Genomic DNA, 55,843 nt, shown 5'->3' with positions numbered 1-55,843 from the left:
CCTACCCGCTCTTCCCTTATCCCGTATGAACGGGCGTCCCCACGCCCTGCCCATGGCGTCCCCACGCCGAAAACGCGTCTCGCGCCCCGTAAGGGCGAGCGCAAAGACGCTCCCCGCCCTGCAAGCGGTTGCAAGGCGGGGAGAAAAATCTTCTGCTGCCACCGAGGTCCGGATCAAGTGGTGCGGACCATCGTTCGGCTCACATTCCTCACACAGATCCTACAAACGTTTCAGTCGGGACCCAGGAGTTTTCCGGCACCACGGGCGATCTCACGAAAACTCCGCCGCCACGAGCTCGGCGATCTGCGCGGTGTTGAGCGCGGCGCCCTTGCGCAAGTTGTCTCCGCAGACGAAGAGTTCGAGCGCCGTCGGGTCGTCGAGCGCGCGCCGCACCCGCCCGACCCAGGTGGGGTCCGTACCCACCACGTCGGCGGGTGTCGGGAACTCCCCGGCCGCCGGGTCGTCGCACAGCACGACCCCGGGTGTCGTGGCGAGGATCTCGCGCGCCTTGGCGACCGTGACCTCGCCCTCGAAGCGGGCGTGCACGGTCAGCGAGTGCCCGGTCAGCACCGGCACCCGCACACAGGTCACGGCGACCGGCAGCTTCGGCAGCCCGAGGATCTTGCGGGACTCGTCCCGCACCTTCATCTCCTCCGACGACCAGCCGTCCTCGCGCAGCGACCCGGCCCACGGCACGACGTTCAGCGCGACCGGCTCCGGGAACGGCCCGGTGTTGTCGCCGACGGCCCGCCGTACGTCACCGGGGCTGGTGCCCAGGTCCGTGCCGGCGACCAGGGACAACTGCTGCCGGAGCGTCTCCACGCCGGCGCGCCCGGCCCCGCTGACCGCCTGGTACGAGGACACCACCAGGGAGCGCAGCCCGAACTCGGCGTGCAGCGCGCCCAGCGCCACGATCATGGAGAGGGTGGTGCAGTTGGGGTTGGCGACGATCCCGCGCGGCCGCATCCGCACCGTGTGCGGGTTGACCTCGGGGACGACGAGGGGCACCTCCGGGTCCATCCGGAAGGCGCCCGAGTTGTCCACCACCACCGCGCCCTTGGCGGCGGCGACCGGCGCCCACCGGGCGGCCACCTCGTCCGGTACGTCGAACATCGCGACGTCGATCCCGGCGAAGGCCTCCTCGGTGAGCGCGACCACCTCGACCTCCTCGCCGCGCACGGCCAGCTTGCGGCCGGCCGAGCGCGGCGAGGCGATCAGGCGGATCTCACCCCAGATGTCCGCGCGTTGGGACAGGATCTGGAGCATGACCGTGCCGACGGCTCCGGTCGCTCCCACGACCGCGAGCGTCGGTCGACGGCATCCCGGACCGCCCATCAGCGGCCGGTGCCTCCGTACACGACAGCCTCGTCGCTGTCGGAGTCGAGCCCGAAGGCGGTGTGCACGGCGCGCACGGCCTCGTTGACGTCGTCGGCGCGGGTGACGACCGAGATACGGATCTCGGAGGTCGAGATCAGCTCGATGTTCACGCCGGCGTCGGACAGGGCCGTGAAGAAGTCGGCCGTGACGCCCGGGTTGGTCTTCATGCCGGCGCCGACGAGGGAGATCTTGCCGATCTGGTCGTCGTAGCGCAGCGAGTCGAAGCCGATGCCGTGCTTGTTCTTCTCCAGGGCGTCGATGGCCTTGCGGCCCTCGGCCTTGGGCAGCGTGAAGGAGATGTCCGTGAGTCCCGTGGACGCCGCGGACACGTTCTGCACGATCATGTCGATGTTGATCTCGGCGTCGGAGATCGTGCGGAAGATCGCGGCGGCCTCGCCCGGCTTGTCCGGCACGCCGACGACCGTGACCTTGGCCTCGGAGGTGTCGTGCGCGACACCGGAGATGATGGCCTGCTCCACCTGCTTGTCCCCTTGATCGATCGGCTCGCTGCTGACCCACGTGCCCTGGAGTCCGCTGAAGGACGACCGGACGTGGATCGGGATGTTGTAGCGGCGGGCGTACTCCACACACCGGTGGAGCAGCACCTTCGAGCCGGACGCAGCCAGCTCCAGCATGTCCTCGAAGGAGATCCAGTCGATCTTCTTCGCCTTCTTCACCACACGCGGGTCGGCGGTGAACACACCGTCGACGTCGGTGTAGATCTCGCACACCTCGGCGTCCAGCGCCGCCGCGAGCGCCACCGCGGTCGTGTCGGAACCGCCGCGCCCGAGCGTGGTGATGTCCTTCTTGTCCTGGCTGACGCCCTGGAACCCGGCGACGATGGCGATGTTGCCCTGGTCGATGGACTCCCGGATCCGGCCCGGCGTCACATCGATGATCCGGGCTTTGTTGTGGACCGAGTCGGTGATGACGCCTGCCTGGCTGCCGGTGAAGGACTGGGCCTCGTGGCCCAGGTTCTTGATCGCCATGGCCAGCAGTGCCATGGAGATACGCTCCCCGGCGGTCAGCAGCATGTCGAACTCACGCCCCGCAGGCATCGGCGATACCTGCTCGGCGAGATCGATCAGCTCGTCCGTCGTGTCGCCCATCGCGGAAACGACGACGACCACCTGGTGGCCGTTCTTCTTCGCTTCCACGATCCGCTTGGCGACGCGCTTGATGCCCTCGGCATCGGCTACGGAGGAGCCTCCGTACTTCTGCACGACAAGGCCCACGTGCGCTCCTCGCTCAGTCCGTGTGTGTCGGCTCAGTCTATCGAGCGTCCGAAAACGACCTTGGGGTTCCCAGATGGTGAGATTCCGACGCTCCGGGATGGTGTCTGCCCGGTGGGGAGCGGAGCACTCCGGAAAGTGGGACAGGTCACTAGCGGACGTGCGGCAGCGGCCACGGGCGACCCATGAGGCCATTGACGCTCTCCGTAGTCGACCGCTAACTTCGCGTCGTCGTCGCCACACCAGGAGCACACGGCTCCATCGGGACTTGCGACGCGAAGGACTCTCCTCCTTTGACGACTGCGACCGCTTCAGAGATCCAGCACGTCACTCGGGCCGATACGACGGACGATTCCCCGCCCGACCTTTTCAAGATCCAGCCCTTCACACCCCACTGCGAAGTCATCCGCCTCGCCGGCGACCACGCCGTCATCGGCGTCTCCCCCGGCAACAGCTACTTCTCCGCCCGCCGGGTCCACGACCTCGCCCGCTGGGGCCTCGCCCACTTCGAGCGGGTGGACTTCGTCCACACCGACCTGTACGTGGCCGAGATGTACGCGGCGTCCGGCTATCCGCCCGAGGACGCGCGCCGCAAGGCGGTGAAGAACCTGCGCGGCGTGCGGGCCAAGGTCCTGGGCGCCGTCCGGGCCGTCGACCCCGGCGGCACCCGCCTGCGCGCCCACGCCATGTCCGACTTCCGCGGCAACCCGGCGTACCGCGAGATCCACGACCACCTCCAGGTCCGGCTCGCCACCGACGACGAGTTCCGCACGACCTGCGAGAAGCTCGTCGACTCCTTCCTCGCCGGTAAGACGACCGGGAGGACGACCGGGGAGTCGGGGCGCGCGAGCGACGCCCAGCGCGAGGTCTGCCTGGCCTACGTCTGCGCCGAGGCCCCCCTCTTCCTGGACACCCCCGCCATCCTCGGTGTCCCCTCCTCCCTCAACTGCTACCACCAGCTGCTGCCGATGGCCGAGCTGCTCTACTCCCGGGGCGCCGGACTGCGCGCCTCCCGCAACCAGGGTCACGCCATCGTGACGCCGGCCGAGGGGGCCACCGATGCCGACTGAAGCCCTCATCGACTTCCCGTTCTCCTGGCGCGGCGATCAACTCCCGGTCGAGGTCGAGGAGTTGCGCACCATCTCTCCCGTACGCCGCGTCCGCACCATCGCCGGTGACGAGGCCTGGCTGGTGTCGTCGTACGCGCTGTGCAAGCAGGTCCTCGAAGACCCGCGCTTCAGCCTGAAGGACACCTCCGCCCCGGGCGTGCCCCGCCAGTACGCGCTGACGATCCCGCCGGAGGTCGTCAACAACATGGGGAACATCACCGGCGCCGGGCTGCGCAAAGCCGTACTGAAGGCGCTGAACCCGAAGAGTCCCGGCCTCGCGGAGTGGATGCGGGCGTACGCCGCCGAGCTCGTCGACGGGCTGATCCGCGAGGGCGCCCCGGCGGACCTGCGCGGCGGCTTCGCCGACCCGTACTCGGCGGGCATGCACTGCCGCATCCTCGGCATCCCGCCGGCGGACGCGCCCCGGCTGATGCGGAGCCTGGACATCGCGTTCATGAACTCGGCCTGCCCGGTCGCCGGCGCCCGGCTGAACTGGGACCGCGACATCTCCTACATGACCAAGCGGCTCGACGACCCGGCGACGACGGGTCTGATGGCCGAGCTGGCGGCCCTGCGCGAGGACCCGGACTACGGCCACCTCACCGACGAAATGCTCGCGACGGTCGGGGTGACGATGTTCGGCGCGGGGGTCATCTCCACCTCGGGCTTCCTGACCATGGCGCTGGTGTCGCTGATCCAGCACCCCGAGCTGCACGCCCGCCTCCTCGCCGACCGCGGTCTGGTCCCCGCCGCCGTGGACGAGTTGCTGCGCATCAACCTGTCCATCGGCGACGGTCTGCCGCGGCTGGCGACCGAGGACGTGACGCTGGGAGAGGTGGAGGTGAGGGCGGGCGAGCTCGTCCTGGTCCTGGTCGAGGGCGCGAACTTCGACCCGGCCGCCTTCCCCGACCCGCACACGGTGGACCTCGGCCGCGAGAACGCCACGGCCCACCTGTCCTTCGGCGGCGGCCGCCACTACTGCCCCGCCACCGCCCTCGGCCGCAAGCATGCGGAAGTCGCCCTGGAGGCGCTGCTGGAGCGGATGCCGGGGCTGCGCCTGGCGGTGCCGATCGAACAGTTGGTGTGGCGGACCGGGTTCATGAAACGGATCCCGGAGCGGCTGCCGGTGATGTGGTAGCCGACCCTTTGTCCGACATGTCTACCATGTCTGTCATGTCCACCTATTCCTAGCTATCAGGCTCGGCGACCGACCATCTTTAACTTCAACCACTATGGTTCGCCCTGTGCGCGTACTGCTGGTGGAAGACGACGAACCGGTCGCCGAGTCGCTCCGGCGAGGACTGCTGCGTTACGGCTTCGAGGTGGCCTGGGTCACCACGGGGGCCGCGGCCCTGAGCCACGACGATCCCTACGACGTCGTACTCCTCGATCTCGGCCTGCCCGACACCGACGGTCTCGACGTCTGCAAGACGCTGCGCGAGCGCGGCGACACGCCGATCATCGTGATCAGCGCCCGCAGCGACGAGACGGACCGGGTGGTCGGGCTGGAACTCGGCGCGGACGACTACGTCTCCAAGCCGTTCGGCGTCCGTGAGGTCATCGCGCGGATTCGGGCGGTGATGCGCCGGATGCAGCCCCGTACGCCCGCTGCCGCCGCCGAAGCCGGTCCGGACCGCCTCGGCCCGCGCCTGACCATCGACCGCAAGGCCGCCCGCGTCCGCCTGGACGGCGAGGAGGTGGCCCTCGCGCCCAAGGAGTACGACCTGCTGGCCTTCCTCACCGAGGAGCCCGGGGCGCTGATGTCCCGCGAGCAGATCATGGAAGCGGTCTGGGACGCGAACTGGTTCGGGCCGACGAAGACCCTGGACGTGCATGTGGCGGCGCTGCGGCGCAAGCTGGCCGGCGCGATCACGATCGAGGCGGTGCGCGGGGTCGGCTTCCGGCTGGAGATCGTCAAGGGCGCCGAGAACGGCAGCGCCGCGTCATGATCCGTCAGCTCGTCCGCAGTTACATCCTGCTCGTGGCGATCGCCATCGCCCTGTTCACGGTGCCGGTGGCGTTCTCGCTCACCGCCCAGTTGCGGGCCGACACCAAGGCGTCCGTGCTGCGCGAGGCCAACACCATGTCCCTGCTGCTGGCCAACGGCGACACCACCTCGTGTCAGGCCCTGCAGCAGATGGCCGATGCCTACGCCCAGGAGACACCCGGCGACGTCCAGGTGTCCGGCCCCGCGCACTGCGCGCCGACTCTGGAGCGCCCACGGCGGGACTCGGCCCTGGCCAAGGCCCTCGACGAGGGCTATCGCACGACCGACTGGGGCTCCTCCTTCATCTGGGGTCCCGATCTGGTGATCACCGACCCCGCCCGCGTCGGCGGCAAGGGCCCGGTCGTCGGCGCCGTACGCATCGTGTACTCCACCCACGAGATGACCAACCGCCTGTGGACGATCTGGGGCTTCCGGGCGATCCTCGCGCTGCTCGTCCTCGGCGTGGCCGCCGTCATCGGTGCCGTGGCCGCCCGCCGCCTCACCCGGCCGCTGCGTCAGCTCAACGACATGGCGAGCAAGTTCAGCGACGGCGATCTGACGGCCCGTTCCCCGGTGACGGGCCCCCCGGAGACGCAGACGCTGGCGCGCACCCTCAACCAGGGTGCGGAACGCCTGGACACGCTGATCGCGGCCCAGCGCATCTTCGTGGCGGACGCCTCGCACCAACTGCGGACTCCTTTGACGGCGTTGCGGCTGTCCCTGGACAACATCGCGGACGGGGTCGAGGACGAGTTCGTCCGCGAGGACGTGGAACAGGCGACGGCGGAGGTCGTCCGGATGAGCCGCCTGGTCAACGGCCTTCTGGTGCTGGCCCGGGCCGAGGCCAAGGTGGCCGCGGCCGAGCCGCTCACGCTGATGGACATCGTGCGGGAACGGCTCGCGGTGTGGAGGCCGGCCGCCGACGAGCGCGGAGTCACCATCGCGCTCAGGGGGAGTGCCGACGGCCGGCTGTCTGTGCTGGCCAGCCCCGGTGCTCTGGACCAGGTGCTGGACAACGTGCTCTCCAACGCCCTGGAGGTCTCACCGGACGGCGGGACGATCACCGTTCGTGTGGAGCCCCAGGGCGACGTGGTGGGGCTGTCGATCCTGGACGAGGGACCCGGCATGTCGGACGCCGAGAAGTCCCGCGCCTTCGACCGCTTCTGGCGCGGTCAGGGCCTGACCGGGAAGTCCGGTTCCGGCCTCGGCCTCGCCGTCGTCAAGCAGTTGGTGACGGACGACGGCGGGACCGTGACCCTCGGGGACGCGCCCGGGGGCGGGCTGTCGGTGACGATCAGCCTTCGGGCATCTTCGAGGAGTGGTGGTTGACGATGAGCCACTTGCCGTCCGACTGCTTCTCGTACGCGTACGTGTAGCGGGCCTTGACGGTGCTCCTCTGGCCGGTCTTCGGGTCGGTGAGCGCGAACTCGTAGACGCCGGCGTCGATCGCGGTGTTCCTGTCGAGGATGTTGACGTGCGACTCGATCTTCGTGCCGACCGGCTTGTTCTGCAGGAAGTGCTCGAAGTAGTCGACGATCTCGGCACCGTCCGAGCGGACGTTGTTGGAGACGGTCGGCAGCAGGACCGCGTCCTTCGCGTACAGGCCGGCCACGGTCTTGGGGTCGCCGGTCTGCAGAGCGGCGTTCCACTGGTCGAACAGGCCGAGCACCTGCGCCTTGGTGACCGCCTTGCTGTGCTTCTTCTCCGGCTTCGCGGCGGGCGCGGCCCCGGCGACGCCGACACCGGCGGCGAGGGTACCGGCCGCGGCGACGGTCGCGACGGTGATGAAGGCGGCACGCTTGCCTATGGAACGACGGGTCATCGCATCTCCAAGCGAGTCGAGGTGGTCTGACTCCCTCCGCTGTGTCTGCGGTGTTCTCTGCGGGAGTGACTCCAGACTCGCTTTCCGCTGGTTAGCGCCCGTGCAGTGGACGTACAGGCCCGGGACAAGGCGCGACCAATTCACGCGGGGTGCCCGCCCGTTCACCCAGCGGCACGGTTCCGCCCGGAGCCCGGTCGCCGGAACGCGTCCGCACCGCTCACCCGTCCCCTGTCGACACGCTCCCGATGTCGCCCCCCGCCGCGACGGAACGCTCCCCGGAAGCGGTCACGGGCCCGTTCGCGGGCCTCGGCGCCGAGGTGGGCATCGAGGGCGGTGTCGCGGCGGACATCCCGTCCCCGGTGGCGACGGACCCGATGCTCCCGCCCGCGGCGACCGAACGGTCACCGCCGGCGGTGACGCCCGTGGCAGCGCCCGTCGACCGCTGCCCGAGCAGGCCGTGGATCACCAGCGCGAGACCGACCAGCCCCGCCACGCCCCCGGCCACGCTCGCCCACGGATCGGCGGCCTCGACATCGACCACCGCTCCTCCGACGTGCGCCACGGCCCCCGCGCCGCACAGCCCGATCCCTGTCCTCAGCAGCACCTTCGCCCCTGTCCTACGGCGGTCCTCCGGCTGGAGAGCGCCCGCGAGGGCGGGCTGCATGGCGTCACTGCGCCGGACGCAGCCCCAACTGCTCCCCGATCTCCTGCTCCATCACCCTGCCGGCCTCGAACTCAAGGGTCTCGTCGCCCATCGCCTGGTCGGTGTCGAGGCCGTCCAGCTCCTCCAGCGGCTGGTTCAGGCGGACGTGGGCCAGGACCGAGTGCAGGGCGCGCAGGGTCGCCGACGCCGTCGTGCCCCAGTTGGAGAAGTACGAGAACTGCCACCACCACAGGGCCTCCGTGGTGCGTCCGGCGCGGTAGTGGGCCATGCCGTGGCGGAGGTCGGTGATGACGTCGGCCAGATCGTCGGAGATACGGGCCGGGACCGGGGCCTTGCGGGGCTCGTAGGGGTCGAAGACCTCCGAGTAGACGTCCACCGGGTCCAGCAGGCGGGCGAGGTTCTCGCGGAGTTCGTCGACGTCCGGCTCCGGGCCCAGGTCGGGCTCGTAGCGTTCCTCGGGGACGATGTCCTCGTGTGCGCCCAAGCGGCCGCCGGCCAGGAGGAGTTGGGAGACCTCCAGGAGGAGGAAGGGCACGGTCGAACCCGGCTCGTCACCCTTGGCGACCTCCGTGACGGCGACCAGGAAGCTCTCGATCTGGTCCGCGATCTGGACCGCGAAGTCGTCCGGGTTCTGCTCGGTCGCGTGCAGCGTGGCGTCAGACATCTAGGAGTCGTCTCCCCTCGAAGGCGCGGCCGAGGGTGACCTCGTCCGCGTATTCCAGGTCGCCACCCACCGGGAGGCCGCTGGCCAGGCGGGTGACCTTCAGGCCCATGGGCTTGATCATGCGTGCGAGGTACGTGGCCGTGGCCTCGCCCTCGAGATTGGGGTCCGTGGCCAGGATCAGCTCCGTGACCGTCCCGTCGGCCAACCTCGCGAGAAGTTCTCGTATCCGCAGGTCGTCCGGCCCGACACCTTCGATCGGGCTGATCGCGCCGCCGAGGACGTGGTAACGGCCGCGGAACTCCCGGGTCCGCTCGATCGCGACGACGTCCTTCGGCTCCTCGACCACGCAGATGACCGCCGGATCGCGACGCGTGTCCCGGCAGATGTTGCACAGTTCCTCCTGCGCGACGTTCCCGCACGTCGCGCAGAAGCGGACCTTCGCCTTGACCTCCATCAGGGCCTGGGCGAGGCGCCGTACGTCCGTCGGTTCCGCCTGGAGGATGTGGAAGGCGATCCGCTGCGCGCTCTTGGGACCGACGCCGGGCAGCCGCCCCAGCTCGTCGATGAGGTCCTGGACCACGCCTTCGTACAACGGACTGCCGTCCTTCCTGGGGTTCCTTACGGTACGTACGGTAGTTGGCCGCGGCCCGTCTTAGAAAGACAGACCGGGGAACGCCCGTGACGTCAGAACGGCAGACCGGGGATGCCGCTGCCGCCGCCCAGGCCCTGGGCCAGCGGGCCCAGCTTCTGCTGCTGGAGATTCTGCGCGTTGTCGTTGGCCGCCTGTACGGCCGCGACCACCAGGTCGGCGAGGGTCTCGGTGTCCTCCGGGTCCACCGCCTTCGGGTCGATCCGCAGCGCCCTGAGCTCGCCGGCGCCCGTCACCGTCGCCTTCACCAGGCCGCCGCCCGCCTGGCCCTCGACCTCCGTCTGCGCCAGTTCCTCCTGCGCCCGCGCCAGATCCTGCTGCATCTTCTGGGCCTGCTGGAGCAACTGCTGCATGTTGGGCTGGCCACCACCGGGGATCACGATCAGCTCCTTGTGTCTGTTTCCCGTTCAGCACGAGCCTACGTGTTCCGGGCAGCCGTCGCCCCAGCACTCTTTCGAGTGAGAGGAACTGGAGTCCTATACCTGATCAAGACCCACTTCCGGGCGGAAAAGTGGCGAAAGGCATCTCTTCGCCACCCATTGGGCGGTAGGAAGGGTCCGGCGCGTCAGCCTCAGGTGTTGCGTGACGTCGCGTGCGCGGTGGGGGTCCTACCCGGCTCGTACGTGGGGTCACGCACCGTGATCAGTAGGGAGTGCCGGGTGGGTCAGCCGGAGATGCAGCCCGACAGGTCGCCGAAGGACGGGCGGGGCGGCGAAGGGGCGGCCGGACTGCGGCCGGGCGATCTGACGGGGCGGGCGTTTCCGCTCGGCGACTGGGGAGAGCCGGCGGCGCGGTTGCACGAGCTGTACCGGTGGGTGGAGCGGGGGGCGCTGGACACGGCCACGTGGTATCTCGCGGACCGGGTGTGGAAGCGGCGGGGGGCGCGGGCGTTGCGGTGCGGGGCGGCGGCCGGGGCGGTCGTGGGGGCGGCGCTGCCACTGCTGGACGGGACGGGGGTGGTGAGCGGGGCGGCGCCGTGGGGGTTTCTGGCGTTGCTGCTGGCGGTGGCGTGTGTGGCGATCGACCGGTTCTTCGGGGTGACGTCCGGGTGGATAAGGGACGTGGCCACGGCTCAGGCGGTGCAGCGGCGGCTTCAGGTGCTGCAGTTCGACTGGGCGACGGAGAGTGTGCGGGAGGTGCTGGGGCCGGCCGAGGGGACGGCGAGTGAGGCGGCGGAGCGGTGCCTGGGGGTGTTGCGGCGGTTCTCGGAGGACGTGACGGAGCTGGTGCGGGCGGAGACGGCGGACTGGATGGTGGAGTTCCGGACGGGGTCCGCGCCCATGGGGATCCAGTCGGCGATGGCCGCCGGGGCCCGCCAGGACGCGGGGGTGGGGACGGGGCGGCTTTCGGTGCCGCCGGCGAACGGGACGAGGCCGAACATGCCTCGGCAGCGGCCGCCGGAGCCACGGTGACCTGGGGGCTTTTCTCGCCCCCGCCGCCCCTGCCCGCCCCTGCCCGCCCCATCCTGAAGGGGCGCTGCCCCTTCGACCCCGCCGCTCCCTGGGGGCCTGCGGCCCTCAGACCCCCCGCTTTCGGCCCTGAACGGGCCTCGCCCTCAAACGCCGGACGGGCTGGGATCACTGGCGGGTGTACGTGAGCTTCTCCCCGCTGCTCGGGTTCACGCGTTCCAGGCGGCCGTCCGGCAGCAGCGTGATCTCGGTGGCGGCCCCCGGCGAGCAGGCCGTCGCCGGCTCGCCGGACGTCACGATGGACGGGCCGACCTCCAACGGGCCCTCCGCGCCCGGTTCTTCGGCCAGTCGCGCCTCGACCACGCAGTGATAGGTGCCGGCGCCGGCAGGGCCGTCGGCGACGAGGGAGAGGACCGTGTCGCCCATCTCGCCCTGCCGGATGGTCAGTCGGCGGGTGTTCTCGCCGGAGGCGTTGTCGATCGAGGCCGTCCAGGTGCCCAGGTACTCCGCCGGGATCACACCGTTCGTCGGTGCCGACGTGGTCGGGGACGGCGTCGGCTGGGACGGCGAGGGGCCGGTGGTGCTCGTGACGGTCGGGGAGGTGGTCGGGTCGCCGCCGGGCCGGTCGTCACCGCCGCCGTTCATGAGGGCGTACACCGAGCCACCGGCCGCGAGCGCGACGACCAGCGCGACGAGGACGAGGGCCGCGGTGGAACGGCCGCTCCGGGCAGGCGGTTCGGGTGGGGCGGTGGGGAGGAGGTAGTGCAGGGGCGGGTCGTGGGGTGGGGTGGGGCCGTACGAGGGGCCCGGGCCGTATGACGGACCTGGGCCGTACGACGGAGCTGGACCGTAGGAAGCCCCTTGCCCATAACGGGAGTTCGGGTCCCCGGGCGGGTAGCCGTACGCCGGCTGTTGCGGGTGCTGCTGCGGGGAGCCGTACGCCGGGTGGGGCGAGGGGCCTGACGGCGGGGGTGCGGGCGGGCCGCTCTGCGTGGCGGACACCGTGGGGAGTTGGTCCGGCGGTGTCGCGGCGGCGGCCGGCGCGTGCTCGGGTGAGGCCGCCGGAGTCGGCTCCGCGGAGCCCGTCTCCGCCGCGCCGGCCTCCTCCGGGCCCACCGGATCCTCCGTGTCCAGCAACCGCACCGCGTGCCGCCCCAGTTGGGCCACCAACGCGCTCGGCAGCCACGGATCCCGGGACCGCCCGTCGCAGACGGTGTCCTCGGCGCCCGTACGCTCCAGGACCCGGTCCAGGGTCGGCCTGGCCCTCGGGTCCTTGCGCAGGCAGTCGTGGACCAGCTCGGCGATCCCCTCGGGCACCCCCTCCAGATCGGGTTCCTCCTGGGCGATGCGGAACATCACGGCGTGCGCGCCGCTGTCGACGGAGCCGAAGGGCAGCTTGCCGGTCGCGGCGTACGCGAGCACCGAGCCCAGGCAGAACACGTCGCAGGCAGGGGTGATCCGGTCGCCGCGGACCTGCTCGGGCGCCATGAACCCCGGCGACCCGACGAGCGCGCCCGTGCGGGTGAGCCCGCTCTCGCCGACCGTTTCCAGCGCGCGGGCGATACCGAAGTCGATGACACGGGGTCCGTCGATGGTGACCAGGACGTTCGACGGTTTCAGGTCCCGGTGCACCATGCCCGCGGCATGGATGTCCTTGAGCGCATGCGCCAGCCCGGCCGCCAGGATCCGCACCGACCGCTCGGGCAGCGCCCCGTGGTCGTGCCCGACGACCTGCTGGAGGCTGGGCCCGGCGACGTAGCCGGTGGCGACCCAGGGCACCGCGGCCTCGGTGTCCGCGTCGAGCACCGGCGCGGTCCAGTACCCGCCGACCTGCCGCGCGGCCTGCACCTCCTGCCGGAACCGGGCCCGGAACTCCTCCTGCGCGGCCAGCTCCCGCCGTACGAGCTTGACGGCGACGGTGCGGCCGCGGTCGGACCGGGCGAGATACACGTTCCCCATGCCGCCCGCGCCCAGCCGCGCCAGCAGCCGATAGACCCCGATCTGCTGTGGATCCCCCGGCCCGAGCTTCTCCATCGCGCGCCCCCCAACCCCGCCTACGCAAACCCCCGCCTACGCAACGGCCCCACGATAGTGCGGCGAAATGGGGAGGTGAGCGGGGCGGTGTCTACGGTTCCGTAACAGGAACGGCGATCTGGTCGAGCACCTTCGACAACCGTTCCAGAACCCGTACGGCGTCGGCGAGTTCCGCCTCCCCGAACGCTTCCGCCAGCCGGTCCGCGAAGGCCGCGTGTCCGGGGTCGATCCTGGAGACCGCCGCCCGTCCCTCCTCCGTCGGCGCGAGGAGCTTGGCGCGGCGGTGGGCCGGATTGGGCCGGTACTCGGCGAGGCCCTTCGTCACCAGCAGGTCGGCGATGCGCTGCACGCTCTGCCGGGTGATGCCCATGGCGCGGGCGATGCCGGAGACGGGGAGGGGTTCGCCGAGCACCGCGCCCAGGACCTGCCACCACGCCGCCGTCAGCCCGGACGGCCGGGCCAGTTCCTCGGCGACCCCGAGAAACTGGCCGTTGAGCCGGAAGACACCGAGCGCGCTGCGGCTGAGCAGGTCCTGACGCTCCCGGCTCACAGGACACCGGCCTTCTCCAGCACGGCGTACGCCTCCGCGTCGGAGTGGTGGAACAGGCGGTACCAGGCGTCCACGGCCTCGTCGTCGTACACCTTCAGAAGCCGCAGGATCTCCCGGGCGAAGGCGACGGGTTCGGTGGGGCCGGCGGTGACGAGGCCCCTGTCGGTGACGGCGTCGGCCTCGACGTACCGTTCGCCGCCGCCGTACCCGGTCGCGGCCAGATAGAAGGAGACCGCGCTGGTGTGGTCCCGGTCGTCGAGCAGGCCCTCGCGGGCCAGCCCGGCCGTCGCTCCGCAGATCGCGGCGACCGGAACTCCCGCGTCCAGGAAGGCGCGGGCCGTGCGGGCGAAGGGGGCGAGGTCGTCGCCGCCCGCCGCGGTAGCGGCCGATGTCTCGGTCCAGAGGTCGGCGCCCGGGAGGATCAGCAGGGACGCGTCGGGCGGCCGTACGTCCGCCAGGGCCAGGTCGGGCTGGATACGCAGGCCGCCGACGGTGCGGACGGGCTCGCGGGTCGGGCCGACGGTGCGGACCTCGTACCCGGCGCGGGCGAGCTGGGCGGTGGCGTGGCCCGGCTCCCAGTCGGCCAGAGTGTCGTAGACGGCGAGGTACACGGGCTTGCGGTTGGTGCCGGTGCTGCTGCTCATGGCTCCTCCTGGGACCTGCGATACGACAGTATCCTGTCATGACGACAGCTAGCTGTCAATCGTCCTCGTCGACAACCTGTCGCGGAAACCCCCGGACCGCAGACAGGACGCCGATAGCAGCTCCGTACCGCCGCTGCTTACGCTCGGTCGCATGACCCCTCATCCGAATCCCGAGGCCGGCGCCGCCGTGAAGGCCGCGGACCGCGCGCATGTGTTCCACTCCTGGTCCGCGCAGGAGCTCATCGATCCGCTCGCCGTCGCCGGCGCCGAGGGGTCGTACTTCTGGGACTACGACGGCAGGCGCTACCTGGACTTCACCAGCGGGCTCGTCTACACGAACGTCGGCTACCAGCACCCGAAGGTCGTCGCCGCGATACAGGAGCAGGCCGCACACCTGACCACCTTCGCGCCCGCCTTCGCCGTCGAGGCCCGGTCCGAGGCGGCCCGGCTGATCGCCGAGCGGACGCCGGGCGACCTGGACAAGATCTTCTTCACCAACGGCGGCGCGGACGCCGTGGAGCACGCCGTACGGATGGCGCGGCTGCACACCGGGCGGCCGAAGGTGCTGGCGGCGTACCGCTCGTACCACGGCGGTACCCAGCAGGCCGTGAACATCACGGGCGACCCGCGCCGCTGGGCCTCCGACAGCGCCACGGCCGGGGTCGTGCACTTCTGGGCGCCCTTCCGCTACCGGTCCCGTTTCTACGCCGAGACCGACGAGCAGGAGTGCGCGCGGGCGCTGGAGCACCTGGAGACGACGATCGCCTTCGAGGGTCCGTCGACCGTCGCCGCGATCATCCTGGAGACGATTCCGGGGACGGCGGGCATCATGCTGCCGCCGACCGGCTATCTGGCGGGCGTGCGCGAGATCTGCGACAAGTACGGGATCGTCTTCGTCCTGGACGAGGTGATGGCGGGGTTCGGACGGACCGGTGAGTGGTTCGCGGCGGATCTGTACGACGTGACGCCGGACCTGATGACCTTCGCCAAGGGCGTGAACTCCGGGTATGTGCCGCTGGGCGGGGTGGCCATCTCCGGGGCGGTCGCCGAGACGTTCGGCAAGCGGCCGTACCCGGGCGGTCTGACGTACTCGGGGCATCCGCTGGCCTGTGCGGCCGCCGTCGCGACGATCAACGTCATGGCCGAGGAGGGCATCGTCGAGAACGCCGCCCGGCTGGGCGCCGACGTGGTCGGGCCGGCGCTGCGCGAACTGGCCGAGCGGCACCCGAGCGTCGGTGAGGTGCGCGGTGTCGGCATGTTCTGGGCCGTCGAGCTGGTGAAGAACCGGGAGACCCGCGAGCCGCTGGTGCCGTACAACGCGGCCGGCGAGGCGAACGCCCCCATGGCCGCGTTCGGCTCCGCCATGAAGGCGGGGGGTGTGTGGCCGTTCGTGAACATGAACCGCACGCATGTCGTCCCGCCGTGCAACGTGAGCGAGGCCGAGCTGAAGGAGGGCCTGGCCGTGCTCGACGCCGCGCTCTCCGTGGCCGACGAGTACACCGAGTAGGCGCCCGGGCGGCGAAAGTCCCCGTTCGCCGTGGGAATCTCCCGCGGAGGGCGAACGCGTAAGGTGGCGTGCCCGTAGACATATACGCGCACGCCACCTCATCGCCCTCATCGCCACGACGGGAGACGCCCTGACCATGCCCGGCACCGGCAGCAACGGCTCCGTGACGCGGAGCACCCTGCGGCAACAGCTCGCGGACGCGCTGCGGGACGAGGTGCTGGCCGGGAGACTGCAGGCGGGTCGGGAGTTCACCGTCAAGGAGATCGCCGAGCAGTACGGCGTCTCCGCGACGCCCGTGCGCGAGGCGCTCGTCGATCTCTCCGCGCAGGGGCTGCTGGAGGCCGACCAGCATCGCGGGTTCCGGGTGCACGAGTACTCCGTCGAGGACTTCCGCGGCATCGTCGAGGCACGCGGCCTGGTCACCGACGGCATGTTCCAGGTCCTCGCGACCGACCCCGCGGGCAAACGGGACCCCGACGACCCGCGCGTCCTCGCCGCCGTCGTCGGCGTACGCCGCCGCGCCGAGGAGGCGCAGCGCGCCGCCACCGCCGGTGACCTCACCGTGCTCATCGGCTACGACCTGCGCTTCTGGCGCGAGCTCGGCACCCTCTTCGGCAATCCCTACCTCGCCGACTTCCTGCACCGGCTGCGCGTGCAGTCCTGGGTCTGCGCGGTCCAGCACCTGCGCCGCCTCGACGACCTGCGCGGCCACCTGTGGTCCCGGCACACCGAGCTGGTCGACGCCCTGATGCGCCGCGACCTGGCCACCGCCCGCTCGATCATCGCCGCCTACGACGCCGACTCCCTCGCCCTGATCGAGCGGCTGGCGTCCGGATGAGCCACGAACGCCGGCCGGCCCACGCCGCGTAGAAGCCGTGCGTCCGCGCGGGCGAGAAGCCGGTGGGCGGTCCGGGGAGGTCGGTGGACCGCGTGGGGTGGACCGCGTGGGGTGGACCGCGTGGGTGGACCGCGTGTGGGTATGGGACCTGCACGAGCGGGGACTCGCAGGAGAGCCCGCGTGAGGAACCTGCGCCAGGGGCCCGCACGAGGGCTCCGCACGAGGATCCCGCACGAGGGGTCCGCCCCCGAGCCGCACCGATTACCCTTCCCTGACCACTGTGCTACGCCTTAGCCACGCCGTGCGACCGCTGTGTGAGGAGCCCTCTTTTGGCCTGTGACCTGTGGCTGGTACCGCTCGTCGACGTGTTGTGCCACACGCCTGACAACCCGTTCGCCGAGGAACTCGCGCAATACAACAAGGTGCTCGCCGAGGCCGGGCTGCCGCCGGTGCCGGTGTACCAGTACATGCCGGGCCTGTCCGGTGACGTCGCCCCGGTCGCCGGCTTCGACTACGACGCGCTGCACTTCCTGCGCCGCTCCTACCTGCTCCAGGTCTGCGGGCTCCCGGTCACCCCGGTCGACGAACTGGGCGGCGACTACGAACAGCTCCTGGAGATGTTCGAGACGACAGCCCAGCAGTCGCACCTGGTCTGGCACTACGACCACGCGGGCGCCTATGTCCCCGTCGACTTCCCGAACCCGCTTTCGAGCGACGAGCTCCTGGCGGGCGGCGGCCCGCTCGGCTCCTCCCAGTCACTCCTGCGGGAGCTGGAGTTCGTGGCCCCGGTGATCGGCATCGACCCGGCCAACCCCCCGGCGGCCCCCCAGCCCCCGCAGGGCCCCACGGCCCTGGAGGAACCGGCCGTCGCCGCCCCGTACGACCCGAGCCCCTTCGCCCGTGAACGGCACGTGTGGCTGGGCCTGCACGCGGCGGCGACGCGGAGTCTGGCGCAGGGGTCGATGATCGTCTTCAGCTGACCTGCGGCGCCCAGCTCGAAGAAAAGGGCACTCACCTGCTTCGGGGTTCCGCTCCGATAGAGCGCGCACCGCACGATCTCGAATGGCGTAAGGGCTCTGATAAGATCAGCTGCTGTCTATCTTTTTCGTGATCGAAATTCTCGACTTTTTGGGCGCCCGGCTGGAGGCAGGGAAAGTGGAAGAGGATCGCCTCGACAAGGTGCTGACGATCCCGAATGCTTTGAGCGCCCTGCGTGTCGCCGGAGTTCCGGTGTTTTTGTGGCTCGTTCTGCAGCCCTACTTCGGCAACCCGAGTCTCGACGGATGGGCGATCGCTCTGCTGGTGGTCAGCGGCGTCACCGATTATCTCGACGGAAAACTGGCTCGCCGCTGGAACCAGATAACCCGCCTCGGTCAGATCCTGGATCCCGCGGCCGACCGGCTGTACACGATTGCCACGCTGCTGGCACTGGTCTTGCGGGATATCGTCCCCGGGTGGTTCCTGGCCCTGCTTCTCGCCCGTGACGTATTCATGACCCTCAACATCGCCACCCTGCGGAGGATCGGATACGGCCCCCTCAAGGTGAATTTCATCGGGAAAGCGGCCACCTTCAATCTCATGTACGCATTCCCCCTGCTCCTCCTGGCCGACGGGGGAGATGCGGCGGCTCACTTCGCGAGCATATTCGGATGGGCGCTGGCGATCTGGGGGGCCGGCTTGTACTGGTGGTCCGCGGCGCTTTACACGACCCAGGTGCGCATGCTGAGCTGCGCCGCGCCCAGGAGTCGGGCACGGCGCAGCTTTTCGAACTGACCAGAGTCAAGGACTGAAAGTCCCAAGGACTACAGGTCTCAAGGACACAGGACTACAGGACTACAGGACTACAGGACTACAGGACTACAGGAACGAGTTGATCTCGATCGTCTCGTCCCGGCCCGGGCCCACGCCGATCGCGGAGATCGGCGCGCCGGACATCTCCTCCAGCGCCTTGACGTAGGCCTGGGCGTTCTTCGGGAGGTCGGAGAACGACTTGGCCTTCGAGATGTCCTCGGACCAGCCGGGCAGCATCTCGTAGACCGGCTTCGCGTGGTGGAAGTCGGTCTGGGAGTACGGGAGTTCCTCGACGCGCTTGCCGTCGATCTCGTACGCCACACAGACCGGGATCTGCTCCCAGCCGGTCAGGACGTCCAGCTTGGTGAGGAAGAAGTCGGTCAGGCCGTTCACACGGGTCGCGTAGCGGGCGATCACGGCGTCGAACCAGCCGCAGCGGCGGTCACGGCCGGTCGTCACGCCCCGCTCGCCGCCGATGCGGCGCAGCGCCTCGCCGTCCTCGTCGAACAGCTCCGTCGGGAACGGGCCGGCGCCGACGCGGGTCGTGTACGCCTTGAGGATGCCGATCACACGGCTGATCTTCGTCGGGCCCACGCCCGCGCCCGTGCAGGCACCGCCCGCCGTCGGGTTGGACGACGTGACGAAGGGGTACGTGCCGTGGTCGATGTCCAGGAGGGTGCCCTGGCCGCCCTCGAAGAGGACCACCTTGTCGTCCTCCAGCGCCTGGTTGAGGACCAGGACGGTGTCGGCGACGTACGGCTCGATCTTCGCGGCGTAGCCCAGCAGCTCCTCGACGACCTGCTCGACGGCGATCGCGCGGCGGTTGTAGAGCTTGGTGAGGATCTGGTTCTTGACGTCGAGGGCCGCCTCGACCTTCTGGGTCAGGATCGACTCGTCGTAGAGGTCCTGCACGCGGATGCCGACGCGGTTGATCTTGTCGGCGTAGGTCGGGCCGATCCCGCGACCGGTGGTGCCGATCTTCCGCTTGCCGAGGAAGCGCTCCGTCACCTTGTCGACCGTCACGTTGTACGGCGTGATGATGTGAGCGTTTCCGCTGATGAGGAGCTTGGACGTGTCGACGCCGCGCTCGTTCAGACCGCTCAGCTCGGAGAGCAGGACCGACGGGTCGACGACGACGCCGTTGCCGATGACCGGGGTGCACCCCGGCGAGAGGATTCCGGAAGGGAGCAGGTGCAGGGCGTACTTCTGATCACCCACGACGACCGTGTGGCCGGCGTTGTTACCACCTTGGTAACGCACCACGTAGTCGACGGAGCCGCCTAGCAGGTCCGTCGCCTTTCCCTTGCCTTCGTCACCCCACTGAGCACCGAGCAGCACAAGTGCGGGCACGCGCGTACACCCCTTCCGGGCGGGGCATGTCCAAGGTCAGGGGTGTACACGGAGGGTCTCCACCGTGTACACCACGATCGGCCGCGACCGTCGTTGGCCGCGCACCGTCGGACCGGATGGCCCCGGAATAGACGAAGCCCCTGGCGCAATAGCGCAAGGGGCTCTTGCACAAAGATGCTACCCGAGGAAGCGAGGCATGGCCGAGGTGGCGACTTTCGCGACGTCCGATCAGCTGCTCGTGGTGATCGATCCGATCGCTCGCAGGACGGACGGGGAGTCCGTCAGGATCGCGAAAGACGTGCTCAGCGCGGGTGCGGCGACGAAGGTGTGTCTGCCGGACGATCCGGACGAGTTCGCCCGCGCGCTGACCCGCAGGGGCTCGCGGCGGCCCGTGGTCGTGGGCGACGACCGGGCGCTGACCCGTGCGGTGACCCTGCTGCACCGGCAGCGGGAGCTGGCCGAATGCGTGCTGTCAGTGGTGCCGGTCGGCGCCGCGCTGTCGCTGGCCGAATCCCTCGGGGTGCCGACGGGGGCGGTGGCGGCGGCCCGGGCGGTGCTGGAGGGGGCGGAGCGGCGGCTGGATCTGCTCGTGGACGACAGCGACGGGGTCGTGCTGGGCGCGCTGCGGATCCCGCCGATACCCGACTTCGACGCCGAGCCGGCCGGGGCGACCGCGATGGGCGCGGCTGCCGGGCGGCCGTGGCTGCGGACGTGCCAGTCGCTCGTGCGGACCCTGGTGCCGGCGCGGGGCGTGTCCCCCGCTGGTTCCGGGCCGGCGCGGCTGCGGATCGAGGTCGACGGGGCGACGCTGGTGGACCTCGACCAGCCGGTGGAGGCGGTGTCGGTGACGCCGGGGATCGCCGGTGTGGCCGAGGTGGAGGTACGGCCGGCCTCGGTGGGGGCGGAGGCCGCACCGCTGCGGGCCGAGGGGCGAACGGTGACCGTGTCGGGGGCGCACTTCCGGTACCGGGCGGATGGCGAGGTGTCGGGGCCGGTGAGGACGCGGACGTGGGTGGTTCGGGAGGGGGCTTGGGGGCTTGTGGTGCCGGGGTCCTGAGTCAGGCATCGTCCTTCTTCTTGGGCCGATGGAACTCGGACGTGTCCAGGGGGCAGCCGAAGGGGTCCGGGATGGGGAGCTTCTCGCCGAACGGCTTGCTGATGTGGACCTTGTATCCCGTTGGTGTCGGGGACCCGTAGACGGTGGCCTGTTCCTCCTGCATGTCGAGAAGCAGGTAAACGGGAACGCCGGCTTTGGCGTAGACCTCGACCTTGCCGGTCAGGTCGTCTTTCCGAGTGGAGGGAGAAGTCAGCTCCGCGACGAAGCACAGGGCCTCACCGTCCAAGCGGTTGCTCTCCGTTTCGAAGGCCCGCTCATGCACAGCATGAATGTCCGGCCCGTACGCGCACGCGTCCCCCGGGAAGACATACAGCGTCGGCGTCCGGTCGAGCACGTACCCTTCGGGAAGGTACGGCTCCAACTGTTTGCACACCAGAAGCATCACGCGGTGGTAGTAGCCCTTCGACCACGGCGACACGACGATGTTTCCCGTGATGATCTCGGCCTTGAAGCCGTCCCGCAGGTTCAGCTCATCGAGGACGTCCAGCAGTTCCTCGTAGCCGTTGGGCTCGGTGCCGCTTATCGTCGGTCGCTCAGTCATCAACGTCATGATGCGCCCTCCCCTTGATGCAGACCAGCCACAACTCAGCGTAGCGACTCCGCTACGCCCGCGCGGTCGATCTCCCAAGTCGGAGATCAGCCCTGCCCGAAGGTCTTCTCGCGGTGCTCCCGCCAGCGCTCCATCATGGCCGCGACCTCAGTCTCGATGAACTCGAAGAAGGCGAGCGTCTCGGCCAGGCGGCGGCCCGCCGGGGTGTCGGGGCCCAGGCTGTGGACGCCCTCGCGCAGGGCGGTCTCCCACCGCTTGAGGACGGCTTCGCGGTTGGTCAGGGCCTCGTACCACTGGTCGCCGTGCACCCGGTAGCGCTCGCGGCGCGAGCCGGGCTCGCGCTCGCGCGACACCATGTGCGTCTGGGCCAGGTAGCGCACCGCGCCGGAGACCGCCGCGGGGCTGATCCGCAGCTGTTCGCTCAGTTCGGCGGAGGTCAGCACACCCTTGTCGGAGGCGAGCAGCGCGGCGAAGACCCGGGCGGCCATGCGCTGCATCCCGGCCTCGACGAGCTGCGCCGCGAAGGACTCCACGAACGCGGACACGGCCTCCGTGTCCCGGTCGGCCCCGGCTGATTCCGTCATGCCGCCATCCTATCGGGACTTTATACGCTTCCTTAACTTCACAAATTTCTGAAAGAAGCGTACGTTCTGAAGCATGACGAAGGCAAACACCGCCATCGAGGTGTCCGCACTCCACAAGTCGTTCGGCGGGACGCACGCGCTCGACGGTCTCGACCTGCACGTCGAGACCGGTGAGGTCCACGGCTTCCTCGGTCCCAACGGCGCCGGCAAGTCCACCACCATCCGGGTCCTGCTCGGCCTGCTGCGCGCCGACTCCGGCGGCGCGCGGGTGCTCGGCCGCGACCCCTGGGCCGACGCGGTGGAGGTGCACCGCCGGATCGCCTACGTCCCCGGCGACGTCACCCTGTGGCGCAACCTCTCCGGCGGCGAGGTCATCGACCTGTACGGCAGGCTGCGCGGCGGCCTGGACAAAAAACGCCGCGCCGAGCTGATCGAGCGGTTCGAGCTGGACCCGACGAAGAAGGGCCGCACGTACTCCAAGGGCAACCGGCAGAAGGTCGCCCTGGTCGCCGCGTTCGCCTCGGACGTGGACCTGCTCATCCTGGACGAGCCGACCTCGGGCCTGGACCCGCTGATGGAGGAGGTCTTCCAGCGCTGTGTGGCGGAGGAGCGGGAGCGGGGCCGGACGGTCCTGTTGTCCTCGCACATCCTCAGCGAGGTCGAGGAGCTCTGCGACCGGGTCAGCATCATCCGCAAGGGCCGTACGGTCGAGAGCGGTTCGCTCGCCGACCTGCGCCATCTGACGCGGACCAGCGTCACGGCCGAACTGGCGGGCCCGCCCAACGGGTTGTCGCAGCTGCCCGGCGTCCACGACCTCGACGTGCGGGGCCGTCGGGTCCGGCTCCAGGTCGACACCGACCGACTCGACGCCGTCCTGCGCTCGCTCAGCGACTCCGGGGTGCGGTCGCTGACGTCGACGCCGCCGACCCTGGAGGAGCTGTTCCTGCGGCACTACCAGGCGGACCTGAACGAGGTGGCCCGATGACCGCCACGGCTCTCGCGGTACGGCCGACGGGCTCGCGCCGACTGGCGGGCACCGGAACGCTGTTGCGCTTCGCGCTGCGCCGCGACCGGGTGATGATCCCGGTCTGGGTGGCGGTGAACGCGCTCATGATCCTCTCCATGCCGAACACGCTGGAGAACCTGTACGCCACCCCGGCCGAACGCGCCGACCTGGTGCGGGACACCGCGACCAACGCCTCCTTCCGCGCGCTGATCGGCCCGGTCTTCGACGACTCGATCGGCGCCCTGACGGCCTGGCGCGTCGGCGTGTACGCGGGCGCGCTCGCGGCCGTGGTCAGCCTCCTCCTCGTCGTACGGCACACCCGGGAAGAGGAGGAGAGCGGCCGCCAGGAACTGGTGGCATCCGGGGTGGTGGGGCGCAGGGCCTCCCTGACGGCGGCGCTGCTGACGGCGGCGGTCACGAACGCCGTACTGGCCCTGCTGGTGGCGGCCGGACTCGCCGGTCAGGGCGCCGCCGGGGCGCTGGCCCTCGGGCTCGGGCTCGCCGGAGTCGGCATGGTCTTCGCCACGCTGGCGGCGATCGTCGCCCAGTTCACTCAGAGCGCGCGGCTGGCGCGAGGGCTGACGGCGGGGCTGCTGGGCGCCGCGTTCGTGCTGCGCGCGGCGGGCGACTCGGCGTCGGACGACGGTTCCTCGGTGCTGACGTGGGTGTCGCCGCTGGGCTGGCTGGAGAACCTGCGTGCCTTCGCGGACGAGCGGTGGTGGGTGCTGCTGCTGTTCGCGGCGGCGGCTGGGGTCCAGGGCGTGGTGGCGTACGCACTCGCCGGGCGCCGGGACGTCGGCATGAGCTTCCTGCCCGCCCGGCCGGGCCCCGCCGAGGGCCGCCTCGGTACGGCGGGCGCGCTGGCCTGGCGGCTGCAGCGCGGCGGCTTGCTCGGCTGGAGCATCGGTTTCTTCCTCGCCGGGGTCGTCTACGGCGGGCTGACCGACGGGGTGGCCGACCTGGTCGGCGACAACGACAACGCGCGGGAGGTCTTCCAGCGGATGGGCGGGCAGTCGGGTCTGACGGACGCGTTCCTGGCGTCGATGGTCGGGATGCTGGGCCTGATCGCCGCGCTGTACGTCGTGGCGTCGGTGCTGCGGCTGCACGGCGAGGAGACCTCGATGCGGGCCGAACCGGTCCTGGCCAACGCGGTCGGCCGACTGCGCTGGGCCGCGGGCCATCTGGTGATCGCCTTCGCCGGGTCAGCCCTGATCATGCTGCTCGCGGGGCTGGGTTTCGCGGCCGGTTACGGCAAGCAGGTGGGTCCGATCCTGGGTGCCTGCCTGGTGCAGCTGCCGGCGGTGTGGGTCGTCGGCGGGTTGGCGGTACTGCTGTACGGGGTGCTGCCGCGGGCGGCTCTTGCCGCGTGGGGTGTCGCCGGGGCGGTGCTGCTGATCGGGTGGGTGGGGCCCGCCCTCGATGTTCCACAGGCGGTGCTGGATCTGTCGCCGTTCGGGCATCTGCCGAAGCTGCCGGGCGGAGGGATGGAGTGGGGGGCGGTGCTGGTCCTGTTGGGGCTGGCGGCGGCACTGGTCGCGGTGGGGCTGACCGGCCTGCGCCGCCGGGACATGACGACCTGACGGGTTCAGTCGACGTACTGCTTCAATTCCTCGGTGTCGAGTTCGATGCCGACCGGATCAGGGAGAGCAAACTTGTCGCCGAGCCTGGCCACGTGGATGTCCTGGTAGCCGAACTCCGGGTTCGGGTTGCTGTGCACAAGGACCGAGAGGTTCTCCCGGTCGATCAGCAGATAGACCGGGATGCCCGCCTCAGCGTACGCCCGGGGCTTGTCCACGCGGTCGCGTTTGTGGGTGTCCGAGTCGTACGACGTGATCTCTACGGCCATCAGCACGCCGTCGGGGTCGGTCCAGTCGCCTTCGCGGTTGAAGTAGCCCACAGGTGCAAGCACGGCGTCAGGCAGCGCGCGACCCTTCCGGTATGCCTCCACCTTCAGCCCTTGGTTCGCTACGTAGAGCGTGAGTTCGGGCCGGGCCCGCTTGCACTCGAAGACCAGCCACATCGCGATCTCGCCATGCCTGGCGTCCGCCACTTTCTTGACCTCGATCCGTCCGCCGATGAACTCGAAGCTGACGGTCTCGTCCTCACGGGCAGCGAATTCGGCGATCCGCTCGAACACGTCCACCGACATCTGATCTGACGCACGCTCTGCCATAACCGTCATGGTGCCTCCCTTCGCAGGCAGGCACCAGCTTGACGAGCCGCCGACGACCATCGATCGGGATTCGCTCAGCGATCATTCGAACGAGTGATCACCCCACCTCGACGCGCAACCCCTCCAACCCCCGGATCACAAAGTTCGGCTTCCGCTCCGGCTCCGCCGCCAACCGCAGCGTCGGCGCCTTCTCCAGCAGCGCCGCCATCGACGCCGCGAGCTCGATCCGGGCCAGCGGAGCCCCGATGCAGTAGTGGATGCCGGCGCTGAAGGAGATGTGCGGGTTCTCCTTGCGGGTGAGGTCCAGGCGGTCGGGGGTGTCGAAGACCTCCGGGTCATGGTTGGCGGAGCCGAACAGCATGGCGATCTCCGCGCCGCGCGGGATCGTCGTGCCGGCGATCTCGATCTCGTCCAGGACCCAGCGTTCGAACAGCTGGAGCGGGGTGTCGTAGCGCATCAGCTCCTCGATCGCCGAGGGGATCAGGGAGTGGTCGGCGCGCAGGGCCGCCAGCTGGTCCGGGTTGCGGAACAGCGCCCACCAGCCGTTGACCGTGGCGTTCACGGTGGCCTCGTGGCCGGCGTTGAGGAGCAGGACGGCCGTGGAGATCATCTCCTGCTCGGTGAGCCGGTCGCCCTCGTCGTACGCCGCGATCAGGCCCGAGATCAGGTCCTCGCCCGGTTCCGCGCGGCGGGCCGCGATCAGCTCCCGCAGGTAGTCCGAGAACTCGACCGACGCGCGCACCGCCTTCGTCGCCGTCTCCTGCGACGGGTTCAGCTCGTACATCCCGCAGATGTCCGCCGACCAGGGCCGCAGCTGGGCCCGGTCCGACTCCGGGATGCCCAGCATCTCGGCGATCACCGCGACGGGCAACGGCTCCGCCACGTCCGTCAGCAGGTCGCCGCCGCCCTTCCCGACCAGCGCCGACACCAGGTCCCCGGCCAGCCCCCGCACATACGGCTTCAGCCGCTCCACGGTGCGCGGCGTGAACGCCTTCGACACCAGCCGCCGGATCCGCGTGTGGTCCGGCGGCTCCAGGTCGAGCATCCCGTGATCGTTGAGGACGTGGAACGGCTCGTGCTCCGGCGGCGGCGCCGTCCGCCCGAACTCCTCATGCGTGAAACGGTGCTGGTACGTCCGCCCCAGCCTCCGGTCCCGCAGCAGCACCGAGACGTCCGCGTGGTGCGGCACCAGCCACTGGTTCGTGGGCTCGAAGAAGTGCGCCCGGCCCCGGGCACGCAGTTCGGCGTAGGCGGGGTACGGGTCGGCGAGGAACGCCGGGTCCCAGGGGTCGAAAGCGAGGTCGCAACGAGCTGCCATGCACGGACGTTAGACCGCCGTCCCCCTCCCTGACCAGGGGCCTAGGCCGCGCCGAAGTCGGGAAGGGTGACCGAGCCGTCCTCGGCGAGCGGGAACCCGGGGTTGTGGGCGACCTCCCAGGCGTGCCCGTCGGGGTCGACGAAGGCGCTGGAGTAGAACCCGACGGCGTTGACCGCAGCGGGCTTGGTCACGGTGCCACCGGCCCCTTCCACCGCCGCGAGCAGCGCGTCGACCTCCGCCTCCGACCGGACGTTGTGCGCGAGGACGATCCCCCCGAAACCGCCCCCCGCCCCGAGCTCCAGACCGCAGTCCCGCGCCAGCTTCTCCCGGCCCCACAGGACCAGTCCCAGGCCGCCCGCCTGGAAGAAGACGGTCTCCTCGACCTCCTGCCCCCGCCAGCCCAGGGCCTCGTAGAAGGCCTTGGCCCGGGCGAGATCGGAGACTCCCAGCGTGATCAGGGTGATGCGCTGTTCCATCCCCTCACGGTAGCCCCGGCGCCTCAGCCCGGCGTGACCAACCGCGCCTCGTAGGCGAACACCGCCGCCTGCGTACGGTCCCGCAGGCCCAGCTTCACCAGGATCCGGCTGACGTGGGTCTTGATCGTCGACTCGGCCACCACCAGCCGCTCGGCGATCTCCGCGTTCGACAGGCCCTGCGCGATCAGCACCAGCACCTCCGTCTCCCGCTCGGTCAGCTCCCCGTACGCCGCGTGCGCGGAGGACATCAGGCGCGGGCCGTCGGACAGCTTCGAGAACTCCGTGATCAGCCGCTTCGTGACCGAGGGGGCGAGCAGCGCCTCGCCGGCCGCGACCACCCGTACGCCGTCGGCGAGCTGGCGTGCCGAGGCGTCCTTCAGCAGGAAGCCGGAGGCTCCCGCGCGCAGCGCCTGGTACACGTACTCGTCGAGGTCGAAGGTGGTGAGCACCAGCACCTTCGCCGCGCCGTCGGCCGCGACGATCTCCCGGGTCGCCTCGATGCCGTTCAGCTCCGGCATGCGGATGTCCATCAGCACCACGTCGGGGCCGAGTTCCCGCACCCGTTCCACCGCCTCGCGGCCGTTGACGGCCTCACCCACGACCTCGATGTCCGGCATCGCGTTCAGCAGGACCGAGAAGCCCTCGCGCACCATCATCTGGTCGTCCGCGACGAGCACACGGATCGTCATGAGCCGTCCTCTGCCGTCGTGGTGACCGGCAGGAACACCGTCACCTCATAGCCGCCGTCATCCGTCCGGCCCGCCGTCATCTCGCCGTTCAGCATGGAGACGCGCTCCCGCATGCCCGTGATGCCGTGCCCCGCACCGGGCGAGGGCTTGATCAGGGCCGGGGCGGGCGGCGGGCCGTTGACTATGCGCAGGCCCAGGCCGCCGAGGACGTACCCGATCTCGACGCGGGCGCTCGCGCCGGGCGCGTGGCGCAGGCTGTTGCTCAGTGCCTCCTGCACGATCCGGTACGCCGACAGCTCCACCCCGGGCGGCAGCTCGCGCGCCGCGCCGGTCACCGCCTTCTCGACGGTCAGCCCGGCGTCCCGCACATTCGCCAGCAGGGCGTCCAGGTCGCCCAGGGTGGGCTGCGGGGCGTCCGGGGCCTCGTAGTCCTCGGCGCGGACGACGCCCAGGACGCGGCGCAGTTCGGTGAGGGCCGCCACCGCGTTCTCCCGGATGGTGGCGAAGGCCCGCTCCAGCTCCGGCGGCGGGTTCTCCACCCGGTAGGGGGCGGCCTCCGCCTGGATGGCGACGACCGACATGTGGTGGGCCACCACGTCGTGCAGCTCGCGGGCGATCGTGGTGCGCTCCTCCAGCAGCGTGCGCCGGGAGCGCTCCTGCGCGGTCTCGGTCCGCTGGGCGGTGACCTCCTGCTTCGCCTCGCGGCGTATGTGCCAGACGGCGACGCAGAGCAGGATCATCGCGGAGAAGACCAGCATGGGAGCGGTGTTCGTGCCGTAGTAGTAGTCGGCGCCGAATCCGGCCTCCAGCACGAGGCCGTACACCGCCGTCAGTGCCCACATCCACGCCGCCGTACGCGGCCTGGTGCGCACGGCCACGACCGTCAGCACCGTCAGATGGCAGGCGAACGCGCCGGGCATCCACGGCCAGTCGCCCCAGCTTCCGCCGAGCAAGGAGACGACGGGGGTGGCGGCCATGGACAGCCAGAACGCCCCGACGGGCCGCATCATCGTCAGCAGGACGGGGATCACGCAGAGCGGAACGAGCAGCAGGGCCGGGCCGTTGTTGTCGACGCCGGCGATGGCCATGGTGAGCAGCGCCGCCGCGGCGATCACGGCGTGCGGTGTCCAGGCCGCGTACTCCCGCATGCGGTCGGGCAGGCGCCGGGTCAGTGGGCCGTCCACGCGCATGCGGTGCAGCGGACGGTAGGCGAAGGCGTTGTGGAAGAGGTCCTGTCGCAGCCCGTGCAGGGCGTCCGCGGCCAGCCGGAACTCCGGGCTGCGCGGCTTGGCCTCGTCCTCCGGCTGCGGAGTCGGCATCTGGGTCGTCTCGGTCACGTACAGAACCGTAGGCGCAGGACGCTGTCGCGGTCGTCCCCAGTGAGAAGGGTTCCCGCAGGTCCGTCTCAGGTACTACGGGTATCACCGCAGGTCGTGCCAGGCGAGGCGGTCCCTCCCCGCCGGGCAGGGCGCGCGGGCGTGCGTCCAGTCCCCGCGGGCACTGGACGCACGGTCCCTGGGGGCCGCGGCCATCCCTGCGGGCAGGCGCCCGGAACTCTGGGGGCTGCGACCGTCCCCGCAGGCACGCACCCGGACCCAGCAAGCGGCGACCGCCCCCGCGGGCACGCGCCCGGCAGCGCTCGGTCCGCTCAGTACCCGGCGGGCCGTACCAGCCCCGACTCGTACGCGAACACCGCGGCCTGCGTCCGGTCCCTGAGCCCGAGCTTCACCAGGATGCGGCCCACGTGGGTCTTCACGGTCTGCTCGGCCACGACGAGACGCTCGGCGATCTCCGCGTTCGACAGGCCCTGGGCGATCAGGGCGAGGACCTCGGTCTCCCGTTCGGTCAGATCGCCGACGCGCTCCTTGAGCGGGGCGCGGGGCCGGTCGTCCAGGCGGGAGAACTCGGCGATCAGGCGCCGGGTGATGCCGGGCGCGAGCAGTGCGTCGCCGGCCGCCACGACCCGGACCGCCTCGGCCAGTTGGTCGGCGGAGGCGTCCTTCAGCAGAAAGCCCGAGGCGCCCGCGCGCAGCGCCTCGTACACGTACTCGTCGAGGTCGAACGTCGTCAGCACCAGCACCTTGATGTGCGGTGTCTCGGCGGTGATGCGGCGGGTGGCCTCGATGCCGCCGAGTTCCGGCATGCGGATGTCCATCAGGACGACGTCGGGGGTGAGTTCGGCGACCTTCGCGACCGCGTCCAGGCCGTCGACCGCCTGGCCGATCACGTCGATGTCGGGCTTGGTGTTGAGCAGCACGGTGAATCCCTGCCGGACCATCTGCTGGTCGTCGGCGATGAGTACGCGGATGGGGCTGCTCGTCATGCGGTGCCGTCCTCGGTCGGGTCGTTGGCGTGCCTGGAATGGTCGGGAACGTAGCCGAGACCCTCGGCGCGCTGGTGCGCGGGAAGGTACGCGCTCACCACATAGCCGCCGTCCTTCGAGGGGTACGCCGACAGGGCGCCGCCGAGCATCGCGGCCCGCTCCCGCATGCCGAGCAGTCCGTGCCCCGTGCCCTGCGAGGGCGGCGCGGGCCGCTCGGGCCGTGAGTTGGTGATGCGCAGGGTCAACCCGTCGTAGTCGTACGCGACGGCGACGCGGGCGACGGCGCCGGGAGCGTGGCGCAGGATGTTGCTCAGCGCCTCCTGCACGATCCGGTACGCAGACAGCTCCACGCCGGGCTGGAGCGGGCGGCGCCGGCCGGTGATCTCGACGGTCACGGTGAGTCCGGCGGCACGGGTGTTCTCCACGAGCGCCTCCAGCCGGTCGAGGGTGGGTTGCGGGGCGTGGGGGGCGGAGGCGGTGCCGGTGCCGGTCATGTCGTGGGTGTCCGGGGCGTCGGGGTGTTCCGAGCGCAGGACTCCGAGGACGCGGCGCAGTTCGGTCAGGGCTTCCAGGGCGTTCTGGCGGATGCCCTCGAGGTTCTCCTTCAGCTCGTGGGAGGGGTGCTCGACGAGGTGGGGCGCCACCTGGGCCTGGATGGAGATGACCGACATGTGGTGGGCGACCACGTCGTGCAGTTCGCGGGCGATACGGCTGCGTTCCTCAAGGAGGGTGCGGTGGGCTCGTTCCGCCGCGGTGAGGGTCTCCTGTGCGACGAGTTGGGTGCGGGCTTCCTTGCGGCCGCGCAGGGCTGTGCCGACCAGGACGGCCACGGCGAAGACGCCGACCGCCACGGTGCCGGTACTGGAGTGGTTCTGGGCGCGGATGACGGCCTGGAGGACGAAGGTCGCCAGTCCCGTCGTGGCGAGGGCGGCGACGGCGTTGCGGGTGGGGACGCGGAGGGCGAGGAGCAGGAAGACGGCGGCGTGGGCGATGACCGCGGGGGTGCTCCAGGGCCAGTTGGGGCCGGGAAACGGGATCTCCGCCAGGTGGGGGCGGACGGCCAGGGCGGTGACGATCGTCGCCGCGAGGCTCAGGGCCCAGGCCAGACCGGGTCGCCACAGGGCCAGGACCAGGGTGAGGCCTTGGGCGAAGCCGGCGAGCAGGCCATGGGTGGTGGCCAGTTCGTAGCTGGTGCTCAGGTCGTTGCCGCCGGCCAGGGAGACGCCCAGGGCGATCCAGGTGGTGAGGAAGATGGTCAGCCAGCGCACCCAGGATGTGCCGAAGGGTTTGCGGAGGTGGTGGGTGAGGGAGCGTTCGGTGGGGGCGGGTGGGGTGGGGGCAGGCGGGGCGGGGGCGGGTGGGGTGGGGTGCTCCTCCTCTTCGTTCACGTCGCCAACCCTAGGCACGGTGCTGTGCCTTCCTGTCCCCGCTTTGCGGTGTGGCATGGGAGAGGATCACTCGCGAGCTGCGGTTTCTCGGGCGGCGCGGGCCTTGCTCGTAGGGGCGGAACGCCGTCCAGCACAGGGCCAACGCGCCGGTGAACAGGGGGAGCCAGGCCAGACGGGCCGCCACCCAGCCGAGATGGTCGGGGACGGTGTGCAGGCCGGGGAGGTGACCTGCCGTCAGGGCCGTTGCGGTGGTGGCCATCAGGGCCGTCTGGTGCCAGAGGAAGACCGTCATCGCGGAGAGGTTGAGCAGGGCCACCGCCGCCCAGGCCAGGGGCCGGCGCATCGCCCGGCGCAGGGGCTCACGCAGGAGCAGCGCCAACCCGCACTGGGCCAGGCCGAAGGTGACGGCGGCCAGCGTCGGCGGGTCGAGGTTGGAGACGCCGGCGCCGGGGACGCCGACCATGGACGCCGGGTAGCCCGCCCCGGCGACCAGCGCCGCCGTCACCGTCGCGCCGCCCGTCAAGAGGATCCAGCCCGCGCGGCGGCGCTCCAGCTCGCCCCGGGTCCAGGCCGCGCCCAGGGTGTACGGCACCAGCCAGCCCGCCGCCACGTTCACCCAGCCGAGCCAGGCGGGGGCGCCCAGGCCGAAGCGGAGGAGGTCCACATGGAGGACGACGGCCAGGGGCCAAAGGGGGTTGAGACGCAGGAGAAGGGGCGTCGCCGCCGTCAGCGCCGCGAAGACCAGGAGGAACCACAAGGGGGACAGGGCCAGTTTGACCAGCGTGCGGATCGTGTCGGGGTCCGTGCCCGAGAGGAGCAGGAGAACCGACGTCACCGTCCACAGGGTGAGGACGACCGCCACCGGCTTGAACAGGCGGGACAGCCGGGACGTCAGCCACTGTCCGTACGTCGTCCCGCGGGCTCGGGCCGAGGCGTGGCCACGGGTCGCCACATGGCCGCCCACCAGGAAGAACACCGCGAGGGTCTGGAAGACCCAGGAGACCGGGGCCAGCCAGGGCATGTGGTGGAGCGGGCTCGCGGTGCGCAGACCGGTTCCTCCGTCCGCCACCAGGGCCGTGACCAGCCAGTGGCCCAGGACGACGCCGAGGATGGCGAAGGCCCGCAGGGCGTCGACCGCCCGGTCGCGTCCGGCGGGGGTGGCGGCGTCCACGCGGGCGGCGCCCCGGCGTAGTCCCTTCCACGCGCCGCGCAGACGGCCTTCGGCGGCCGAAGAAGAGGAAGAGGAAGAGGACGAAGACGATGACGAAGACGAAGACGAAGACGAAGACGAAGACGACGAAGGATGGGACAAGGGCTCAGCCACGGGTCACCTCCGAGGTCTCGCCCAGGACGATGCGGGTCAGGTTCGCCAGGGACGTCGAGCCCGGCCTGAAGTAGTCGCTGTGGCCGCCGTCGCCCGCCGCGAAGACCCGGGCGCCGAAGGACGGGGACAGCGGGTCGGTACCGAAGCCGACCGTCGTGCCGGGCAGGTCCAGCCGGACGTGCGGGACCCCCGCCACCCAGTCGGCACTGCCGCGGGCCGCCCAGACGCGGGCCGGGGTGTGCAGTTCCGCGGTGGTGTCCGCGCCCGTGCCGGGGCTGCCGATCAGCGCGATGTCGTCCACGTCCAGGTGGGAGGCCGCGCGGCCGCAGACCACCGAACCGTAGGAGTGGCAGAGCAGGGATATGCGCGGCCTTCCGTCGGCCCGCCCGTCCGGTCCGTCGTCCGGGAGGGCACGCAACTGCCTTATGAACTCCCGCAGCTTCGGAGCCGCCTGCTCGGCTCGGCCTGTCGTCGTGACCGTGGTGCTGACCGTGGCCGGGGTCTCGTAGCCGAGCCAGGCGGCCACGGCGATGCGGGTGCCCCGCGGGGCCTCCCGGGTCAGCCGTTCGTAGAGGGCCTGGGCGGCGGCGCGGAAACGGTCGTACGTGTCGACGGACGTGTCGGAACCCGGGACCAGCACCGCGATGCGGTCCGCGGCGGCCAGGTCGCCGAAGACCTCCGTCGCGAGGCCGGAGCCGCGGCCGTCGAAGGAGAGGAAGTGGCGGGACGGGTCGGCCATCGCTCGGTCGGCGGCGGCCCGTTCACGGTCGCCGTGCGCCGCGGCCATGCGGGACGCCTCGGCGGCGTTGGCGCGGTTGGCGGCGTACGTCTCGTCCAGCGTCGCCGCCGTCACCGGTGCGAGGGCGGCCGGGGCCGGGGCGGGGATCTCGGGGCGCGCGGCACCGGACAGCGGAACGACCACGGCACCCGTGATCAGGGCGGCGAGGAGAGCACGGCGCCATCTGCCGGTGCGGTGCGTCCTGTTCGGCTCACCGGGCTCGCCCGGCTCATCTGGCCTACCCGGCTCACCCGACCTGCCGGGCTCACCCGGCCTACCCGGCTCACCTGGCCTACCCGGCTCACCCGGCTCACCCGGCTCACCCGGCTCATGCGCCCTGCCCCCCGACGCGCCTGCCTCGCCGACCCCCGTCGTGCGCCCCATGGTCGTCATCCCTCCCAGCCCGCCCGGCCATCGGGCTTGCCTGCAGGGGAAGTTACGGACCCGGACTCGTCATCCGCGTCCCGCCAGGGAGCTCACCTGCGCCGTAGCTCTGAAGTACTACGGGTATGAAAGGGGCGACCAGGGGCGACCAGGGGCGAGAGGCAGGAGGCAGCTCACTCCCCGCACACGAGCCCCCTCACCACGCCAACTGCCCCAGCTCCTCCGCCACCACCGCACACGCGTCCGCCGCCGGATCGATCAGCGCGAAGTGCCCGACGTCCTCCAGCAACGTCAGCCCGACGACCTCCCCCGCCTTCGCCGCCGCGTCCGCGTACGACTCGGCGACCGCCTGCGGGACGACGGTGTCCGTGCGGCCCTGGACGAGCGTCGTCGCGATGCCGGTCGGGAGCAGGAGCGCGGGGTCGGCGTACGGCTGACGCTCGACGAACTTGTCGGCCCCTCCGAGGAGTTGGCGTGCGGCGCCCTGGCAGACCTCCAGCTTGTCGGCGACCGAGAAGTCGGCGATCGGGGCGAGGGCGACCACACCGCGCAGGGGCGCGGGGCGGGCGGTACGCCAGGGGGCGTCGGCGGGCAGGACATGGCGGGCCGCCGCCCACAGGGCCAGGTGGCCGCCGGCCGAATGACCGGCGAGCACGATCCGGCGCGGATCGGCCTGCGGCAGCGTCTCCCGTACGAGCGCGGGCAACGCGTCCAGCGCGGCGGCGACATCGTCGAAGGTCTCCGGCCAGCGCCCGGCGACCGGCCCCGCGCCCCCACCCGAACCCGAGACGCCCTCACCCGCCCCCCGCCGATACTCCACGTTGGCCACGGCGAACCCCCGTCGCGCCAGGAAGTCCGCGAACGGCGTGACATGCCGACGGTCGTACGTGGCACGCCACGCCCCGCCGTGCAGCAGGACGACCAGGGGGGCCGGGCCGCCCGGGCCGGACTCGCCGCGCGGCGCGTAGAAGTCGATCACCTGATCGGGGTGGTCACCGTACGAGGCGATGGCATCGGGGTCGACGGGCGGGTGCGAGAAGGCCGACTTCTCCTCGGCGGCGGTCCGGGCTGCTGCGACGTCGTCCGGCATGCTCCAACCTCTCAGTGACGAAACGTAATTGGACGGAAACGGTGGGGCGGACCAGGTGGGAGTTCGGCCGTTGGCGGGGACGGTACCAGGCCGGTGACGTGGGCGGACACGGGGATGTCACGCTCGGTGAGGGTTAAACGGTTCTGCTGTTCCGTTATGCTGGCAGCGCGTACGCGCGTGCACCAAGGAGGCCGATATGTCCGCCGAACCCGGCACCGTACGTCCCGGAGGGCGTACCGCGCGTGTCCGTGCGGCCGTGCTGCGGGCGGCCGGGGACGTGCTCGCGGAGCGGGGGCTCGACAGCCTCGACCTCGCGGACGTCGCCCGGCGCGCGGACGTGGGCAAGACGACCGTGTACCGGCGGTGGGGCTCGGTGACCGGGCTGGTGGCCGACCTGCTCGCCGACATGGCCGAGCAGTCCCTGCCGCGCGAGGAGACCGGGTCCGTGCTCGGCGATCTGCGGGCCAACGCCGCGCTGGTGCAGCGGACGCTGGCGGATCCACGGCAGGGCGCCCTGTTCCGCGCCGTCATCGCCGCGGCGACGTGCGACGAACGTACGGCGCGGGCGCTGCGACGCTTCTACGAGGTGCGGGTCGCGCAGTGGGCGCCGTGCGTGGAACAGGGCGTCGCCAGGGGGGAGTTGCCCGCCGGGACGGACGCCGAGGCGGTCGTACGGGCGGTGTCGGCGCCCCTCTACCACCAGTTGCTGACGACCGGGGTGATCCCCGACGCCCCCGCCGCGGAGCGCGCCGCGCGGGCCGCGCACGCGGCTGCCGTGGCGGGGGTGTACGTCGGTTAGCGCAGCACGTCCCCCAGCAGCCGCGCCGCCCGTTCCACGTCCGCGAACCCGACGTACAGCGGCGTGAAGCCGAACCGCAGCACATCGGGATGCCGGAAGTCGCCCACGACCCCTCGCTCGATGAGCCGCTTCATGACGTCACCGGCGTTCTCGCAGCGCAGGGCCACCTGGCTGCCGCGTTCGGCGTGGGCCACCGGGGTCAGCGACTCCACCCGCCCCTCCCCCACGTACGCCCCCACGCACTCCAGGAAGAAGTCCGTCAACGCCAGGGACTTGGCCCGCACCGCCTCGATCGACACGCCGTCCCAGACGTCCAGCGCGGCCTCCAGGGCGAGCATGGACAGGATGTCCGGCGTGCCGACCCGCCCGCGCAGCGCGCCCGCCGCCGGTTCGAAGTCGCCTCGCATGCCGAAGGGGTCGGCGTGGGAGTTCCAGCCGGGCAGCGGCGAGTCGAAGCAGTCCTGCAGATCGCCACGCACGTACAGGTACGCCGGGGAACCCGGGCCGCCGTTCAGGTACTTGTACGTGCAGCCGACCGCCAGGTCGACGCCGTGCTCGTCCAGCCCCACCGGCAACGCGCCCGCGCTGTGGCACAGGTCCCAGACGGCCACCGCGCCCGCCGCGTGCACGGCGGCGGTGAGGGACGGCAGGTCGTGCAGCCGGCCGGTGCGGTAGTCGACGTGGTTGAGCAGGACGGCGGCGGTACGGCCGCTCAGCGCACCCGGCACCTCTCCGGGCGCCACCGGCCGCAGCGTACGACCGGTCATCCGCGCCGCCGACTCGGCGATGTACCCGTCCGTGGGGAAGGTCGTCGCGTCGACGAGGATCTCGTCCCGGTCAGGGTCGGCCATCCGCACCGCGGCCACAAGTGCCTTGAAGACGTTGACACTTGTCGAGTCGCCCACCACGATCCGGCCCGGCGCCGCCCCGACGAGCGGGGCGATCCGGTCGCCGATCCGCTCGGGCGCGGTCCACCAGCCGCTCTCGTCCCAGGACCGGATGCGCAGCCGGCCCCACTGCCGCCGTACGACGTCCTCGACCCGCCCCGGCACGTTCGCGGGCAGGGCGCCGAGCGAGTTGCCGTCGAGGTAGACGACCTCGTCGAGCACGAACTCCGCGCGCTTGGCGGCGAGTTCGTCGGCTTGGTCGAGTTTCTCGGCCTGCATGGCCAGTTCGGCCTTCGTGACGAGTTCGACCTTGGCGGCGTGTTCGATGGTGGCGGCGTGTTCGACATTGGCGGCGCGCTCCGTCCGCTCAGACATGGGACCTCGCCGTCCACAGCTCCGGGAACACATTCTTCTGCGCCCGCTTCTCCAGCCAGGCGACCCCGGCCGAACCGCCCGTACCGGCCTTGGCGCCCATCGCGCGCCGGGTGGCGACCAGGTGGTCGTTGCGCCATCGCCACACCAGTTCGGCGACGTCGGTCAACGCCTCGCCCAGGCGGGTGAGTTCGGCGTTCTGGTCGCCGGAGTAGATCGCGGTCCAGGCGGCCTCGACCGCCTCCGAGGGCTCGTACCGCCGCGAGACGTCGCGCTTCAGCACGGCCTCGGGGATCGCGCAGCCGCGCCGGGCGAGGAACCGCAGCACCTCGTCGTACAGGCTCGGCTCGTGCAGCGCCTTCTCCAGTTCCGCGTGGACGCGTGGTGCACCGCGGTGCGGGACCAGCATGGACGCGGACTTCTCACCGAGCAGGAACTCCATACGGCGGTACATCGCCGACTGGAAGCCGGAGCCCTCGCCGAGGGCGCTTCGGTACGAGTTGAACTGGGCCGGCGTGAGCTGGCCGAGCGGCGTCCAGGAGGCGTTCAGGGCCTCCAGTTCCCGTACGGAACGCTTCAGGGCGTCGATCGCCACGCCCACGCGGTCCTCCCGCAGGGCGTGCGCCGCGGTCTCCCACTCGTGGACGATGACCGCGAACCACAGCTCCATGACCTGGGTCGTGACCAGGAAGACCATCTCTCCGGGATCGCCGGCCGAGGAGCCGGCCCGCGGGGCGGGCCGGAGGCCGGCGGGTGGTTCGGCCTCGAATTCGGTTCCTCTTTCCGGGGGTTGGGGTCAGAGAATGGCTGGCTAGGTGGGAGGGGGTTCCCTCGTGGTCCTGACGGGCCTTTTCTGTGGTTTCTCGACGGGTTTTCAGGTTTCCCGGCGGGTGTTTCTCTGCGGGTGTTCCTGATTTCCCGTGCTGCCTGATCATTCTAAGGGCTGGAGCCCTTGAAATTCAAGCTGTGCAGCGGAACTTGACGGGGCTTCCGCTCCCCCGGGCCGGGGCTGCTCCGGCGGGGGCCGGGCCGCCCTCTGTACGGGCTCTAGCCGCAGCTTACAGGGGTCATGGCAGTCAGGGAAGGGGATCCCGGGGTGCGGCCGTCACGGGGCCGCATGCGGCGATCCGGGGCGCGTGCGGGGGTGGCGTTAGATTCGCCTTCCGGGAATTGGCGGGGTGTTAGATCCGGAGCATCCGGGGCGTTAGATCCGGGGCCGTTCCAAGCGTCGGCACGCGGGCGGGGCGTTAGATTCGCCGGTCAGTGCGGGGAGCCTTTCCGGGGGCGTTAGATTCGCGTTCGGGGGGTTCGTGGCGGGTGTTAGATCCGGGGTTGCGTGAGGCGGGGCGGGTGGCTTCGGAGGGGTCGGGGTGAGGCGGTGGCGGGGGGTCCGGGTGGGGGCGGGGGTGACCGCCGAGAGGTGGGGTGGCGGGGTGAGGTTTCTAGTTGGGGGCGGGTTTGGTTGAGCGTGTGGGGGTGATCCCGTTCCGGGTGTTGCGTATTCGCGTTTCGATGTGTACTGTAGTTATCACGAGGTCGGGGGAACGAAGAACCGGCCGAGAACCACACCACCTGAACCCTGTTGGAGGGGATCTTCATGTCCGGCACCCAGACGTTCACCACCCCGGCCGGTAACACCTACGCCTACACCGTCGAGGCCGGCGAGAACGGCGAGGCCGTCTACGACCTGTCCCAGGTCTTCCAGGACGGCGTGTTCCCGATCGGCTCGGTCGTGGTCCACCCGAACTGGGAGCTGTTCCCGGCCGTCAAGGGTCTGCTGAACGTCCAGTTCGGCAAGGGCAGCCCGGAGGACCGGCACGGCCGGACCGACCTCCCGATGCTCGGTGACGGCGATCTGCCGTACGTCGTCGGCTCCCACCTGGTCAACCCGGCGGACCTGACCGCCGAGACCGACGGCGAGGGCGCGGCGCTGCTGAAGTTCCGCAAGCGGATGCTCGGGGCGGCGTTCCCGACCAACTCCCCGGCCGAGAGCGCGAGCCAGGAGACGTTCGAGAAGGTCCGGGACCTGGTGACCGGTCTGGTCAAGGTCTACCAGGCCGACAAGGACACCGAGGCGCGCGAGGCCGCGTACGAGAACTTCCTCAACGGCAAGCGCGCGGAGGCCGTCGAGGCCGAGATCGGCAAGCTCGACGGCAGGGTCCAGGCGCTCATGATCCAGCGCGCCGCGCTGGTCGAGAAGCTGAACCGCTACAAGGCCGCCTGAGCCCCCACCAACCGCCCGGCGGCCCCAACCCCCCACCCCAGGGCCGCCGGGCCCCACACGCCCGGCCCCCGGCCCCCACACCCCCTCCACCAGCCCGGGGGCCGGGCACCCAACACCACACAGCCGCGCGGTACACGCAAGGAGCCCCCGATGACTCGCCCCTCCTTTACCACCCGAGAACTCGAACTCCTCGATGAAGCGCTTGGAGCGCTGAGTGAGATAGCGGGTGAGGCGCTCACTGATGAGGCAGAGACGGAACTTGAAGCCTTGAGCTTCAAGATTCGCCATCTGGGGCCGAAGCCGACGTGCCCCGGGTGGGGCGAGGAGTGCAGCAACGAGACGGAGGGGTCCGACCTCTGCCCCGACTGCCTCATGGCGCGGCTGAACGCGCAGTCCCCCCGAATTCCTCTCTGACTCGTCCCCGCCCGGTGCGGGCGGCCCTATCCCCAAGGGCCGCCCGCACCCCACCACCGGCCCCGCCCCACCAACCCGCCTACCTGGGAGCACTGATGAACCGGAAGATCGGACGCAGGACCGGAATCGTTCTAGGTGCCTTGCTCGGGGGCATCGCCCTTGGCCTTACCTGGTTCGCGTTCCAGGTCTCTATGGACGCTGTGCGCGCCATGCCGGACTTCGGCGCTGTCGCTCCCCCGGGACACAGCTGCCGATAGGGGGTCGCTTCCCACCGGGAATCGGCTCCCACAGGCCGCCCGTGTCGCTCCCGCACGCCCACGGGCTCCGGGCAGTGCAGGCGACAGACACGGGCGGCCCCTGACCGCTACAGATCCCTTGCAGATGGAGAGGACACCCCATGGCCACCGACAAGCTCACCGACCTGCTGGCCCGCGCGGCTGACGGCGACGCCGAGGCCGCCGCCGCGTTCCTGCGAGCGCGGGCGGTCCGGGCCCGCGCGGCGGATCGCGTCACCTGTAGCGCACGGGTTGCCGCTCTGCGGATGATCCGCGCGGACCGGTAGGCCCCTCTGCCCGACCCCCGCCCCTCCTGACGCGCGCCCCTCCCCCACCTCCTTTGCGCGCGCCCCGCTCAGCGTTTCGCTGGGCGGGGTCGCTTGCGTTCCGCGCCGATCTACGACGGCTCAGCTCCCCGGCCCACTCGAACCTCGGACCCCGTCTCGGCCTCCTGGCTCCTGTGGCTCGTGGTCCTTCGCGTTTCCCGTTCCTCTGTCCGTCTCCGGTCTCGTGTTCTGTCTGTCTCTCGTGTGGTCGTTGTCCCCTGCGGCTGTCCTCTATCTCCTCACCTCTTGCGCTTCTGGGTTCTTCGTCTCGCTTGCTGTTGTCGTCTAACTGCTCTCGCTGCTCACTGCCCTCTTTCCTCTTGTTCTGCTGCTCTCCCATCCCTGTCGCTTGCTCCTCGCTTCCCGCCGGCTTCCTCCCTCCTGTCGTTCGTCTGTGGCTCTTCGCTAGTGTCCTCAGTGCCCTTGGGGGTCTCGTAGAGAAGTAGTCGGCGCGTTCAGGACCCCTTGACTGTGCCGCTGAAGTGCAAGTTTCCGCGTTGAGGGTGCCGTGTGGGGGCAACTTGTAGGGCAACTTGCAGGGCGACTTGAAAGGCAACTTGAAAGGCAACTTGTAGGGCAACTTGTAGGGCAACCTGGTGTCGGGCCGTGTGTGCAGAGTCAGGACCGGTCTGTCATGGGGGGGGTGATTTCTCCCCTCTTCTTAGGGGGAGAGAAAATAACCCCCCGAAGCTGGCTCTTTCAGGGGGGAGAAATCTCCCTCGCGCGGGGAGGGAGATTTCTCAGTACCGCGAGGGGGGAGATTTCTCCCCCCTCGCGCGAGGGGGGAGAAATCACAGTCCCAAGGGTGCAGTCCCGGGCGGCTGGCGGCCGCGCAGGGCCGGCAGGCACCTCGGTGTCTGCCGGCCCTGCGCCGCTCGGGTGCAGCGGGTTCACGCGTCCTGTGGCACTACGCTGCTCGTGGCCGGCTCGGAGGCGGGCATGCGACCGTCTAGGCAGAGTTCGCGGTAGCCGGGCGTGTAGGTGAAGCCGTTTCCCTCGCAGGTAGCGCAGTCGAGGGCATGGGTGGTGGGGGCGCCGTAGCAGAGGATCGGCTCCTGGTGGACGGCGGTGTAGATGCCGCCGCCGTGGTGCTCCCAGGTGAGCACGGTGAGGACTTCGCCGGTGCCAGCGCAGCCCCCTGCGCAGTCGTGGGGGTGTGGGTCGACGTCTTCGTCCTGGTCGTCGAAGTCGCGGAAGGCGTCGAGGAGGTAGGCGCGGGCGCGGGGGTCGCTCAGCGTGGATCGGCGGTCGAAGGCCCGCAGGGCGTGGCCGGCGTTGGCGGCGGCCGCCGCTGTGGCGTTGTCGGTCGGTGCCGCGGTGGCGGCCCAGTCGAGGAGGAGTCCGCGGGTCATGATGTGTAGCCGCTGTTCGCTGGCCACGTCGACGGCGGGGAATCGGGGAGTGCGGCCGAGGTTGGCCCAGGCGTAGGTGTCGAGCATTTGGCGAACCAGCCGGGGGCCGGATCGGCGGAACGTGCGCTGGGGCGGCAGAGAGTCGTCAGTGGCTTGGGGCGCTCGGCATGCGTCGCCGTGGGTGTGGTGGTGGAGTCGGGCGTATTGGGCTCGTAGGTGGTTGAGGCCGTTGTGGGGGTGGTCGTTGAGGGCTAGGCCGTCGACCTCGCGGAGGAGGTCGCCGTGGTCGCGGGCGGCTTCGTAAAGGTCGGGGTCTCGGGTGCGCAGGGCGAGGATGTCGACGAGCGCGCCGGTGTGCAGGAGCTTGAAGCGGCGCAGGGCGGGGACGGCGTTGCTGTCGGGGGCGTGGTCGAGAGCGTCGGTAAGGCGATAGTGCGCCCAACGTGCTTCGAGGATCAGCCGGGTGATGGACGGGCGTTCGTCGCGGTACGCCCTTACAGCGTGTTCGGGGTGGAGGCCGACGGGCATGGGGGTTCCCTTCAGGGTGACGGGTGGGAGGTGAGCGGGGTGTTGAAGGCGGGGGCACGATGGTGTCGGGCAGGCGGTGATGGTGGATGTCCTCCGGCGCTACAGCGTTGAGGACACGGTGCGCGGCTCCGGCGGGGGCGTTGGGCAGTGCAGAGACGCGGCCTTGGTCGAGGACGGTGAAGAGGCGTGGTGGCGGGTGGAAGCCGGCCCTGCGCTCCGGCTAGCGCCGTTCTTCGTCGAGGAGGTGTGCGTAGCCCCAGGGGTTCGGTTTTGGGACCGGGCGGCCGTGTGCGATGTCGCGGAGGCGCTCGCGCCGGCGTGGATGTGGCCGAGGCGGTGCAGGGGGGCGTGCTGGGCGATAGGCCAGGCCGAGGCTGTGGCGCGCACCAAGGACAGTGCGGTCGCCGGGTCAGGCGCCGGCCGAGGGCGAGAGCGAGCAAGGTGGCGGTGGCTCCGAGGACGGTCCCAAGAACGAGGGGCATCTGGTGTCTCCCATTGGATGATGCGGGGCCACCGGGTGGTGGCCCCGCATCGAGGTAGGCGGGGGCGGGTGGTGCTGGGGGTGGGTAACTGGTCGCGTGGCAGCGGGTCGCCGGGGAGAAGGGGAAGTCGTGCGGGCGGGTTCACCAGGGCTCCGGGGGGATCAGAGGGGTCGCCTGGCTGAAGTGGGGGCGTGGGGTCTCCGTCGGGTGGTCGGTCAGATTCGGTCGTGGAGGTCGGTGCGGTCGTAGGTGTCCTTGGAGACCTTGATCCAGCCAGTGCGGTCACCGTCGCGGAGCTTCAGTTCCCAGGTGCCCGGGTGCCAGCGCTGGCCGGTCTTCTTGCGGCCGACGTACTGGCGCTCGCACCGCTGGGTGGGCTTCGTGCCGCCTGTGGCCGAGTCCGAGCCGGAGGAGTCGGGCTTGGCGGTGCCGGACGTTCCGCCGGACGTGACGGCCTTGCCCGGCTGGGAGCCGCCGTTGGTGTTGCCCTTGCCGGTGCTGTGGCCCGAGCTCTTGCCGCCGCTGGTTCCGCCCGGGCGGGCGGCGAGGGATGTGGTGAAGGAGCTGGTACGGATGGTCGTGCAGTTGTCGCGGTAGACGTCCTCGTACTGGTCAATCCAGGAACCGGCGTAGCCGCGCTTGTCGATGACCTCGCCGTGCTTGATGGGACTGTTGGTGCAGCCGGTGATGATGAGGGCGGTGCTCGCGAGGGCGGTTCCGATCATCAGGGTGCGGGGCGTGGGCACGTTGGGCTCCAGGAGGTGTGTGGGTGCGCTCGTCTGCTACAGGTGTTGTGCGCGAGCGGCGTGTGACACAGAGGCGGAACTTTCTCCGCGATCACCACAGTACATATTGAAATTCCAATACGCAACATCGAGTTGAGGGATAGGCCAGCTCGCGCTGCGCGGTGTTGGTTGGAGCAGCCCTGGCCCTGGGAGCGCGGCTGGACGATCGGTCAGTGCATGGTCTGGATGATCCAGGCGAGCAGGCAGACGACGGCGATGGCCGCCCACATGCGCAGGGCGGCCGGGTCCTTAGCGATCGACTTGGCGTTGGACTCGAACACCTCGGCCGTTGGGGTCATGCCGGGGTGGGCGGTGTTCCGATGTTCGTCCCGCTTGGCGGAGGCCTGATCCTTCGGCAGCCATCCTGTCGTGACCCCGCACGGGCCGCACTCGTACCGCCATGCCATCGCGGGCCCCCTCCACTGGTCTTGCGGGTGTGGTTCGACGGTACCGGGCGGCCGCGCTCTACGGGACGGGAACAGGCTGATAGGGCACGGTAGATGGGGGTGGTAGATGCATCTAGCGCTGGGGTAGATCCGCAGGTCAGGCGGTCGTAGATGTGACCGATAGATGGCTGGTGGAGCCCCTGTGGGGGAGGGGAGTGGCAGCCGGCCGGAGGACATTTGTGGACGCCCGGGAGCCCCCTCTGGCCGGCGGCCGAGGGAGCTCCCGGGCGGATGGTTCAGTCGGCCTCTGCAGGAGCCTTGAGGAAGGCCACTTCGGGGGCCGGAGCGGGAGGCTCGGCAGGGGGCGTGGCGGGGGCGTTCGGGGTGAGGTCGGGGACGAGCTGGGCGGGGATCCTCAGGGGCCTGCCGAGGGCCTGCTCGAGGTTCTCGACATGCACACCGAAGTAGTTCCTCCCCTGGATGCCCATCTGGGTCCGGACGGGGATGCCAAGGGACTTGCACTTCTGCCTGAGCATGGGCTCCGTCCAGTCGGCCAGCATGTGCTCCTGGTGGATCCGCTTGAGCAGGGTGTCGGTGTGGACGCCCTTGCGGCCTTGGCGGACGGCGAAGGCGACGCTGTGCTCGATGAACACTGCGAAGGCGGCGTCGGCTTCGGCCGAAGTGGCCTGGGGGGTCGTTTCAGGGCCTCGCTCCCCCGCCATTTCATGATCGTTTACGCTGTCGCTCCCCTGCGGCTCCTCCTCGGAAGGGGCATGTGCAGCTTCCAGGTCCTCTACTGTGCGGCCGGCTGACAGGCCGGTGCGGACGGCGACGGTCGTGACGACGACGAGCCCGGTGGCGCTGTAGACGTACCAGAGCCCGGGGTGCTTCTCGCTGAAGTGCAGGGCGACGTAGCCGGCGAGGCCGAGTGCGGTGAGGCGGACGAGGAACCCGCCGCGTTCCTGGTCGCCGGCGCGCAGCCAGGCGCCGACGTAGCGCAGCGCGACCATGGTGGCGCTTACCAGGACCGGGACCTCGCGCACGAACGGGATGTGCTCCAGCCTGATCTTCCGCCGTTCCTGCTTGGTGGTGCTCGTCTTGTCCGGCTTCCTGGTCATGCACCCACCAGGGACAGTGCGGCGGTGGCGACGGAGATGACCGCCCGCCAGATGGAGCCCTGCGCGGCGGCCATGGCGGCCGCGGTGAGCATTCCCCACAGGGCACCGGTGAACGGCACGATGGGGGCGAAGGCGGACAGCACGAGCAGGATGATCACCACGGCAGTCATGCCGATGGATCCCAGGTCGGGGTTCGCGGCGATCTGGCGCGGGATGTCCTGGACAGCGATGCCGAGGTCGTGGGGCCAGTTGTCGGCGCGCAGGAAGGCGAGCTCGGCGAAGAAGCCGATGGCCTGGGCGGGGCCTCGGGCCAGCTTCTTCTTCCCCTTGCCCCAGATGCCGTAGATGAGGGTGACGATCAGGATGATGCTGACGGCGGTGGCGGACATCGGGCCGAGGGCGCTGGTTCCAGCCGCGGCGGCGAGCGGGGTGGTCACGGGTGTCCTTCAAAGGTGGAGGGCAGGAACAGCAGGACGGCAATGCCGGCGGAGGCGACCGGAATGTGGGTGAGGAAGCGGACGGCGGCGCAGAACGATGGCAGCCGGTACAGCCACTTCTCCACGAAGGCGGTGATGGCGCCGCCAGCAACCGCGGCGATCAGGATCACGCCGCCGCCGACGATGAACGGGGTGGTGGGCTCGTTGCTGCTGGCGGCAGCGTCGTGCATGACGGCGAGCGTCCACTGGGGCAGGCCGGTGCTCCACTGGGCGGTGAACAAACCCCAGCTGCAGGCGCCGACGGTCGCGGCCGCTCCGTTGTGGAGGATGAACCGCTGCAACGGGGTGAGCAACGCCCACCAGGCGGTGAGAGAGCTGCGGTTGCGGCCGGGGCCGGTCCCCTCCCCTGCGCGTGCCGGCGGCTCCTGGCCTGTGCCGTAGTAGTGGTGATGCACCTCGTAGGTGTCCGGGTCTGGTGCCTGCAGAGCGGCGGTCTTCTGTACTCGGAACCAGTCGGGCTCGTCGCCGTCCGGCTCCGGGAGGTCTTCGTCCGCGTCCGAGGCGGCCGCGCCGTCGGCCTGGTCGTCGTCCTTGTGCCGGCGCCAGGGAACACGAGGTGGCCACACCCTCTTCGCCTGCTCACCCGCGGGCTGCGCCTCTGCGGGCCCGGCCGGCTCAGCCGTGGCGTCCTGGCCCTCTACGGGCATCGGCTCGTCGGCCGGGGCCTGCTGCTCGGGGATGTCCGTGAGGTCGATGGTCTGCCCGGGCACGGGCAGCCGGCCGCCGGGCGACATCGAGATCCGACGGGTGGAACCGGCGGACGTCAGTTCCTGCTCGGGGCGGGCCGCGGCCGGCTCCTCGTCGACGGGCTGCTCGGCGTGACCGAGGGGTCGGACACCGATGCGGGACAAGAGGCGGCGCAGCTGCGTCTCGTCGTCCGGGACACCGCTTTCCGTCTCCGCGGTCTGGGGCGGTTCGCCCTGAGAGGTGTTGGAGTGCGTCCGGTTTCTCCGGCCGCGGGTGGAAGGGGTCGTGCTCACTGCTCGCTCCCCTCTCGGGAGATGGGGCGTCGCACGAGGGCGAGGCGGGCCCGGCCGCGCTGCGGGACGCTGGCCGACCGGGCCGGTCCGGTAGCGGTGACGGGCCGGCGGGCCGGTGCGAGGAGGGCGAGGGCCTCGTTGACGTGCTGGTCGAAGCTGGTGGCGGACATGTGTGGTCCTCACGGTCGTGCTCGCGGGCAGCCCTCCTGAGCGCCCGGCGGAGCGGGGCGTCAGGGTCGGCTGCCGGCGGCGGGGACGAGGAGGCCGCTGTCGTGCTGCTCGAAGTGGTCGCCCACGGTCGGGTCGAGGTGGAAGAGCTCGTCGAGGAGCGGCTGCTGGCCAGCCGGCGCCGGGTCGGGCTGGAGGTCTTGGCGGCCGGCGGCCGATTGCGGCGGCTCGTTCGCGAGGGCGAGGGCCTGGTCGAAGTGGTCCGGTTCCTCGCCGTCGGCGCCGTGCGCCGCGGGATGGGCGGCCAGCGCCTTGGGCAGCCACTCGGCCTGCGTCTTCAGGAACTTCTCGGCCCGCGGGTTGCCAATGCCGAGGGCTTCGGCGCACTTGTTGATGCCCCAGGCGAACGTGCCGTCATCCTTGCGCGGGACGATCTCGACGAAGGCGGCCATGACCTCCTCGTCGGTCTTCCGCTCCGCAGCCGTGGTCTCATCCTGCTCGGCGTCGACGTCCGGGTGCGGCGAGGCGGTGTCCTCGTCATCGCTGGCGTCCTCGGACCCACCGCTCTCGGTCATCCTGGCCTTGACCTGTGGCTCTTCGCCGTCGGCGGGGTGGGATGAGGGCGCAGGATGAGGTTCAGTTGCCTGGGATGGGATGGTCGGGATGGTGCCGATCAGGGTGTTGAGGATGCCCTCGAACGCCGCGGGATTGCGCAGGTTCATCCCGGCGATGTCAGCCTGGCGCACACGGAGCTGCAGCCGGGCGACGACGCGTTTCAGGATGACGGGGTCGGAGCATCCCGCTCGTTCGCTGGCATCCTGGGCGCGGGCGTCGGCGTGCATCTCGGCGAGGCGGTATACCCAGTGGGTCATTCTGCCGCTCCTCTTGACCGCGTCCTGGGCGCGGCGCAGCCGGTACCAGCGGTAGGCGGCCCGGGAGATGCGGACCTCGGTGGTGGCTTCCTCCTGAGCCAGGTCCTGGCGGGCGGCGAGGAGCAGCGCGACGCGGAAGGCCTCGACAGGGTGGAGCAGGCGCACCAGGGCGATGCGGCGGTCCGGGCGTCCGCCCTTGTTGCGGGCGGCGCGGCGTTCCTCGAGCGAGCCGATCTCCCAGAGCACGGCGGCCAAAACTGGCCACACCGCGCGGACGGCGCCGCCCAGGACGGAGTCGGCTTCGGACGCGGAGAAGACGGCGCTGATGCCGGCCAGGGTCCAGAAGAGTGCGCCGGACAGGCCCGGTCCGTCGCCGTCGCGGGCGCGGCGGCGGGCGCGGCGGCCGCAGACCATCGCCGCGACGTCGAGCGCGACGAAGGGCAGGAGGTCGAAGGGGGCATCCAGGCCCATCTGGTGGTGGCCGACCCGGCGCAGACCGGTGGCCGACAGGGCAGCCGCGGCCGCAGCGATGACGACGGTGAGGAGGTCCTCGAACCGGCGCCCGCGGCGGTCGGCGGCCGCGGCCCGCTCGTTGTCGGTGAGCGCGGCCAGGGCCAGGCGGCGCCGGCGCAGGGCGATCGCCGGCCCGAGGGTGAGGACGAGCGTGCCGAGGACGAACTGCCAGCTGCCGAGGAGCTCGGCGAGGTCCGCGCCCTGGGGGGCGAGGTCGGGTGTCACGGGGAGTCCCTCCGGGCAAGGTTGCTGGCCGCATCGGCGGCCCGGGCGCGCAGCGGGTCGCCACTGGGCTGGATCGGGTCCTGGGTGACCCAGGCCCTGAAGGCGTCACGCTCGGCGGTGACCTGACCGAGCAGGACCAGGAGCATCACGGTGAGCGGGTTGACGGGCGGCGCGTCGGTGCCGGCCGGTACGAAGACGGGGAGTAAGAGGACGTCGTCGCGGCGGGCGAGGGCGCTGACCAGGGCGCGGTTGAGGGCGTATGCGTCGTCGGCGGGGTTCATGCGGCGACCGTCCAGCCGGCGGAACGGCGGTGGGCGGCGACGAGCTCGTCGCGGCGCCGGGCGGCCTCGCGGATGTTCTCCATGTTCTCCAGGCGCTTCTCGCGCTTGCCGGAGGTGCCGAGGTACTGACCGGCCAGCCGCTGAACCTCGCGCGCCGCGGCGATGCGGGCCTGCTGCTGCTGGGCGGCGTGCTGGTCCTCGGCGAGGGCCTGGTCGAGCCGGTCGCGCTCCATGACGAGCCGGCGCTTGAGCTTCTCGGGGGTCAGCCCACCGCGGATGCCGACGGTGTCGCCCTCGCGGAGGGCGAGTTCGGCGCACGCGGCGCGCACCGGGCACACAGAGCAGTGGTCGCGGACGGTCTGGGCACGGCGGCGGCGCCAGTCGGTGTCAGGCTCTCCGTCCTCCTGGTAGAAGTGGCCGATGTCCGGTTCGGCGGTGAGGCAGACCGAGTACTTCATCGCCTGGCGCAGCTGCGGGGTGCGCAGTTCCTGTGCGACGTAGTGGCCGTCCTGCCGATCGAGGAAGCCGCTGGCGACGAGGCTGTCGAGCGGGTCGGTCGAGGCGACGAACTGGGCGATGCTCGCCTCGGCCGAGCCCGGATTCGGGCGGGAAGCCGGCGGGTGGGCTGCCATCATGGTGTTCACGCGATCTCATCTCCTGTGACGCTCTGGTGGGTGGATGAGGCGCGTTCACGGCCTCCGGGGGGACCAGCCCCGGGGGCCGCTTGCGTTTTCACGCCCCATCTGACTTAACTGACTGCGTCAGTTGAGTCAGATCATGCATGGCGATGCCGATCACGTCAAGGAGAGGGCGGTCGATCACGTGACGAAGCAGCTGTGGCTGGTGCGGCAAGATGTGGGCATGACGTCCCATCACCCGCACGAACGCGCCGCGGCGGCGCTGCGCGCCGACATCACGGCGGGAAAGTTCGCCGCCGGCGAGGCGCTGCCCGGGCAGCGGGAGCTCGCGGAGAAGTACGGCGTCGCCCAGAACACGATGGGACAGGCGCTGCGCCTACTGGAGGCCGAGGGGCTGGTCGAGATGGCCCCCCGCCGCCGGACCCGCGTGCTGCAGTCGTTCCCACAGGTGGAGGTGCAGGTCTCCGGCGCCGGCCACCTCTGGCCGCTTGACAGCGAGAGCCTCGGCCATACCGACCTTCACGCCGGCGCCAGAGTCGCCAACCAGCAGGCCGCGGAAGCACTCCTGCTCCCTCCCGGCGCGCGGCTCTTCGAGCGCCAGGCCGTCCTGCTCCACACGGGGACCCCCTGGGCCTGGCAGACGCTGTTCACCGCGACCGAGCTGAATTCGGAAAGTGGCGACCACGCCGTCACCGTCGCCCCCTTCGTCACCGGCGGCGCGCGACAGGAGAGCGGGCACAGCAGCCGCTGGTCCGCGCGGCCGGCGACCGCCGAGGAGAACCGGCTGCTCCGGGGTCACAGCCTGACGGTCCTGGAGGTCCGCAGAGTCGGATACGTCGAGGAACGCCCGAATACATACCTGTTGACGGTCGTACGGGCAGATCGAGCGACCATCCTTACGGGAAGCTCCAGTTCGTAGACTTCTACCCCAACTGCCCCTTTTGGTGGCACTTTTCGACGCCGAGTGGACAACGCGCCGAGAGCGTGTGCGCGACGACCGTCAGGGGATAGGGTGACTTTCGCTTGATCCAATACGCCTCACCTCGGGCCCCCGGCGCACAGCGCCGAGGATGAGCCCGGTGAACCGAGAAGGCGGTTCTCCCATGACCAGCACCGCACAGCTTCCGAGCGGCTCCGCCGCCCCGGGCGCGATGCTGCCATGGGCGCCGTCCGGCGCGATCGAGCCCAGAAATGCGAAAGCCCCCTGGAAGGGGGAGTTGAGGATGTCGTAGACCTTCCGGGCGGGCGCCTCTAGCAAAGGCTGCTCCTCGCCCCTCTCCACCGGCTTCGGAGTTAGCGGCTCCTCTGCCGGCCGTCACCGCTCAGTCCTGGGTTAGCGGCCCAGTTTTGAGCGAGGGCCAGACCGAATGGTCTGGCAATCACTGCCTCCAGCAGCAATCCCCCCGAAGGGGTTTGTCGTTTCCCGGGGCACCCCGGGAGAACGGGGTCCATCTTGCAGTACACCCATGCCCTTTGTCAGCTCGGACGCCACCGAAGCAACCCGATCGCGATGGTTTTTCGCCCGTCCGTGACGCCAACGCCACGCTCCGTTCCCACTCTCGCGGCCAGCGCTCCCGCCGGGATCCGTCGTGGCCCAGCGCGGTCCAGTGGCCAGCCCTTGACCAGCAAGGCCGATGCCTCGCTCCCCACACCTGGCCGGTGTCCCCTCACGGGCTTGGTCAAGGGGCTGGTCAAGGGGGCCCGCCGCCACCCCGGACACCCCCTTGACGCGCAGGTCACAGGCTTGCCAGGGATTTTCTCGGCCCGACTGTCACACCGTCGGCTTTTTCGACACCCGTAGCAGCTGAAGGGCCCTTTCCTTCAGCTTCCGCCCGAGTGCCTCTGGCCAGACCCCAGACCGCGCGTCCCTGCCGGACGCCGTCGAGACCCAGCGCACACGAGTCGCCGCCCCCGCGGCGCCGGTGCGCCAGGAGAAGCGTGCCCCGCACAACAGCAGTACCGAGCAGCCCGCCGCCAGCGGGCGATCAGGCGCGCCCGCATCGCCGCCAGCGGGTCAAGGTGCCCCTGCGCCTCGTCTCCAACTCGCACTACGCCGACGTCGCGGTGACCGCGTACGTGAAGATCGCCGCGTTGGCCTCACGTCCCGAGGGCTGCACGGCGGCGACCGCGACCATCGCGGAGTACGTCGGCCTGTCGAAGGCCTCTGTCGAACGTGGCATGACGCAGCTGATGCGCCCCGGGCCCGACGGCGTCGTCGAGCTGTCCTCGACCCGCCGTTCCCTGCCCGGCGGATGCGGCACCTCGGCGGTGCGCCGTACCCGGCCGCTGTCCGCGACCGAGCGATTCGTGTGGATCCCGGTGGCCGCGGCCGAGGACCTCACCCCGCGCCAGCTGCGCGCGTACGCGCTCATCGCCTACGCCCAGGCCCAGAGGATCCCGCTCGCCGAGTCGGAAATCGCGGGGGCGCTCCACCACCACAGCGGCCAGCGGGCCGGACAGCCGCTCACCACCGCGGCAGCCGGTGCGATCGTCGACGAGCTGGAAGCAACGCGGTGGATCACCGTGGAGCGGCGGGCCGGCGTGCGCGGCCGCCACCACTTCATCGCTCACGACATCCCGTCCGCCGCCCAGGACCTGCCCTGTGGACAACCGTCCGCCACGGGCGACGCGCCCTCCTCCACCTCTGCTCCTGGTGAGGGATCGGGTTCGTCGGCTGGTGCGGGATCACTCGCGACTAAGGAAGAACCTAGGACTGACCGACCTGATGACGAGCGCGCACTCTTCTCACCCGCCGTAGGCGAGGTACAGGTAGGTGAAGGTGTGGAAAACCGCGGTGCGCGACCCCCGCACGACTGCAGCGAAGACGGCCTCGCGCTGCGCGCGGATGACCACCAGACCCCCTTGACCAACCCCTTGACCAACCCCAGCGGCTCCTACGACGGGCCCGGGCTGACCATCAGCGCCCGGGTCCACGCCGTCCTCGAGCCGGTGCACTGGCTCTTCCGGCAAACCAGCGTCTACATGCAGCGGCGCATCGCCAGGGAAGTCGGCCGCCAGTTGCGCTCCGGCATCGACGACGCCCGGCTGCGGCAGCGCCTGGAGACCCGGGCCTGTCGCACCTTCACCGACGAGATCCGCGATCCCGGCCGGTGGATCCTCGGTGTCGGCCTGCCCCACTGGGGCTGCGGCATCTTCGACTGCGAAGCCGGTGTCCTGTGGAGCAGCGGCCGCCGGTGCTCAGTGTGCGAGGAGATCGTCCGTGACCGGCGCCGTGACCGGCGCCGCGCCACGGCTCAGCCCGAGGCGCCCACTCCCGCCATCGTCCATCCTGTCCCTGCTCCCGTTCCCGTCCAGCCGTCCGCTCTCGCGGCTCCCCGGGGCCGGTGCCCGGAGTGCGGCTGCGCCGTCCTGGTGCTGAACCGCGCCCAGCCGGCCCCGCGGTGCAAGCCCTGCCGAGAGGAGCACGAGGGTGGACGGGCAAGTGGTCCGTCCCCGTCGGCACACCCCGAAGTGTGCGCGGGATGGGACGGCAGTGGATGCACCCGTCCGGCCCTCGGCTCCACCGGCCTCTGTGTCCGATGCCGGACCCGCCGAATGGAGCGGGCCGCATCATGAGCCGCCCACTTCACCCGTCGAGGCTCACCACTCCCGGGTGGCCCCGGGCCACCTCCACCGAAACGCATCCCACTCCGCAGGCGCCGAAGAAGCGGAGCTCGGCATCAACCGCACCGCAGCGCCGTCGGCCGTTCCGGACATCGGGGCCGCGGGCATGGTCGACGTCCCGGCACCGGACCAGGGTTTCTCGTAGCGCCACGACCCCCTTGACCGGCCTTCCCCACCCACCGGGCTCCTCCTTGACACGCGGTCCGGGTCAAGGGGAAACCTGACCGACCATCGCCGGGTGCCGCAGCACCTCGAAGTCACCGTCGTGGAGTGGCGCCGAGGGTCGCGGCCGCAGGATGAGTGGACGCCACCGAGGCCGATGCGACGGCCCCATCCATCCCGGTCCACTCGCGCAACCGCCATCCATCTCCCGCCGCCGCGCACTGAGTGGGCTCCACTGTGTGCGCGGTGGAACCCACTCAGTGGAGTGGAGTGAGGCCCGGCCCCCGCCATCGGCTGTCGCTCATCGGCCACTCCCTCCCGGTGGACGACACCCGATGCCCCGGCCGGCCCGGTCCCTCCACTCAGTGGACTCCACTCGATGCCCCCGATCCCCTCGCACCGGTAGCACCCGCCGATGGGACCCGGCGGACAAGGCGGGAGACGACGAATGCCCGAAGCACAGACGGGATCGTGGAGAGCGGGAGCATCCGTCCAGGGCGTCCGCCGACGGCACCCTCTGTCGGGAGCCCCTCTGCCCTCTCGCCCCCCCTTGACCACCTGCCTCGCGCGGGTCGCCCCACCCCTTGACCGGCTTCCCTTCCACCCCTTGACCACCAGCCGGGGCCCTGCCGTTTCCCCTTGACCTCGGCCCAGGTCAAGGGGAAACCCGGCGGCCGCTCACGTCCAGGAACCGATGCGGCTGGGGCGCAGCACCGACGCCAGCGGCAGCCGATTCGACACGGGCCAGCCGATCAGCGGACGAACGACAGTGCGGACAGGCTTCCTCCCCGGCGAGCACCGGGGCGGGCGGAAAACCGTGCAGGGATGATGGGGGTCCGGGGCCTCAGCACGACCTCACGGTGGCGTCCATCGCAATGGACCGAAGTGTGGGTGGACGGCGCAGCACGAGGCCTGAGTGCGGATGGACCCGAGCAGCCGCGATGGATCCGGCCCATCCACTCGATGTACTCCATCCAATCCAGTGGACCGGAGTGGGCAACCGGCGCCGGAGTCCACCCACAGAGTGGAGGGTGGACTCCATCCGGGGTCCCGCGTGCACCTTGGTGCCCACCCGATGGAGTGCCGGCCGCGCCATCGGGTGTCGTCCACCGGCCAGCCAACCCCAGTGGGCGACACCCAGCAGATCAGCCACGGCCCACCCACGCAGTGGACTCCGCCCGGTCGCGAGAGGCCAAAGCGGAAGGCGGCCCGAAGTGTCGGTGGAAGGTGAAGCGGAGCGTGCCACACACCGAGACGGCCCCCAACAAGCGTCTGCTGACGGCGCCCTCCGGCCGCCCTTGCCCACCTGCACTGCGCAGGCTCCCCACCCCTTGACCGGCCTCCGTATCACCCCTTGACCACCCGCCGGGCCTTGCCGTTTCCCCTTGACCTCGGCCCAGGTCAAGGGGAAACCTGGCGGCCGCTCACCGTCCAGGAACCGATGCGGTTGGGGCGCTGTACCGACGCCAGCCGAGCCGTGGGCCGACCTGCTCGGACCAACCTGCGGATGAGCATCGTGGCCGCAGGGCCTCATATCCCCGGCACGCGCCGAGCGCCGCGGCGGCGATGGCGGCAGCCCGAACCTTCGATGGCGTCCATCGCGATGGGTGGATGGGTGGGTGGGGGAGCGCCGAGCCCACCGGGTGGCCACCACGTGGACGTACGCGAGGACGCGACAGAGGCGCGGCCCATCCACCCGGTGGGCTCCATCCACTGCCAGTGGCCTCCACTCCTGCCCCTGGTCGGAGTGCGGCCACCCCCCCAGCCACCCCACCCAGTGGACACCCTTGCCCACTCCGCCCGCCCTCGACCATGCCCCTCCCCTGCTCCCCAGATGCCCCGAGCGGCCGAGCCTTCGACCGAAAAACCCTTGACAACGTTTAGGGTTTACGGCAGATTAACCCTAGACGGTGTTTAGGGAATTGGGGTAAGTTGGATGAACAGCAAGGACGTCCGGCAGCTCATCAAGAAGCTGGAGGCCCAGGGCTTCGAGGTCACCCGGACCAAGGGTGGCCATTGGCTGGTGAAGAAGGGCAGCGTTCGAGTCACCACACTGCCGGGCACCCCGTCTGACCCACGCAGCCTGAAGAACTGCATCGCCGCCCTCAAGCGGCACGGATACACCCCGTAGACCACGGGGCCCGCCCGGGAGACCGGGCGGGCCCGCCAACCGCCCCCCACCGAGAACTGGAGACGATCATGGCCCAGGCATGGAGCATCTACGTCGAGCTCGGCTGCTGCGATGCTCCGGACGACCTCTACGACGACCTGCACGACCGGCTTGCCACCGCCCATCCCGCCGTCGGTACCGCTCCCAACGGCAACCTGTCCGTGCGCATCTTCGTAGAAGCATCCACCGCCCGGCAGGCCGTCGACACCGGCCTGAAAACCGTCTCCGCTGCCCTGAAGGACCTCGGCATCACCGCTCCCGTTGTTGGCGTCGAGGCCGTCACCGAAGCAGAACTGGACCGCCGCAACGCCGAGAAGGACGTCCCGGCACTCGCCGGCGTCGGCGAGATCGCCGAAATCTTCGGCGTTACCCGGGGCCGCGCTGGACAGCTCACCACGCGCGACGACTTTCCCCCTGCGGTCGCCACCCTGAAGTCCGGACGGGTCTACCTGAAGGAGCAGGTAGAGGCCTTCGGGCAGCGCTGGGACCGCAAGGAAGGCCGTCCGGCAAAGCCCGTCGTCCTGACCGAGGTGGAGAAGGTTCTGCTTGCGGCGCTCCGGGATGCACAGGCCGCCCGCTCTCACGCGACCGTGGGCTGGGCGGAGCAGGGGGACCAGCTCGTCGTCACAAGCGGAGAGGGTCGTGCCTTCGTGGTGGAGCTGAAGGACTCCTCGACCGGCGAGGCGCAGATCCCCGATGAGGTCATCGAGAAGCTCTCGAAGGAGAAGCTGGTCAGCGTGACCCGCCGCAGCGACGAGCTGGATGTCGAACTGACGGCGAAGGGTGAGAAGCACGCCGCCGAGATGTGAATGGCGGACAACCGACGGAGGCCCGCCCCGGCATCGGACGCTGTTGGTTAATTCCGCCCCGCTGGATCTCATCCAGCGGGGCGGAGTGCTGCGAAGGGTGAAACGCGGGTGCGGGCGAGGGGTCTGCCG

54 protein-coding genes and 1 pseudogene are annotated in these 55,843 nt (G+C 70.7%); 20 read left to right on the top strand and 35 right to left on the bottom strand.

What is annotated here, in order from left to right; translation table 11 throughout:
* Positions 1 to 270: 270 nt before the first annotated feature.
* Entirely contained in the window at positions 271 to 1,335 is a 1,065-nt protein-coding gene (locus ABZ078_RS32140) for an aspartate-semialdehyde dehydrogenase (RefSeq protein ID WP_356581110.1), read from the bottom strand.
* Entirely contained in the window at positions 1,335 to 2,612 is a 1,278-nt protein-coding gene (locus tag ABZ078_RS32135; RefSeq protein ID WP_356581108.1) for an aspartate kinase, read from the bottom strand. The genes ABZ078_RS32140 and ABZ078_RS32135 overlap by 1 nt, the downstream gene beginning before the upstream one ends.
* 290 nt (positions 2,613 to 2,902) lie before the next feature.
* Here ABZ078_RS32135 and ABZ078_RS32130 point away from each other — a divergent pair, with 290 nt between their 5' ends.
* From ABZ078_RS32130 to ABZ078_RS32115, 4 genes are all read left to right on the top strand, one after another.
* The gene (locus ABZ078_RS32130) at positions 2,903 to 3,679 is read left to right on the top strand and encodes a tRNA-dependent cyclodipeptide synthase (protein WP_356581106.1); all 777 of its coding nucleotides are present in this window, start codon (positions 2,903 to 2,905) and stop codon (positions 3,677 to 3,679) included.
* Entirely contained in the window at positions 3,669 to 4,856 is a 1,188-nt protein-coding gene (locus ABZ078_RS32125) for a cytochrome P450 (protein ID WP_356581104.1), read from the top strand. Before ABZ078_RS32130 ends, ABZ078_RS32125 begins: the two co-directional genes overlap by 11 nt.
* A gap of 106 nt (positions 4,857 to 4,962) precedes the next feature.
* A complete protein-coding gene (locus tag ABZ078_RS32120) occupies positions 4,963 to 5,667 on the top strand; it encodes a response regulator transcription factor (protein WP_356581102.1) in 705 nt (234 codons plus the stop codon).
* Positions 5,664 to 7,034, top strand: coding sequence for a HAMP domain-containing sensor histidine kinase (locus ABZ078_RS32115; protein ID WP_356581100.1), 1,371 nt, complete (start codon positions 5,664 to 5,666; stop codon positions 7,032 to 7,034). Before ABZ078_RS32120 ends, ABZ078_RS32115 begins: the two co-directional genes overlap by 4 nt.
* Here ABZ078_RS32115 and ABZ078_RS32110 read toward each other — a convergent pair.
* The 5 genes from ABZ078_RS32110 to ABZ078_RS32090 all read right to left on the bottom strand — a co-directional run bounded on the left by ABZ078_RS32110 (position 7,000) and on the right by ABZ078_RS32090 (position 9,884).
* Positions 7,000 to 7,527, bottom strand: coding sequence for an SgcJ/EcaC family oxidoreductase (locus tag ABZ078_RS32110; protein ID WP_356581098.1), 528 nt, complete (start codon positions 7,525 to 7,527; stop codon positions 7,000 to 7,002). The two genes, ABZ078_RS32115 and ABZ078_RS32110, sit on opposite strands and share 35 nt — an antisense overlap.
* Positions 7,528 to 7,744: 217 nt before the next feature.
* Entirely contained in the window at positions 7,745 to 8,191 is a 447-nt protein-coding gene (locus ABZ078_RS32105) for a hypothetical protein (protein ID WP_356581096.1), read from the bottom strand.
* Positions 8,192 to 8,195: 4 nt separating this feature from the next.
* Positions 8,196 to 8,855 (bottom strand): DUF5063 domain-containing protein, encoded by a 660-nt coding sequence (locus tag ABZ078_RS32100; protein WP_356581094.1) that lies wholly within the window; start codon positions 8,853 to 8,855, stop codon positions 8,196 to 8,198.
* On the bottom strand, positions 8,848 to 9,447 hold the full coding sequence (gene recR, locus ABZ078_RS32095; protein ID WP_030053254.1) for a recombination mediator RecR: 600 nt from the start codon (positions 9,445 to 9,447) through the stop codon (positions 8,848 to 8,850). Before recR ends, ABZ078_RS32100 begins: the two co-directional genes overlap by 8 nt.
* 92 nt (positions 9,448 to 9,539) lie before the next feature.
* The gene (locus tag ABZ078_RS32090) at positions 9,540 to 9,884 is read right to left on the bottom strand and encodes a YbaB/EbfC family nucleoid-associated protein (protein WP_356581091.1); all 345 of its coding nucleotides are present in this window, start codon (positions 9,882 to 9,884) and stop codon (positions 9,540 to 9,542) included.
* 279 nt (positions 9,885 to 10,163) lie between these two features.
* On the opposite strand from ABZ078_RS32090, the gene ABZ078_RS32085 reads away from it, so the two are divergent.
* Entirely contained in the window at positions 10,164 to 10,916 is a 753-nt protein-coding gene (locus tag ABZ078_RS32085) for an SLATT domain-containing protein (RefSeq protein ID WP_356581089.1), read from the top strand.
* A 165-nt stretch (positions 10,917 to 11,081) separates the two neighbouring features.
* On the opposite strand, the gene ABZ078_RS32080 is transcribed toward ABZ078_RS32085, so the two are convergent.
* From ABZ078_RS32080 to ABZ078_RS32070, 3 genes are all read right to left on the bottom strand, one after another.
* Entirely contained in the window at positions 11,082 to 12,947 is a 1,866-nt protein-coding gene (locus ABZ078_RS32080) for a serine/threonine-protein kinase (RefSeq protein WP_356581087.1), read from the bottom strand.
* Between the two features lie 91 nt (positions 12,948 to 13,038).
* The gene (locus ABZ078_RS32075; protein ID WP_356581085.1) at positions 13,039 to 13,497 is read right to left on the bottom strand and encodes a MarR family transcriptional regulator; all 459 of its coding nucleotides are present in this window, start codon (positions 13,495 to 13,497) and stop codon (positions 13,039 to 13,041) included.
* Positions 13,494 to 14,141: a type 1 glutamine amidotransferase family protein gene (locus tag ABZ078_RS32070; RefSeq protein WP_356581083.1), complete on the bottom strand. Its 648-nt coding sequence runs from the start codon at positions 14,139 to 14,141 to the stop codon at positions 13,494 to 13,496. Before ABZ078_RS32070 ends, ABZ078_RS32075 begins: the two co-directional genes overlap by 4 nt.
* A gap of 151 nt (positions 14,142 to 14,292) precedes the next feature.
* On the opposite strand from ABZ078_RS32070, the gene ABZ078_RS32065 reads away from it, so the two are divergent.
* From ABZ078_RS32065 to ABZ078_RS32050, 4 genes are all read left to right on the top strand, one after another.
* Positions 14,293 to 15,648 (top strand): aspartate aminotransferase family protein, encoded by a 1,356-nt coding sequence (locus tag ABZ078_RS32065; RefSeq protein ID WP_356581081.1) that lies wholly within the window; start codon positions 14,293 to 14,295, stop codon positions 15,646 to 15,648.
* A gap of 136 nt (positions 15,649 to 15,784) precedes the next feature.
* The gene (locus tag ABZ078_RS32060; protein ID WP_356581079.1) at positions 15,785 to 16,486 is read left to right on the top strand and encodes a GntR family transcriptional regulator; all 702 of its coding nucleotides are present in this window, start codon (positions 15,785 to 15,787) and stop codon (positions 16,484 to 16,486) included.
* 329 nt (positions 16,487 to 16,815) lie between these two features.
* Positions 16,816 to 17,466, top strand: coding sequence for a hypothetical protein (locus ABZ078_RS32055; protein ID WP_356581077.1), 651 nt, complete (start codon positions 16,816 to 16,818; stop codon positions 17,464 to 17,466).
* Positions 17,467 to 17,602: 136 nt separating this feature from the next.
* On the top strand, positions 17,603 to 18,259 hold the full coding sequence (locus ABZ078_RS32050; RefSeq protein WP_356581130.1) for a CDP-alcohol phosphatidyltransferase family protein: 657 nt from the start codon (positions 17,603 to 17,605) through the stop codon (positions 18,257 to 18,259).
* Between the two features lie 84 nt (positions 18,260 to 18,343).
* Here ABZ078_RS32050 and ABZ078_RS32045 read toward each other — a convergent pair whose 3' ends face one another.
* Complete coding sequence (locus tag ABZ078_RS32045; RefSeq protein ID WP_037887231.1) at positions 18,344 to 19,627, bottom strand: adenylosuccinate synthase; 1,284 nt, start codon at positions 19,625 to 19,627, stop codon at positions 18,344 to 18,346.
* Between the two features lie 196 nt (positions 19,628 to 19,823).
* On the opposite strand from ABZ078_RS32045, the gene ABZ078_RS32040 reads away from it, so the two are divergent.
* Positions 19,824 to 20,684 (top strand): diacylglycerol kinase family protein, encoded by an 861-nt coding sequence (locus ABZ078_RS32040; protein WP_356581075.1) that lies wholly within the window; start codon positions 19,824 to 19,826, stop codon positions 20,682 to 20,684.
* A 1-nt stretch (position 20,685) separates the two neighbouring features.
* Here the strand turns inward: ABZ078_RS32040 and ABZ078_RS32035 are convergent, their stop codons facing one another.
* Positions 20,686 to 21,294 carry a Uma2 family endonuclease gene (locus tag ABZ078_RS32035; RefSeq protein ID WP_356581073.1) on the bottom strand — a complete coding sequence of 203 codons (609 nt, stop codon included), beginning with the start codon at positions 21,292 to 21,294 and terminating at the stop codon, positions 20,686 to 20,688.
* Between the two features lie 86 nt (positions 21,295 to 21,380).
* Positions 21,381 to 21,878, bottom strand: a complete 498-nt coding sequence (locus ABZ078_RS32030) for a MarR family transcriptional regulator (protein WP_356581071.1) — start codon at positions 21,876 to 21,878, stop codon at positions 21,381 to 21,383.
* A gap of 73 nt (positions 21,879 to 21,951) precedes the next feature.
* Here ABZ078_RS32030 and ABZ078_RS32025 point away from each other — a divergent pair, with 73 nt between their 5' ends.
* Positions 21,952 to 22,863 carry an ABC transporter ATP-binding protein gene (locus ABZ078_RS32025; RefSeq protein ID WP_356581069.1) on the top strand — a complete coding sequence of 304 codons (912 nt, stop codon included), beginning with the start codon at positions 21,952 to 21,954 and terminating at the stop codon, positions 22,861 to 22,863.
* Positions 22,860 to 24,464 carry an ABC transporter permease gene (locus ABZ078_RS32020; protein WP_356581067.1) on the top strand — a complete coding sequence of 535 codons (1,605 nt, stop codon included), beginning with the start codon at positions 22,860 to 22,862 and terminating at the stop codon, positions 24,462 to 24,464. Before ABZ078_RS32025 ends, ABZ078_RS32020 begins: the two co-directional genes overlap by 4 nt.
* 5 nt (positions 24,465 to 24,469) lie before the next feature.
* On the opposite strand, the gene ABZ078_RS32015 is transcribed toward ABZ078_RS32020, so the two are convergent.
* The 10 genes from ABZ078_RS32015 to ABZ078_RS31970 form a co-directional block, all read right to left on the bottom strand.
* A complete protein-coding gene (locus tag ABZ078_RS32015) occupies positions 24,470 to 25,066 on the bottom strand; it encodes a Uma2 family endonuclease (RefSeq protein ID WP_356581065.1) in 597 nt (198 codons plus the stop codon).
* An 88-nt stretch (positions 25,067 to 25,154) separates the two neighbouring features.
* A complete protein-coding gene (locus ABZ078_RS32010; RefSeq protein ID WP_356581063.1) occupies positions 25,155 to 26,375 on the bottom strand; it encodes a cytochrome P450 in 1,221 nt (406 codons plus the stop codon).
* A gap of 41 nt (positions 26,376 to 26,416) precedes the next feature.
* Complete coding sequence (locus tag ABZ078_RS32005) at positions 26,417 to 26,851, bottom strand: VOC family protein (RefSeq protein WP_356581061.1); 435 nt, start codon at positions 26,849 to 26,851, stop codon at positions 26,417 to 26,419.
* Between the two features lie 23 nt (positions 26,852 to 26,874).
* Positions 26,875 to 27,540: a response regulator transcription factor gene (locus ABZ078_RS32000; protein WP_356581059.1), complete on the bottom strand. Its 666-nt coding sequence runs from the start codon at positions 27,538 to 27,540 to the stop codon at positions 26,875 to 26,877.
* Positions 27,537 to 28,859: a sensor histidine kinase gene (locus ABZ078_RS31995; RefSeq protein ID WP_356581128.1), complete on the bottom strand. Its 1,323-nt coding sequence runs from the start codon at positions 28,857 to 28,859 to the stop codon at positions 27,537 to 27,539. The genes ABZ078_RS32000 and ABZ078_RS31995 overlap by 4 nt, the downstream gene beginning before the upstream one ends.
* 329 nt (positions 28,860 to 29,188) lie before the next feature.
* Positions 29,189 to 29,863, bottom strand: coding sequence for a response regulator transcription factor (locus tag ABZ078_RS31990; RefSeq protein ID WP_356581057.1), 675 nt, complete (start codon positions 29,861 to 29,863; stop codon positions 29,189 to 29,191).
* Positions 29,860 to 31,131: a histidine kinase gene (locus ABZ078_RS31985; RefSeq protein ID WP_356581126.1), complete on the bottom strand. Its 1,272-nt coding sequence runs from the start codon at positions 31,129 to 31,131 to the stop codon at positions 29,860 to 29,862. Before ABZ078_RS31985 ends, ABZ078_RS31990 begins: the two co-directional genes overlap by 4 nt.
* Before the next feature lie 130 nt (positions 31,132 to 31,261).
* Positions 31,262 to 32,422: an acyltransferase gene (locus ABZ078_RS31980; protein WP_356581055.1), complete on the bottom strand. Its 1,161-nt coding sequence runs from the start codon at positions 32,420 to 32,422 to the stop codon at positions 31,262 to 31,264.
* Between the two features lie 145 nt (positions 32,423 to 32,567).
* Positions 32,568 to 33,737, bottom strand: coding sequence for an alpha/beta hydrolase (locus ABZ078_RS31975; protein WP_356581053.1), 1,170 nt, complete (start codon positions 33,735 to 33,737; stop codon positions 32,568 to 32,570).
* Between the two features lie 196 nt (positions 33,738 to 33,933).
* Positions 33,934 to 34,827 carry an alpha/beta hydrolase gene (locus ABZ078_RS31970; RefSeq protein ID WP_356581051.1) on the bottom strand — a complete coding sequence of 298 codons (894 nt, stop codon included), beginning with the start codon at positions 34,825 to 34,827 and terminating at the stop codon, positions 33,934 to 33,936.
* A gap of 196 nt (positions 34,828 to 35,023) precedes the next feature.
* Between ABZ078_RS31970 and ABZ078_RS31965 the strand changes: the two genes are divergently transcribed.
* On the top strand, positions 35,024 to 35,626 hold the full coding sequence (locus ABZ078_RS31965) for a TetR/AcrR family transcriptional regulator (RefSeq protein WP_356581049.1): 603 nt from the start codon (positions 35,024 to 35,026) through the stop codon (positions 35,624 to 35,626).
* Here ABZ078_RS31965 and kynU read toward each other — a convergent pair.
* On the bottom strand, positions 35,623 to 36,792 hold the full coding sequence (kynU, locus tag ABZ078_RS31960; protein WP_356581124.1) for a kynureninase: 1,170 nt from the start codon (positions 36,790 to 36,792) through the stop codon (positions 35,623 to 35,625). The genes ABZ078_RS31965 and kynU overlap by 4 nt on opposite strands.
* Positions 36,793 to 36,880: 88 nt before the next feature.
* A pseudogene (locus ABZ078_RS31955) lies at positions 36,881 to 37,594 on the bottom strand (tryptophan 2,3-dioxygenase family protein); the annotation flags it as partial.
* Between the two features lie 888 nt (positions 37,595 to 38,482).
* On the opposite strand from ABZ078_RS31955, the gene ABZ078_RS31950 reads away from it, so the two are divergent.
* The 3 genes from ABZ078_RS31950 to ABZ078_RS31940 all read left to right on the top strand — a co-directional run bounded on the left by ABZ078_RS31950 (position 38,483) and on the right by ABZ078_RS31940 (position 40,085).
* The gene (locus ABZ078_RS31950) at positions 38,483 to 39,109 is read left to right on the top strand and encodes a DUF4200 domain-containing protein (protein WP_024126899.1); all 627 of its coding nucleotides are present in this window, start codon (positions 38,483 to 38,485) and stop codon (positions 39,107 to 39,109) included.
* Positions 39,110 to 39,259: 150 nt separating this feature from the next.
* Positions 39,260 to 39,523 carry a hypothetical protein gene (locus tag ABZ078_RS31945; RefSeq protein ID WP_356581047.1) on the top strand — a complete coding sequence of 88 codons (264 nt, stop codon included), beginning with the start codon at positions 39,260 to 39,262 and terminating at the stop codon, positions 39,521 to 39,523.
* Between the two features lie 397 nt (positions 39,524 to 39,920).
* Positions 39,921 to 40,085: a hypothetical protein gene (locus ABZ078_RS31940; RefSeq protein ID WP_158709366.1), complete on the top strand. Its 165-nt coding sequence runs from the start codon at positions 39,921 to 39,923 to the stop codon at positions 40,083 to 40,085.
* A gap of 929 nt (positions 40,086 to 41,014) precedes the next feature.
* Here the strand turns inward: ABZ078_RS31940 and ABZ078_RS31935 are convergent.
* From ABZ078_RS31935 to ABZ078_RS31890, 10 genes are all read right to left on the bottom strand, one after another.
* Complete coding sequence (locus ABZ078_RS31935) at positions 41,015 to 42,004, bottom strand: hypothetical protein (RefSeq protein ID WP_356581045.1); 990 nt, start codon at positions 42,002 to 42,004, stop codon at positions 41,015 to 41,017.
* A 697-nt stretch (positions 42,005 to 42,701) separates the two neighbouring features.
* Entirely contained in the window at positions 42,702 to 43,232 is a 531-nt protein-coding gene (locus ABZ078_RS31930; protein WP_356581043.1) for a hypothetical protein, read from the bottom strand.
* Positions 43,233 to 43,441: 209 nt separating this feature from the next.
* Positions 43,442 to 43,678 (bottom strand): hypothetical protein, encoded by a 237-nt coding sequence (locus ABZ078_RS31925; RefSeq protein WP_356581041.1) that lies wholly within the window; start codon positions 43,676 to 43,678, stop codon positions 43,442 to 43,444.
* 275 nt (positions 43,679 to 43,953) lie between these two features.
* A complete protein-coding gene (locus ABZ078_RS31920) occupies positions 43,954 to 44,775 on the bottom strand; it encodes a hypothetical protein (RefSeq protein WP_356581039.1) in 822 nt (273 codons plus the stop codon).
* Positions 44,772 to 45,212: a hypothetical protein gene (locus ABZ078_RS31915; RefSeq protein WP_356581037.1), complete on the bottom strand. Its 441-nt coding sequence runs from the start codon at positions 45,210 to 45,212 to the stop codon at positions 44,772 to 44,774. Before ABZ078_RS31915 ends, ABZ078_RS31920 begins: the two co-directional genes overlap by 4 nt.
* A complete protein-coding gene (locus ABZ078_RS31910; RefSeq protein ID WP_356581035.1) occupies positions 45,209 to 46,252 on the bottom strand; it encodes a hypothetical protein in 1,044 nt (347 codons plus the stop codon). The genes ABZ078_RS31915 and ABZ078_RS31910 overlap by 4 nt, the downstream gene beginning before the upstream one ends.
* Positions 46,249 to 46,422 (bottom strand): hypothetical protein, encoded by a 174-nt coding sequence (locus ABZ078_RS31905; RefSeq protein ID WP_356581033.1) that lies wholly within the window; start codon positions 46,420 to 46,422, stop codon positions 46,249 to 46,251. Before ABZ078_RS31905 ends, ABZ078_RS31910 begins: the two co-directional genes overlap by 4 nt.
* Before the next feature lie 60 nt (positions 46,423 to 46,482).
* Positions 46,483 to 48,030, bottom strand: coding sequence for a DUF2637 domain-containing protein (locus ABZ078_RS31900; protein ID WP_356581031.1), 1,548 nt, complete (start codon positions 48,028 to 48,030; stop codon positions 46,483 to 46,485).
* Positions 48,027 to 48,311, bottom strand: coding sequence for a hypothetical protein (locus ABZ078_RS31895; protein WP_356581029.1), 285 nt, complete (start codon positions 48,309 to 48,311; stop codon positions 48,027 to 48,029). Before ABZ078_RS31895 ends, ABZ078_RS31900 begins: the two co-directional genes overlap by 4 nt.
* Positions 48,308 to 48,946: a WhiB family transcriptional regulator gene (locus tag ABZ078_RS31890; RefSeq protein ID WP_356581122.1), complete on the bottom strand. Its 639-nt coding sequence runs from the start codon at positions 48,944 to 48,946 to the stop codon at positions 48,308 to 48,310. Before ABZ078_RS31890 ends, ABZ078_RS31895 begins: the two co-directional genes overlap by 4 nt.
* Positions 48,947 to 49,172: 226 nt before the next feature.
* On the opposite strand from ABZ078_RS31890, the gene ABZ078_RS31885 reads away from it, so the two are divergent.
* From ABZ078_RS31885 to ABZ078_RS31870, 4 genes are all read left to right on the top strand, one after another.
* Complete coding sequence (locus ABZ078_RS31885) at positions 49,173 to 49,868, top strand: GntR family transcriptional regulator (protein WP_356581027.1); 696 nt, start codon at positions 49,173 to 49,175, stop codon at positions 49,866 to 49,868.
* Positions 49,869 to 50,887: 1,019 nt separating this feature from the next.
* Complete coding sequence (locus ABZ078_RS31880) at positions 50,888 to 52,525, top strand: hypothetical protein (RefSeq protein WP_356581025.1); 1,638 nt, start codon at positions 50,888 to 50,890, stop codon at positions 52,523 to 52,525.
* 2,146 nt (positions 52,526 to 54,671) lie between these two features.
* Positions 54,672 to 54,866: a hypothetical protein gene (locus ABZ078_RS31875; protein ID WP_356581023.1), complete on the top strand. Its 195-nt coding sequence runs from the start codon at positions 54,672 to 54,674 to the stop codon at positions 54,864 to 54,866.
* A 68-nt stretch (positions 54,867 to 54,934) separates the two neighbouring features.
* Positions 54,935 to 55,714 (top strand): hypothetical protein, encoded by a 780-nt coding sequence (locus ABZ078_RS31870; RefSeq protein WP_356581021.1) that lies wholly within the window; start codon positions 54,935 to 54,937, stop codon positions 55,712 to 55,714.
* Positions 55,715 to 55,843 lie beyond the last annotated feature (129 nt).

Origin of the sequence: Streptomyces sp. NPDC006385 (genome assembly GCF_040612485.1) — a bacterium.
GTDB lineage: Bacteria > Actinomycetota > Actinomycetes > Streptomycetales > Streptomycetaceae > Streptomyces.
This window is presented reverse-complemented; position numbering and strand designations above follow the sequence as displayed.

Excerpts from the sequence above, each read along its gene's own strand:
- ABZ078_RS32015 (WP_356581065.1), bottom strand. The coding sequence starts at position 25,066 with ATGACGGTTATGGCAGAGCGTGCGTCAGATCAGATGTCGGTGGACGTG.
- ABZ078_RS31995 (WP_356581128.1), bottom strand. The coding sequence starts at position 28,859 with ATGCCGACTCCGCAGCCGGAGGACGAGGCCAAGCCGCGCAGCCCGGAG.
- ABZ078_RS32065 (WP_356581081.1), top strand. The coding sequence starts at position 14,293 with ATGACCCCTCATCCGAATCCCGAGGCCGGCGCCGCCGTGAAGGCCGCG.
- ABZ078_RS32100 (WP_356581094.1), bottom strand. The coding sequence starts at position 8,855 with ATGTCTGACGCCACGCTGCACGCGACCGAGCAGAACCCGGACGACTTC.
- kynU (WP_356581124.1), bottom strand. The coding sequence starts at position 36,792 with ATGCAGGCCGAGAAACTCGACCAAGCCGACGAACTCGCCGCCAAGCGC.
- ABZ078_RS32110 (WP_356581098.1), bottom strand. The coding sequence starts at position 7,527 with ATGACCCGTCGTTCCATAGGCAAGCGTGCCGCCTTCATCACCGTCGCG.
- ABZ078_RS31895 (WP_356581029.1), bottom strand. The coding sequence starts at position 48,311 with ATGAACCCCGCCGACGACGCATACGCCCTCAACCGCGCCCTGGTCAGC.
- ABZ078_RS31935 (WP_356581045.1), bottom strand. The coding sequence starts at position 42,004 with ATGCCCGTCGGCCTCCACCCCGAACACGCTGTAAGGGCGTACCGCGAC.
- ABZ078_RS32080 (WP_356581087.1), bottom strand. The coding sequence starts at position 12,947 with ATGGAGAAGCTCGGGCCGGGGGATCCACAGCAGATCGGGGTCTATCGG.
- ABZ078_RS32125 (WP_356581104.1), top strand. The coding sequence starts at position 3,669 with ATGCCGACTGAAGCCCTCATCGACTTCCCGTTCTCCTGGCGCGGCGAT.
- ABZ078_RS32020 (WP_356581067.1), top strand. The coding sequence starts at position 22,860 with ATGACCGCCACGGCTCTCGCGGTACGGCCGACGGGCTCGCGCCGACTG.
- ABZ078_RS32140 (WP_356581110.1), bottom strand. The coding sequence starts at position 1,335 with ATGGGCGGTCCGGGATGCCGTCGACCGACGCTCGCGGTCGTGGGAGCG.
- ABZ078_RS31940 (WP_158709366.1), top strand. The coding sequence starts at position 39,921 with ATGGCCACCGACAAGCTCACCGACCTGCTGGCCCGCGCGGCTGACGGC.
- ABZ078_RS31890 (WP_356581122.1), bottom strand. The coding sequence starts at position 48,946 with ATGATGGCAGCCCACCCGCCGGCTTCCCGCCCGAATCCGGGCTCGGCC.
- ABZ078_RS32030 (WP_356581071.1), bottom strand. The coding sequence starts at position 21,878 with ATGACGGAATCAGCCGGGGCCGACCGGGACACGGAGGCCGTGTCCGCG.
- ABZ078_RS32060 (WP_356581079.1), top strand. The coding sequence starts at position 15,785 with ATGCCCGGCACCGGCAGCAACGGCTCCGTGACGCGGAGCACCCTGCGG.
- ABZ078_RS32000 (WP_356581059.1), bottom strand. The coding sequence starts at position 27,540 with ATGACGATCCGTGTGCTCGTCGCGGACGACCAGATGATGGTGCGCGAG.
- ABZ078_RS32010 (WP_356581063.1), bottom strand. The coding sequence starts at position 26,375 with ATGGCAGCTCGTTGCGACCTCGCTTTCGACCCCTGGGACCCGGCGTTC.
- ABZ078_RS31965 (WP_356581049.1), top strand. The coding sequence starts at position 35,024 with ATGTCCGCCGAACCCGGCACCGTACGTCCCGGAGGGCGTACCGCGCGT.
- ABZ078_RS31970 (WP_356581051.1), bottom strand. The coding sequence starts at position 34,827 with ATGCCGGACGACGTCGCAGCAGCCCGGACCGCCGCCGAGGAGAAGTCG.
- ABZ078_RS31975 (WP_356581053.1), bottom strand. The coding sequence starts at position 33,737 with ATGGGGCGCACGACGGGGGTCGGCGAGGCAGGCGCGTCGGGGGGCAGG.
- ABZ078_RS31945 (WP_356581047.1), top strand. The coding sequence starts at position 39,260 with ATGACTCGCCCCTCCTTTACCACCCGAGAACTCGAACTCCTCGATGAA.
- ABZ078_RS31870 (WP_356581021.1), top strand. The coding sequence starts at position 54,935 with ATGGCCCAGGCATGGAGCATCTACGTCGAGCTCGGCTGCTGCGATGCT.
- ABZ078_RS32025 (WP_356581069.1), top strand. The coding sequence starts at position 21,952 with ATGACGAAGGCAAACACCGCCATCGAGGTGTCCGCACTCCACAAGTCG.
- ABZ078_RS31925 (WP_356581041.1), bottom strand. The coding sequence starts at position 43,678 with ATGGCATGGCGGTACGAGTGCGGCCCGTGCGGGGTCACGACAGGATGG.
- ABZ078_RS31950 (WP_024126899.1), top strand. The coding sequence starts at position 38,483 with ATGTCCGGCACCCAGACGTTCACCACCCCGGCCGGTAACACCTACGCC.
- ABZ078_RS32115 (WP_356581100.1), top strand. The coding sequence starts at position 5,664 with ATGATCCGTCAGCTCGTCCGCAGTTACATCCTGCTCGTGGCGATCGCC.
- ABZ078_RS31920 (WP_356581039.1), bottom strand. The coding sequence starts at position 44,775 with ATGACCAGGAAGCCGGACAAGACGAGCACCACCAAGCAGGAACGGCGG.
- ABZ078_RS31885 (WP_356581027.1), top strand. The coding sequence starts at position 49,173 with ATGACGTCCCATCACCCGCACGAACGCGCCGCGGCGGCGCTGCGCGCC.
- ABZ078_RS32035 (WP_356581073.1), bottom strand. The coding sequence starts at position 21,294 with ATGACGTTGATGACTGAGCGACCGACGATAAGCGGCACCGAGCCCAAC.
- ABZ078_RS31905 (WP_356581033.1), bottom strand. The coding sequence starts at position 46,422 with ATGTCCGCCACCAGCTTCGACCAGCACGTCAACGAGGCCCTCGCCCTC.
- ABZ078_RS32005 (WP_356581061.1), bottom strand. The coding sequence starts at position 26,851 with ATGGAACAGCGCATCACCCTGATCACGCTGGGAGTCTCCGATCTCGCC.
- ABZ078_RS31875 (WP_356581023.1), top strand. The coding sequence starts at position 54,672 with ATGAACAGCAAGGACGTCCGGCAGCTCATCAAGAAGCTGGAGGCCCAG.
- ABZ078_RS32040 (WP_356581075.1), top strand. The coding sequence starts at position 19,824 with ATGGCCGAGGTGGCGACTTTCGCGACGTCCGATCAGCTGCTCGTGGTG.
- ABZ078_RS32070 (WP_356581083.1), bottom strand. The coding sequence starts at position 14,141 with ATGAGCAGCAGCACCGGCACCAACCGCAAGCCCGTGTACCTCGCCGTC.
- ABZ078_RS31990 (WP_356581057.1), bottom strand. The coding sequence starts at position 29,863 with ATGACGAGCAGCCCCATCCGCGTACTCATCGCCGACGACCAGCAGATG.
- ABZ078_RS32105 (WP_356581096.1), bottom strand. The coding sequence starts at position 8,191 with ATGCAGCCCGCCCTCGCGGGCGCTCTCCAGCCGGAGGACCGCCGTAGG.